Below are 57,671 nucleotides of genomic sequence, written 5' to 3'. Positions count from 1 at the left end.
TTCTAGAAGCCCGGTCGCTGGTGCATCCCCCGTCGCCAGCGATCGGGCATTCTCATTTCCGGGTACGGCGCACAGAGCGCAATGCGGCGCACGCGCCCGCGCACGAGCCCCTCGCCGGTGCAGGCCCGCACTCGCCTTCACGTCGGGTCCCGGCAGCCCAGCACCTGTACACCGTCGCCAACCCGGTGCGACAGAGCCCGGATTGACGACGGGGCGCCATCGGCAACAGAGCCTCCTCCACCGACGCACCGCCGGTTCCGCGGGAGCGACCGGCCTCAGGCAGAAGCCGGAACCCTTATCGATACCCCCGCACAGAGCCACTCGAATAAATCTTCGAAGAATGCTTCGAGAGGGTTCCGGAAGATCCATCAGAAATCCCTACGCCGAAGCACTTTGCAGCGGCAGACTTTGCATTGACCGGCATGAGACCGGGGCCGATGGAGTGGCCGGGAGAAGACGGGCACGGAACCGAAGCCGTGAACACTGTCACACCCGCGATACCGATCACGCGGAGAATCACGCGACCTCACCTGTCGGCTTCGCCCGAATTCCTGACGATCCGCCGGAGATATCAGTGGAATATGAACACCCTGGCGCCGCACACCCTTTTACACGGGGAACTCCGGTCGGCTCACGTCCGAACGAGTGAGCCGACCGCGGATTCCGCCCCCACAGGGGCGCGGCGCACCCGCCGACCGCGTGTCAGTAGGCGAGCCGGCTCCCGCCGTCCGGTGCACTGTTGCTCGCCTCGACCAGTGCGTCGAGTACCGCCCCCACATCCGGCAGCCACGGCGCGGCGGATCCGGGGACAGGTTCTCCCCTGTCCGGGCGCGGCCGGGAGATCGAGGAAGGAGCCCGTTCCCAGCGCACCTGCCCTGCCCCCACCTCGGACGGCGGAAGGACGAGATAGCCGCCCTCGCCGTGGAAACGCAGCGAGCTGGGCACCCGGTCCTTGGCGTGCAGCAGCTCGCCGAGCCGTTCGAGGGTGTACGGAGCGACCAGCAGCGACCACCGGGTCGGCGTCGCCACTACGGGGCCGAGCCGCACGCCCATCCGGTCCAGCTCGGCCAGTGCCCGGGCGGCCGCCACGGCCGGCAGGCTCAGCGCGCACGGGGCGCGTCCGCCGGTGGCCAGCACGATCGGAGAGGTGGGCCGGTTGGCCCACCACCAGCGCACCATGCGCTCGTCGGTGGTCGCCGCGAGGAGACCGGGATCGAAGGGGTGTGCGCCGGGTACGGCACACTCGGGATCGGGACAGGCGCAGCCACGGCCACGGTCACCGCGACCACCGGCCGCCTCGAGTCCCACTCCGGGGAGCACGGGCCACTTCCATGCGGTGGTACAGGTCAGGACCGTGTCCAGTTGGGCGGGCCTCACCCTGCGCCGGAGCCGGAGCCTGCGTCGCCTTCCGAGGATCTCGCGCATGAGCGCTCGTTCCTTTCCGTTGAACGCCGAGGGTCCACATCACACCACGCGCACATCACAGCACGCGTTCATCACTTCACTGTGCGTACATGCTCTTCAAATCTGCGGTACGGGTAGGTCGTCGGTACCGAGCATGCGCTGAGCCGGGTCGAGCAGGGGCGAGACGGGGCCGGACACAAGCATGGCGAGGAGCAGCGCACGTATCGCGCCTGCCGTCCCAAGGTGCAAACCCCGCCACTCGGGGGTGGGGCGTGGCCGTCACAGATGAGGACGTCCGGGCCCGCTGCCAGGTTCCGGGGCGATCAGAACTGCCCCTGGCCATCATCGATTACGTACCCAGCATGCCCGAAATGACGCTCCCTCTGGGACTTCACCCCGAGAACACCCCCTGTCGAGCACACCCAGTCGACCGCAAATAGCCGCCATGGGGTGCATTTTTTGGCCAACTTATGAGTCACTTGGACACCACAAATCCGGCAGGGACAATGCTGGACATGGCCTTACTTGTGCGTGTACATGTGGATGCTACGTGTACATGTGGATGCACTGATAGCGGCGCAGAATGACATGGGGGTTTGCGATGCTATTCGACGAAACGCACCGGTTGGAAAGCCGACTGCCATGAGCGCCCCGCACCTTCCGAAAGTGGCTGGAATCGATCCCATGGTTCCTGTTTCAGCGCACACTGCCGGTTCTGTGTCCGAAGTACCGGCCGCCCCCGGAGCGTTCATCCAGGACCGGCTGGCCGGCTGGGTCTCCGACCTCACCACCCTGCACGAACTCACCGAGCGACTGGCCAGAACCAGCACGCTCGACGATGCGCTGCACGAACTGCTGGACGCCGGAGCCGCCCTGGTCGGCGCCCGCCGCGGGCTGGTCGTCTTCGAACCCTCCGACCACCGCGGCCCCGTGAGCACCATCGGCCTCGGACTCGCCCGTGCCGAGCTCGGGCACATCGAGACGGTGCCGCGCAGCGCCACCTCCTACGGCCGGATCCTGGAAGGGCTCCCGGACGCCGAAGGAGCACAGACCACCCCCGACCTGCTCGGCGACACCAGCCTGGATCCCCGCCGCCGCGAGGTCGCCGCCCGGCTCGGATACGCCGCCAGCTACGCCCTGCCGCTCACCGCCGAGGCGACCGGCAGACTCGGTGCCGCCGTCTGGCTGTACGACGAACCTGCCGAACCACTGGAACGCCAGCGCCACCTCATCGGCCTCTACGCCGGATACGCCGGCGAGCATCTGGCCAGGCTGCTGGAGCTGGAGCGGGCCAGGGCAGATGTCGCCACCGTCACGGAGGAACTGCTGCCCAGCCGACTGCCCCGGGTCACCGGCGTACAGCTGGCCGCACGCCATCGCACGGCACCGCAGGGCGGCGGCGACTGGTACGACGCGCTGGCCCTGCCGGAAGGTGCGCTCGGTCTCGCCGTGGGCTCGGTGAACGGCTCCGGCCCGAGCGCCCTGGCCGCCATGGGCAGGCTGCGTGCCGGTCTGCGGGCGTACGCGGTGATGGAGGGCGAGGATCCGGTCGCCGTGCTCTCGGATCTGGAACTGCTGCTGCGGCTGACCGAACCCGCCCGTTCCGCAACCGCCCTGTTCGCCTACTGCGAACCCGTCCGCCGCAAGATCCTGCTGGCCGGCGCCGGCCACGCCCCGCCGCTCGTGATCGGCGACCGGCGCACCGAGTTCATCGAGACATCGGTCTCCGCACCGCTGGGCATGCTCGCCTGCTGGGAGGCGCCCAGCGTGGAGATCACTCCCACGCCCGGCGAGACCGTACTCCTCTACACCGACGGGTTGCTGCGCCGCACCGGCGACTCGATGGACCGGGCGTTCGCACGGCTCCACACTGCGGCGGCGTGCGTACCGAAGGCGCTGCGTGACGACGCCGGGTCCGTTGCCGACCATGTGCTGCGGACCGTGCTGCCGAACGGGCTCGACCAGGGCAACAGCACGGAGGACGTGGTCATTCTGGCCGCGCGCTTCGACTGAGCCGGCCGGCCCGCCCCGACCGCGCTGTGCAACCCGCCGCGGCCAAGCTGTGTAACAGGTCTTCCGGCCCTGTGCCCCCTTCCGCACGCCCGTACGATGGTCGGGGTCCAGTGTCGTATCAAGGAGAGACAAATCGTGGCTGAGGAGCTCACCCCGGAGAACCCGGAGACCGAAGAAGAAGAGACGGTCAAGCAGCGGAAGAACGGCCTGTACCCGGGCGTCTCCGATGAACTCGCCGCGAACATGAAGTCCGGATGGGCCGATACCGAGCTCCACGGCCTCGAACCCATCGCCCAGGCCGAGCACACCGCCGCCCGCCGCGCCGCGCTCTCCGCGCGCTTCCCCGGTGAGCGTCTGGTCATCCCCGCGGGCAAGCTGAAGACCCGCTCCAATGACACCGAGTACGCCTTCCGCGCCTCCACCGAGTACGCGTACCTCACCGGCGACCGGACCCAGGACGGTGTTCTCGTACTGGAGCCGACCCAGGACGGGCACGAGGCGACCATCCACCTGCTGCCGCGCTCCAACCGCGAGAACGGCGAGTTCTGGCTCGACGGCCAGGGCGAACTGTGGGTCGGCCGCCGCCACTCCCTCGCCGAGGCCGAGCAGCTGCTGGGCATCCCGGCGAAGGACGTGCGCGAGCTCCCGGCCACGCTGGTCGAGGCCACCGGCCCGGTCCGTAACGTCCGCGGCCACGACGCCGGCATCGAGGCCGCGCTGACCGACAAGGTCACCGCGGAGCGCGACGAGGAACTGCGCGTTTACCTGTCCGAGGCCCGGCTGGTCAAGGACGCCTTCGAGATCGCGGAACTGCAGAAGGCCTGCGACGCCACCGCACGCGGCTTCGAGGACGTCGTCAAGGTTCTCGACAAGGCCGAGGCGACGAGCGAGCGCTACATCGAGGGCACCTTCTTCCTGCGCGCCCGCATCGAGGGCAACGACATCGGCTACGGCTCCATCTGCGCGGCCGGCCCGCACGCCACCACCCTGCACTGGGTGCGCAACGACGGCGCGGTGCGCTCCGGCGAGCTGCTGCTGCTCGACGCCGGTGTGGAGACCAATGACCTCTACACCGCCGACGTGACGCGCACCCTTCCGATCAACGGCACGTTCACGCCGCTGCAGCGGAAGATCTATGACGCCGTGTACGAGGCCCAGGAAGCGGGCATCGCGGCCGTCAAGCCCGGTGCCGACTACCGCGACTTCCACGACGCCGCGCAGCGCGTGCTCGCCGAGAAGCTCGTCGAGTGGGGCCTGCTGGGCGACCTGTCCGTGGACAAGGTCCTGGAGCTGGGCCTCCAGCGCCGCTGGACGCTGCACGGCACCGGCCACATGCTCGGCATGGACGTCCACGACTGCGCCGCCGCGCGCACCGAGACGTACGTGAACGGAACGCTTGAGCCCGGCGTATGCCTCACGGTCGAGCCCGGTCTGTACTTCCAGACCGACGACCTGACCGTCCCCGAGGAGTACCGGGGCATCGGCGTCCGGATCGAGGACGACATCCTCGTCACCGAGGACGGCAACCGGAACCTCTCCGACAAGCTGCCGCGCCGGGCCGACGAGGTCGAGGCGTGGATGGCTCAGCTCAAGGGCTGATCCGGAACGTCCGGCAGGTCCGGCATCCTCCACGCGTCGAAGGGCGCCCCGCTCAGGACACCATGAGCAGGGCGCCCTTCCGCCATTTCAGGACCTTGTCGAAACTCACCACGGCGCCACGGCCGGGACGGTTGCCGAAGTGGACGTGATCGGCAAGCTGCTCGATCAGACAGAGACCCCGGCCGTTCTCCGCACTGAGCGACGGGTACAGCTGGGCATCGTGCTGCTGCGCGGAAGTACGCAGCGTGCGCCGCGCGGGAAAACCGGGCCCCGAATCGGCGACTTCGATACGGCACTTCTCGCCGTCCAGATAAGCGGTGACCCGGTACTGCCCGCAGGCCGTCCCCGTGGCCTCGTCCCATACGCCCCACGGATCCCGGCCGACGCCCTGCTCTCCCAGGCCCCTGTGGTCACCACCGTGCTCTACGGCATTGGCACAGGCCTCGCTGAGCGCGACCGAAAGGTCGAAGGAGATATCCGGATCCACGCCCGCGGTCTCCATCGCGCCCAGCAGGAATCGACGGGCGAGCGGAACGCTCGCAGCCTCGCGCCGCAAATGGAGGGACCACCAGATGCTCATGCTCCAGCCTCCTGGCTGCGGCTCGACATACCGATACGTATTGCCGCGCAGGACCGTTCGTAAGCACAGACCGGATGTGAGACCGCTCATTCGGCGGATACCAGCACTCCGTACACCCGTGTATGCCAGACCCGGCCGATGACCCCGACCAGTGTCCAAACCGGTCACAGCGGACCCGACCCACGTCCAATCGGACGGAAGGTACCTACCGGACCTGCCGTACGGAGGCCCGGGGCACGGTGCGATGATGACCCCGCCATGTCTATGCCTGTCGCACGCGCCGGAGCCGGTCTGCGGCTCCTGAGGGCCGCGGTGTTCACCGCGGTCTGTGTCGCGCTGTCCGCGGCGGGCCACTCCCTGGCTTCCTGCGCGGCCGTCCCCTGGTGGACCCTGCTCGCCGGATTCCTGGGGATCTTCGCGGTGACGGCACCGCTCGCCGGACGCGAGCGCTCACTGCCGTCCATCGCCGCCGCGCTGGCCGGTGGGCAGATCGCCCTGCACACCCTCTTCGGCGTGGGTACGCACACCACCTCGACGAACACCGTGGCGAGCGACGATTCACTGATCCGGTTCGCGGCAAGCCTCGTGTGCGGCATGGGACCCGCGCAGTTGAACGCCGCCGAAGCGCGCCGCATCGTCACCACCGCGGGCATCGACCCGGCGTCGGTGGCGGTCGGCGGACACCAGAGCATGGCCTCCGCAACCGGCTCGGACCCGGCCGCCCTCGTCGGCCTGCTGCCCAGCCTGCCCATGCTGCTCGGCCACCTGCTGGCCGCCGTTGCCACCGGCTGCCTGCTTCGACGCGGCGAGATCGCCCTGTTCCGGCTGGCCCGGCTCTCCGCGCACGGCGCCCAGCAGGTCGCGGCCGGAGCCCGGTTGCGGGCGCTGCGCGCCGCGCTCGCGCTCGTGAACGCCCTGCGCGCCGGACTTCCCGGAGGCCCGGCAACCGGGCCGCGCACCCCCCGTACCGCAGTCGACGCCCCGGCCCCGGCCACCGGGGACCCGTTGCAGCACATGGTGATCAGGCGCGGGCCGCCACCCGTATACGCACTCGCAGCCTGACGCGACACCCTCCACACCGATGCACGCACGACTCGACTCACGCACCCACCCGGTGCCGTGCGAGTCCGTGTACGCACGCCGCATGTGAGGTAGAGGTGTCGCGATGCCGTCGCGCACCCGCGCGCCGGACCACCTTTCCTTCGTGCTTCCGTGGAGAGACTCCCGTCATGAATGTTTCCCGCATCGCCCTCGCCGGCGGCATCGCCGCGTCCACCGTGCTGATCCTCGCCGGTACGGCCTCCGCCCACGTCAGCGTGCAGCCCCAGGGCGAGGCCGCCAAGGGCGGTTACGCCACCGTCAACTTCAAGGTCCCCAACGAGCGCGACAACGCCTCGACGACCAAGGTCGAGGTCAACTTCCCGACCGACCACCCGCTGGCCTCCGTCATGCCGCAGGCCGTGCCCGGCTGGGACATCGAGGTCACCAAGAGCAAGTTGGCCAAGCCGCTCGAGATGCACGGACAGAAGATCAACGAGGCCGTCTCCAAGGTCACCTGGACGGCCAAGGGCGACAAGGACGAGCGCGGCATCCGCCCGGGCGACTTCCAGCAGTTCCCGCTCTCCATCGGCCAGCTTCCCGAAGACGCCGACCAGCTGGTGTTCAAGGCCATCCAGACGTACGACAACAAGGAAGTCGTCCGCTGGATCGAGGAGCAGAAGGACGGCGCCGACGAGCCCGAGAGCCCGGCACCGGTCCTCAAGCTGACCGCGGCGACCGCCGACGAGCACGGCGCAGCCGCCGGCGCCACCGCGAAGGCAGCGGACAAGCAGACGACGGCCGCGTCGGACGAGTCCACCAGCGACACCACGGCCCGCGTCCTCGGCATCGTCGGCATCGTCATCGGCGCCGCGGGGGTGGCGTTCGGCTTCCTCGCCGGCCGCCGCCGCACCGCCTGACCCACAGCCCCATCAGTCCCACCGACCCACCAGGAATCAGTGCTCCATGCGTAAGAAAACGGTGCTGGCCGCGGCGTTCGTCGCCGCGGCCGCGCTCACCCTGTCCGCCTGCGGCAGCAGCGACGACGGCGCAAAGAAGCCCATCGCAGATGTGTCCGTCCAGGCCAAGACCAAGGCCGCGACGGTACTCGACCAGCCGTTCACCAAGCCCGACCTCGTCCTCACCGACACCCACGGCAAGAAGTACGACCTCCGTGAGCAGACCAAGGGCAAGCCGACGCTGATCTACTTCGGCTACACCAACTGCCCCGACGTCTGCCCGCTCATCATGAGCAACATCGCCATCGCCAAGAAGTCCCTCCCCAAGGCCGACCAGGACAAGCTCCAGGTCGTCTTCGTGACCACCGACCCCGAGCGGGACACCCCGGCCTCACTGGGCAGCTGGCTCAAGGCCCAGGACACCTCCTTCATCGGCCTCACCGGCGACTTCCCGACCATCCAGGCGGGCGCGCGCCAGATCGGCATCGGCATCGACGCCCCGAAGAAGGAGAAGGACGGCACGATCGTCTCGATGCACGGCTCCCAGGTCATCGCGTTCTCCCCGAAGACCGACAAGGGGTACCTCGTATACAGCGAGGACACCTCACCCGACGACTACACCAAGGACCTCCCCAAGATCGCCAAGGGGGAGACTCCGTGAACCGCCGCACCACCCTCGCCGGCATCATCGCCCTCACCACCGGGCTGACGCTGGCAGGGTGCTCGTCCTCGGACAGCAAGCCCGACCTGAAGGTGACCGGCGCGTTCATGCCGCAGCCCGTCAGCGACATGGCGGCCGGTTTCCTCGTCGTCAAGAACAGCGGCGGCACGTCCGACCGGCTCACCTCGGTCACCAGCCCGCTCTCGGACGACGTCACGATCCACGAGACGAAGAACCAGACGATGCGCATGGTGACGTCCTTCGAGGTGCCCGCGGGCGGCGAGCTGGATCTGGAACGTGGCGGGAGCCACATCATGTTCATGAAGCTCAAGCAGCAGCCCAAGCAGGGCGAGAAGGTATCCGTGGAACTGCACTTCGAGAAGGCCGACCCGATAAAGGTCGACCTTCCCGTGAAGGAGACCACCCACAACCCGAAGAAGCAGTGAGGGACTGACACACCATGACAGCCACCGCCCCGCACTTCGGACCGTCCCCGTCCACTCACGCGCCACGCCGCCCACTCGCCGCGGCCGCACTCCTCGCCGCCCTTGTCGGCATGGTGTTCGGCCTGCTGCTGGGCGGCGCGGGCCCCGCGTCCGCGCATGCCGCGCTCACCGGGAGCGATCCGCAGGACGGGGCGGTGGTCGACACCGCTCCCAAGGAAGTAACTCTCACCTTCTCCGAGCAGGTCGCCATGGGCGACGACTCCATCAGGGTCCTGGACCCGGGCGGCAAGCGCGCCGACACCGGCGCCGCACCACGTGATCTGCAGAGCGGCTCCACCGTGAAGTACGGCGTCTCACTGCACACCGGGCTGCCCGACGGTACGTACACCGTCGCCTGGCAGGCCGTCTCCGCGGACAGCCACCCCGTCTCGGGCGCCTTCACCTTCTCCGTCGGAGCCCCGTCCAAGACCACTGTCGCCCTCCCGACGGACGAGGCCGGGGGCGGCCTCGTCGGCACCCTCTACGGCATCGCGCGCTACGCCGCGTACGCCGGTTTCATCCTGCTGGCCGGCGGCGCTGCCTTCGTACTGGCCTGCTGGCAGCGCGGCGCGGGTGCACGCCCCCTGCAACGCCTGGTCGTGCGCGGTTGGATGACCCTCACCGCGGCCACCCTGGCCATGCTGCTCCTGCGCAACCCGTACACCGGCTCCGGGAAGCTCGCGGACGCCTTCGACCTCGATGGTCTGAAGGCCGTGCTCGACACCAAGCCCGGGGCTGCACTCGTATCCCGGCTGCTGCTGCTCGGCGCCTCCGCACTCTTCGTCGCCGTGCTGTTCGGGGCGTACGCGAAGCGCGAGGACGAACGCGAGAAGAAGGACCTCACCTTCGGTCTGGCCATCGGCGGCACGGTGATCGCCGCCGGAATCGCCGGGACCTGGGCACTCGCCGAACACGCCTCGACCGGGATCCAGCCGGGCATCGCCATGCCGGTCGACGTGCTGCATCTGCTGGCCGTCGCGGCCTGGCTGGGCGGGCTGGCGGCCCTGCTGGTCGCGCTGTACCGGACACCGGACATCGAAGCCGAAGCCGTACGGCGCTTCTCCCGCATCGCGTTCGGCAGCGTGCTCGTGCTCACCGCAACCGGGATCTACCAGTCCTGGCGCCAGGTGGGCACCTGGCCCGCGCTCACCGGCACCGGGTACGGGCAACTGCTGCTCGTGAAGGTGGGACTCGTTGCTCTCCTGGTCGGGATCGCCTCGATCTCGCGCCGCTGGACCACACGGCTGGTCACGAGCGGAGCCGGCGGTGAGGGAGCGGAGCCCCGGGCCGACGCCAGGGACGAAGCCGAAGTCGAGGAGTCCCAAGCCCCGGGTACATCGGACGCCATGGCCGAGGACCCCGCGCGGGCGGCCCAGCTCGCCCGGCAGAGGGCCGCCGTGGTCACCGCCGAGAAGAAGCGGATCCGCGATGCCGACCCCGACCGGTCCGGGCTCCGCCGTTCGGTGCTGGCGGAGGCAGGGGTCGCCGTGGCGTTGCTGGCCGTGGCGACCGTACTGACCTCGACCGAGCCGGGACGTACCGAGGAAGAGGCGGCCCGCACCTCGACGGCGGCAACCGCCCCCGCGGCCGAAGGCCCGGTCAATCTGACGCTGCCCTTCGACACAGGCGGCAAGAACGGCAAGGGAACGGTGCGGATGGATATCGACCCCGCCCGTACCGGTGCCAATGAACTCCACATCTGGATCGACAGCATCGACGGCAGGGCCATGGACGTCCCCGAGCTGAAGCTCGCCTTCACTCTGGGGTCCAAGGACATCGGCCCGCTCCCCGTCGTCCCTGTCCGGCTCACCGAGGGCCACTGGACGGCGAGCGACGTCCAGATCCCGATGGCGGGCAACTGGAAGGTCGCGGTGACCGTGCGTACGTCGGACATCGATCAGACGACCATCGACAAGAACGTGAAGATCGGCTGAGCAGGATCGTGAGCGGAAACAGCAACAGGAAGACCTCCACAGGCAGCGGGGACGACACAGCCCGTGGCAACGGCGCCATCTCCCGGAGGCGGCTGCTCGGCAGCGCGGGCGCGGCCGGTGCGACCGGGCTGGTACTGGGTGCGGCGGGCGGCGCGACCGGCTATGCGGCGACCCGGACCGACGAGCCGACCGCTCTGACCGCGGTCGGCTCCACCCAGGTGATGTTTCACGGGAAACATCAACCGGGGATCACCACTCCGCTTCAGGCCCGCGGCCATCTCATCGCCTTCGATCTGGCGCCCGGTGCGGGACGGAAGGAAGCGGCTGCCCTGATGCGCCGATGGTCGGCCGTGGCCCGGCGCCTGATGGCCGGCGATGCCGCCGACAGCGGTGCGGCGGGCGGCGCCACCCATGACACCGGGATCGCGCTGGATGCCGGACCGTCCTCGCTGACCGTCACCTTCGGCTTCGGCCGCACCTTCTTCGAGCGCACCGGCCTGGTCGGTCGGAGGCCACCGGGACTCGACCCGCTGCCGCCGTTCTCCTCCGACCACATCGACGCCAAGCGCTCCAACGGTGACCTCTGGGTACAGATCGGCGCCGACGACGCACTCGTCGCCTTCCACGCCCTGCGTGCCGTTCAGAAGGAGGCCGCCCCGGCTGCCAGGGTCCGCTGGCAGATGAACGGCTTCAACCGTTCCCCCGGCGCCACCGCGCAGCCGATGACCGCCCGCAATCTGATGGGCCAGATAGACGGCACCGGCAACCCGAAACCCGCCGAGAGCGACTTCGACCGGCGCATCTTCGTTCCGGCCGGGACCGATACGAAGTACGACTGGCTGGCAGGCGGCTCGTACGCGGTCGTCCGGCGGATCAGGATGCTGCTCGACGACTGGGAGAAGCTTCCGGTCGGACGGCAGGAGCAGGTCATAGGGCGCCGCAAGAAGGACGGTGCTCCGCTGAGCGGTGGTGCCGAGACCACCGCGATGGACCTCGACAAGGCGGGCCCGGACGGCAAGCTCCTGATCCCGGACAACGCCCACGCCCGGATCTCCTCCCCCGAGAAGAACGGCGGCGCGGCCATGCTGCGGCGCCCCTTCTCGTACCACGACGGCATCTCGGCGGACGGCACTCCGGACACCGGGCTGTTGTTCATCTGCTGGCAGGCGGATCCGCTGCGGGGGTTCGTTCCGGTGCAGCGCAAGCTGGACCGCGGCGATGCCCTGTCGCCGTTCATCCGGCACGAGGCCAGCGGCCTGTTCGCGGTGCCGGGCGGTGCGGCGGACGGCGAGTACGTGGGTCAGCGGCTACTGGAGTCCTGAGAGACCGGGGCGCATTATGGTGACGGTATGTCCGCCACGCGCTACGCATATCTCGGCCCTGAAGGCACCTTCACCGAGGTCGCCCTCCGTACGCTCCCGGAAGCCGCCACCCGCGAACTCGTCCCGATGGTCTCCGTACCGGTGGCTCTGGACGCGGTACGCAGTGGGGCCGCCGCGGCAGCGCTCGTACCGATCGAGAACTCCGTCGAGGGCGGCATCACCGCGACGCTCGACGAGCTGACCACCGGCGAACCGCTGATGATCTACCGCGAGGTGCTGCTCTCCATCACCTTCGCGCTGCTGGTGCGGCCGGGCACCAAGCTGTCCGACATCAAATCGGTCACCGCGCACCCGGCCGCGCAGCCGCAGGTGCGCAACTGGATGGCCGCCCATCTCCCGGACGCCGTATGGGAGTCGGCGGCCTCCAACGCCGACGGTGCCCGGCTGGTGCAGGAGGGACGGTACGACGCCGCCTTCGCCGGTGAGTTCGCGGCGGCGACCTACGGTCTCGAACCGCTGGTGACCGATATTCATGACGCGGTGAACGCGCAGACCCGCTTCGTCCTGGTGGGCCGCCCGGCCCGGCCGGCGGCGCCGACGGGTGCGGACAAGACGTCGGTGGTCATCTGGCTGGGCGAGGACCACCCTGGTGCGCTGCTCGAACTGCTCCAGGAGTTCGCGGTGCGCGGGGTGAACCTGATGCTGATCCAGTCGCGGCCGACCGGGGCCGGCATCGGGAACTACTGCTTCGCCGTGGACGCCGAGGGGCACATCGCGGACCGCCGGGTCGGCGAGGCGTTGATGGGGCTGAAGCGGATCTGCCCGAAGGTACGGTTCCTCGGCTCGTACCCGCGGGCCGGGGTGGCGTTGCAGGATGTACGGCCACCGCGGGCGGGGACGTCGGACGCGGAGTTCACGGAGGCCTCCGACTGGCTGGCCCGCAATCTGGACGGCCGGGGCTGACGGCGGTCCGGGGCTGTCGTTCCCGGGACCGGCAGTCCCCGGGAACGGTGCGTCCGGACGTCGGGCGTCGGTGCGTCCAGGCGTCGGTGCGCCTGAAGCGCCCCGTGCTATCTACCGCTTTTCATCATCCACAGAGTTATCCACAGGGGTGGTTCTCGACCTGGGGACAAGTCGACACTCCAATGCGACATGGTCGACATATCACTCCAGTCGACCCAGAAGCATCCACAGGCCAACGAGTCGCCGCGGTTGCCCCGTGTCACCTGAATTCCATTGATCAACTCTTTTGGGCGGCGAATTCCCACCCGAACGAGCGTCTGAAGCGGGTTTGAACGGGGAATCCATGAGCCCCCACACGACTTTCGGAATGATCTCTTCCGGTGTCCACAGATCTTCCTCACAGCCTGTGGATAACCTTGAGGGGCAACCACACCTGTGGACAAGCGACACCCAACTCCCCTGCCAGGCAAGGCGGATGCGTCAAGACGGTCGATACCTTCTGCCCCATTCAGGGGAATAAACTCTCTTCATTGACGCTCGAGATCAACTTCAGCCACGTAAATATCCTCCAGCATTATCAATTCAGGCAATTCGGGCAAAATGACACGCTTGGCAATATCGGTTCGAGCTGGAGAAGCGCACACCGGTAGCCTGGAGGGGTGATTGACCTTCGCCTGCTCCGTGAGGACCCCGACCGTGTTCGCGCCTCCCAGCGCGCCCGTGGAGAGGACGTCGCGCTCGTCGACGCCCTTCTCTCCGCCGACGAGCGGCGCAGGTCGTCCGGCGTCCGCTTCGACGAACTCCGCTCCGAGCAGAAATCGCTCGGCAAACTCATCCCCAAGGCTTCGCCCGAGGAGCGTGCCGAGCTCCTCAGGAAGGCCGAGCAGCTGAAGGCCGACGTCAAGGCGGCCGACGCGGCACAGGACGAGGCCGACGCCGAGGCCAGGAGCCTGATGCTCCAGCTCGGCAACATCGTCCACGAGGACGTGCCGGTCGGTGGCGAGGAGGACTTCGTCGTCCTGGAGACACACGGCACGATCCGCGACTTCGGGGCCGAGGGCTTCGAGCCCAAGGACCACCTGGAGCTCGGTGAGAAGCTCGGCGCCATCGACATGGAGCGTGGCGCCAAGGTGTCCGGTTCACGCTTCTACTACCTGACGGGTGTCGGCGCGCTGCTGGAGCTCGCCCTCGTCAACGCGGCGATCGCGCAGGCCACCGAAGCCGGCTTCGTCCCGATGCTGACGCCTGCGCTGGTCCGCCCGCGCGCCATGGAGGGCACCGGCTTCCTCGGCCAGGCCGCGGAGAACGTGTACCACCTGGAGAAGGACGACTTCTACCTGGTCGGCACCTCCGAGGTCCCGCTCGCCGCGTACCACATGGACGAGATCATCGAGGCCGACAAGCTGCCGCTTCGGTACGCGGGCTTCTCACCGTGCTTCCGCCGCGAGGCCGGTACGTACGGCAAGGACACCCGGGGCATCTTCCGTGTCCACCAGTTCGACAAGGTCGAGATGTTCTCGTACGTCGACCCCACGGACGCCGAGGCCGAACACCGCAGGCTCCTGGACTGGGAGAAGCAGTGGCTCACCGCTCTTGAACTGCCGTTCCAGGTGATCGATGTCGCCACCGGCGATCTGGGTGCCTCGGCCTCCCGCAAGTTCGACTGCGAGGCGTGGATCCCGACGCAGGGCAAGTACCGCGAGCTGACGTCCGCTTCGAACTGCGACGGTTTCCAGGCGCGCCGTCTTTCCGTCCGGATGCGCGACACCCGCGACGGCAAGAAGGTTCTCCAGCCGCTGGCGACGCTGAACGGCACGCTGTGCGCCGTACCGCGCACGATCGTGGCAATCCTGGAGAACCACCAACTGGCTGACGGTTCCGTACGGGTGCCCGAGGTGCTCCGGCCGTACCTGGGCGGGCGCGAGGTTCTGGAGCCGGTCGCCAAGTGACCTTTCCGTACAAGCTCGTCGCGACCGATCTCGACGGCACTCTGCTGCGTGACGACGACACGGTCTCCGAGCGCACCCGTGAGGCACTGGCCGCGGTCACCGCGGCCGGTGCCGCGCACATCATCGTCACCGGTCGCGCTGTCCCATGGACCCGGCACATCCTGGACGACCTGGGTTACGAGGGGCTCGCGGTCTGCGGCCAGGGCGCGCAGGTCTACCACGCGGGTGAACGCAAGCTGCTGACCTCACTGACGCTGGACCGGCAACTCGCCGGTCTCGCGCTGTCCAAGGTCGAGGCCGAGGTCGGCCCGTTGGCGTTGGCGGCGAGCCGCGACGGGCTCGACGGCGAAGTGCTCGTCGGCCCCGGCTACCGCGTACAGGAAGGGCCGCTTCCGGCTGTCTTCGCGGAGGACCCGGCAGAGTTGTGGTCGGCCCCTCTGAACAAGGTCTACATCCAGCATCCCGATCTCGACGACGACGCACTGGCGAAGGCCGCACGATCGGCCGTCGGCAACCTGGTCGACGTGGTCATGGCCGGTCCTGGTGTGGTGGAGATCCTGCCGCTGGGGCTGAGCAAGGCCACCGGACTCTCGCTGGCCGCGCGCCGACTGGGTCTGAAGGCCGCTGACACTCTGGCCTTCGGTGACATGCCGAACGACATCCCGATGTTCGCCTGGGCACAGCGGGGTGTGGCAATGGCCAATGCGCATGAGGACCTGAAGGCCGTGGCACAGGAGATCACCGCGTCCAACGAGGATGACGGCATCGCTGTGGTTCTGGAGCGGCTGCTCCAGTCGTACGGGTAAAGACAGAGGTACGGGCGCGGGCGGTTGGATCGGCTGCTCCACTCGTCCCGGTACTTGACACTGTTGCTGCGGAGGATGCGCGGATCGAACGCGCGCGGGGTTCACGACCCCGACGACGGCTTAGCAAGCCGCTGCCTTACCACTCGGCCAATCCTCCGGGTGGGCGGCCGCACGATGCGCAGAAACCGCCCCGGGCGTCCTGCTCCGATCGGCACGGCGGAATCGTCGGTGACTACTCCGGCGCCGGCTCGGGCCCGCCCTGCTGGGAACTCGACGGACTCGGACTCTCGGTCATCGTCTCGCTCCTCTCCCGGCCTGTGGCATGCGGCTGTTGTTTTCGGGGCGTGCTGCGCGGGTTTCGGCGTGTGCTGCACCAACTACTGTGACCGGGGCGGCCTTTCGGCGCCACCCATTTTCCGGGCAATACCGAAAGGCCGTGAACGGCCTTCGGATCAGCGCTGCTTGTTGCGGCGGCTCAGATCCTTCAGGTGGCGGGCGAGATCGTCCATCCTTCCGTCGATACGGACGATGTCCTCGGAGAGGTGGCCCAGCCGCACGCTCATGGCGCCGACGACCTGATGCGTGATGTCCATCCTCCGGTCGAGGCTGTCGAGCCGGTGCGACATCCGGTTGAGGACGGGCCCGAGCTCCTGAAGCGCGCTGCCCACTCCTGCGAGGCAGCTCTCGATCCGGGTGACGCGGTGTTCGAGCGAGGCATAGCCCGCGCGCAGGTCCTGCTCGGCGTCGAGCAGATACGTACGGACGCATCGGGCGATGTCGCTGTCGCGAAGAAGCATCGCGACGTTGAGCACGGTCCTGCGGGTGTAGAGCCTGAGCCGAGTCGCCGCCTGTGGATAACTTTCCGGCCCCTCACCTGCCCATAGCGACAGCATGTCGCTATGGAAGGAGCGCAGCTCAGCGCCGCGCAGCACTCGCATCCCGTTGCCCTGGAGCTCGTTCTGATGGCGGTCCGTGAGCCTCCTGACCGCGGTTGTGGATACTTCGAAGTAACGAGCCACATCCTCTGTGCGAAGGTGAATTCCGTCCGGGAGGACGACAAGGCTCTTGACCTTGTCGAGGACGTCGACGCGCCCCATCTGTTCGACGCGCAGCGCACGCGATTCGAGCAGGGCAACTTCCGTGGGCATGGACATGCCTTCCGATCGTGAAACCGACGATGGACAGCCCTGTCCCGGGCTTGAGGGGCGGAGGACGCTCACGGTTGCCACTCACTCAATGACCGACCCGGCGGGTGCTCCCTCACCGGCATCGACAATCCCTGATTTCACGAAAGCTACGTCGTCACAGATTCCAGTTGCCTCCACGCACCCTGCACAACGAACCGATAACCGTACAGTTACGCGTACTACTGTCCGAAATGTGTCAACCCCCGCCCAGGGGCGAGGGTTGACGAAGATCGAAATGATCGTAAACGGAGCACGGCAGAGGTATCCGGGGGAAGCCCCCCGATCACTCCTCGCCGGCCAGCTTCAGTGTGCGCAGCTTCTGACCCGCGTACCAGGTCGCCGCCACCGTGACCGCCACCAGCAGGACCGTCGCGACCGGCAGCCCGACATCGGAGGTGATCGCGCCGGCCCCGCCGACCTTCTCGGCAACCGCGAGGGACCACTGCTGAACGCTGAGCGTGCGCGCCCCCGGCACCAGGGTGCCGAAGAGGGCCTCCCACACCAGCGCGTAGACGAGGCCGAAGACGACCGCGTGCCGGCTGACGGTGCCCAGCAGCAGGAACACCGAGCTGTACGCGATCGAGGCGACCAGCGCGGCAATGGTGTAAGCCACCGCGATCTGCTGGCCGTTTCCGTTGAGGATCAGCCCCGCGATCAGCGTGGGCAGTGCGGAGAAGACCATCGTGACGGCGATGGCCACAATCAGCTTGGTGAAGATGATCGTCGGCCGCTTCACCGGCTTGGCCAGCAGATAGACGATCGATCCGTCGTCGATCTCGGGACCGATGGCTCCGGTTCCGGCGATCACGCCGATCAGCGGCACCATCGTGGCGATGGCGAAGCCGCCCAGCACGTCCGAGGCGACCTGGTCATCGACTCCGGCGAACGCCCGTACCGCCACGGCGATGACCACCAGCAGCGCCGGCAGGACGAAGAGGATGGCGGCCCGGCGCCGGCCGAGCAGGGCCCGGTAGGTGAGCCGGGCGACTGTGGGGTCGTACATGACGCTTCACAGCTCCTTTCAGGCCACTACTCAGGCCGCTACGAGATAGGAAAAGACCGATTCGAGGGACTCATCGGACGGCGAAACGGTCAGAAGGCGAATTCCGTGGTCACGTGCGACCTTCGGCAGCAACTCGGTGAAGCGTCCGAAGTCGACCGCCTGGATACGCAGGGCCTGTTCGCCCAGGTCCACCTCGATACCGGCCGTCGACGGGTCGGCGATGAGCGCGGCAGCGAGGGCTCGGTCATCGCTGGAACGTACGAGATAGCGGTGCGGGCGGTCCGTCATCAGCCGGCGGATCTTCCGGAAGTCACCGGATGCCGCGTGGCGTCCCGCCACGATCACCTCGATGTGCGAGGCGAGTTGTTCGACCTCTTCGAGGATGTGGGAGGAGAAGAGCACGCTACGGCCCTCCGCCCCCATCCGCCGCAACAGCGCCATCAGCTGCATCCGCTGACGCGGGTCCATCCCGTTGAACGGCTCGTCGAGCAGCAGCACCGACGGTTCGTGGACCAGGGCGGACGCCATCTTCACGCGCTGGCGCATGCCCTTGCTGTACGTCGAGATCTTGCGGTCCTGCGCGTACTCCATCTCGACCGTGGCCAGCGCCTTCTGCGCCGCCGCATCGCCGAGTCCCTGCAGTTCCGCATTGGCGACGACGAATTCGCGGCCGGTCAGGAAGTCGTACATCCCTTCCCGTTCCGGCACGATCCCGATCTCCTTGTACACCGCTTCATTGCGCCAGATCGGCCGGCCGTCGAGCGTGACCGTGCCGGTCGACGGGGCGAGGAAACCGGCCATCATGTTGATCAGCGTGGACTTTCCCGCGCCGTTGGGGCCGAGCAGCCCGGTGACACCCGGGCCGACCGTCATGCTCACGTCGTTGACGGCGACCACATTGCCGAACCAGCGCGAGGTGTGGTCGATCTCGATGGTGGTCACAGCCCGACCCTCCGGTAGCGGCGCATCAGTACGGCGTACGAGCCGGCGACGAGCGCGAGAACAACGATCAGATAGACCACACCGGAGCCAGCCCCCGGGCCTTCCCCTCCGGGGAAGGCCGAATTCGCCCCGAGGAACGCGGTCTGTACACCACCGATCAGCGTGATGGGGGAGAAGAGCCCCAGCCACTCGATGGCCCCCGCCGAACCCGTCTGCCAGGCAATGGCCTGGACCGTGGAGACCGCGCCGTAGGAGATGGTCAGTACGGCGATCACCGCGGCGACACCGAAACCGCGGCGCGGTGTCAGAGCGGCCATCACCAGGCCCAGTCCGGCGAAGAGCACGGACAGCAACGCCACCGAAACCAGCCCCTGTCCGAACCCCTTGGTCTGCTCGGCGAAGTCGAACTTCCCCAGCAGTGCGCCCACATAGAGGATGACGAGCGGCGCCCCGGTGAGGATGAAGAGCGCGGACGCCATGGCCGCCAGCTTCGCGACGACATAGTCGACCCGCTCGATCGGCCGCGAGAAGTACAGCGGCACGCTCTTGAAGCGCAGGTCACGGGAGACCGACTGCGGTGCCTGCGCGGCGAGGAAGAGTCCGATGACGGCCTGCAGAAAGATCGCAAACGCCGTGTACTTGATCGGCAGAGCCGTGGCTCCCGGGGTGGCGATGGCGACCGCGACGATGACCGCCGCGACCATGCACATCACACCGAACAGCAGCATCGGCAACACCTTGGACTTCGCGGAACGCCCCAGTCCGAAGGAGCCCCGCAGGGACTGCGAGTAGAGCGAGCGCCGCGCATAGCTGCGTCCCAGCCGCTTGCCGTCGTAGGAGCGGTACCCGATGTTGTGGATCCGGGAGGTCTCGCTCCCGCTCACGGCTCCGGTCTCAGTGCTCATCACGACCGCTCCCCTTCTGCTGTACGGCCCCGACAACCGCGGACACGGTCTGCGTGACGGCTGCGGCGTGCGGTGCCTCTTCGGTACGGAAGACCTCGGCGATGTGGTGGCGCCGCTGCTCCATCCGCACGAGACCGAGCCCGAGCCCGGCGACGCTGTCGCGCACGATGTCGTACGTCTCCTCGCCGGTCGCCTCGACCAGCAGGATGTGCCCCGCGCCGGGCAGCCCCTGCCCGTCGAGACCGTCATGGCCCACGAGGTTGACGCCGGCCCGGGTGAGGACCTGACGCAGCGCGTCGGTGCCGTCCGGGTGGGTGTCGCTGTCGGTGACCTCGACCGCGAGGGTCGTGGTGGTCTGCGTGAAGTCGCTGGTGGAGCTGGAGCGCAGAAGTGTGCCGCCGTCGATGACGACGACATGGTCGCAGGTGCGTTCCAGCTCACCCAGGAGGTGCGAGGTGACCAGGACCGAGATGCCGAAGTCCGTGTGTACGCGACGGATCAGCCCGAGCATCTCGTCGCGGCCGACCGGGTCGAGGCCGTTCGTCGGCTCGTCGAGCAGGACCAGCTGCGGGTCGTGGACCAGTGCCTGGGCCAGTTTCACGCGCTGCTTCATACCGGTCGAGTAGCCGCCGATGGGGCGGTATCGCTCCTCGTACAGACCGACGTGACGCAGTGTGTCGGCGGTGCGCTCGCGGGCTGCCGTCGGCGGCAGTCCGGACATCCGCGCCATGTGGACGACGAACTCGGTGGCCGAGACGTCCGGCGGCAGACAGTCGTGCTCGGGCATGTAGCCGACCCGCTCCCGGATGGCGGCGCCACTGGTGGCGACGTCGAGTCCGAGCACCGCGGCCCGGCCTTCGGTGGCAGGGGACAGACCCAGCAGGATCTTGATCAATGTGGACTTGCCGGCTCCGTTGGAACCCACCAGGCCGGTCACACCGGGTCCGATGTCCAGGGAGAGCCGGTCAAGCGCGGTCACCCGGGGGAACCGCTTGCTCAGGCTTTCGGTCGCGATCACAGTCACGCCTTCGAAGATAGTGGCGCGGACCACACCGGTCGTCAGCCCTGGCGGCTGGATCCGCATCAGACTCCAGGCGTACGGACCCGTAGGTGACCACCACGGGGGAGGAGCCCGGAAGTCGGGGGAAGGGCCGACCCGGGTTGTCCACAGGTCTCCGCACACCTCTTGACGCAGTCGCCGGACATTGTCACATTCATCAGTGTCACGTTACGGGCACGTACCGCACACGGCAGGGAACGGACGGTGGCATGACCTCGGCAGTGAAGGACGAACCGGCCCCGGAGCTGCGGGGGTTCAGAGAAGTACAACGTCTCGCGTACGACTGCGCCGAGGCGGTCGCCGCACGGCTCACGCCGGGGGTGACCGAGCGCGAGGCCGCCCGCATGCAGCGCGACTGGCTGCGCGAGCGCGGGGTGAGGGACTGGTTCCACCTCCCCTTCGCCTGGTTCGGGGACCGCACGGCGTTCGCCGGCTTCAAGGTGCCCCTGCAGTTCTTCCCGACCAACCGGAAGCTGGAGCCGGGGATGCCGTTCATCCTCGACATGGCGCCGGTGTACAAGGGCTTCACAGCGGACATCGGCTACTCCGGCTGTCTCGGGCTCACTCCCCTGCACGACAAGCTCCTGGCCGATCTGGAAGTCCACCGTGAGCTGATTCTGCGCGAGGTGCGGGAGCGGCGTTCGCTGCGCGAGATATACGAGGACGTCGAACGCCTGATGATCAAGCAGGGGTACGTCAACAGACATCGCGCCTACCCCTTCGGTGTCATCGCCCACAAGATCGACCGCGTCGCCGGGCACCGCTGGTCCCCCCATGTGTTCGGCTTCGGCACCCAGTCGCTCAAGGGCCTGCTGAGCGACGCACTGCACGGACACCGGGACGGCTGGTCGCCGCTGTGGAGTCCGTACCGCTTCTCCGACCATCCGCCGCAGCCCGGGCTGTGGGCGGTCGAACCCCACCTCGGATTCCGGGGTACGGGCGCCAAGTTCGAAGAGATCCTGGTGGTCACCGACTCCAAGGACCCCGAACAGAGCGCCTTCTGGCTGGACGACGATCTGCCGCATGTGCGGCGCTGGGCCGAGGAGAGGGTGGCGGCATGAGCCTGCCGGGAGCGCGCGAGCGCCGGGTGCGTACGGGCGGAATCGAGCTGTGTGTCGCCGAGTTGGGCGACGAGGGACGGCCCACGATCGTCCTCGTGCATGGCTACCCGGACAGCAAGGAAGTCTGGACGGATGTCGCCGGACAGCTGGCCGACCAGTGGCACGTCGTGCTGTACGACGTGCGCGGGCACGGCCGTTCCACAGCGCCGGCACCCCTGCGCGGCGGCTTCACCCTGGAAAAGCTCACCGATGACTTCCTGGCCGTCGCCGACGCCGTGAGCCCGGACCGGCCGGTGCATCTGGTCGGTCACGACTGGGGGTCTGTCCAATCGTGGGAGTTCGTCACGGTCGAGCGGACCGAGGGCCGGATCGCCTCGTTCACCTCGATGTCCGGACCTTCCCTGGACCATTTCGGGCACTGGCTCAAGCAGCGGATGACCCGGCCCACCCCGCGCCGGGTCGGCCAGCTGCTCGGCCAGGGCGCCAAGTCCTGGTACGTCTACATGCTGCATACGCCGGTCCTGCCCGAGCTCGCCTGGCGCGGCCCGCTCGGCAAGCAGTGGCCGCGGATTCTCCAGCGCATGGAGAAGGTGCCCGCGGGTGACTATCCGACGCCCTCCCTGCCGGACGACGCTGCGCACGGCGCCTGGCTCTACCGCGACAACGTCCGGGCCCGGCTGCGCAGGCCCCGTACCGACGCCTATGCGCATGTACCGGTCCAGCTGATCACGCCGACCGGCGACATCTTCTTGTCGGAGAAGCTGTACGACCAACTGGAGCTGTGGGCACCCCAGTTGGTACGCCGATCCCTGCCTGGCAAGCACTGGGTTCCGCGCACCAGGCCGGACCGGATCGCCTCCTGGATCAGTGAGTTCGTGGCAGCCAACGAGGCGGCGCGGGAGGACGGCCGGCCGGTGCAGGACACCACGCCGACCGGGGCGTACGCGGACCGGTTCGGCGGACAGCTGGTCCTTGTGACGGGCGCGGCGGGCGGCATCGGGCGGGCCACCGCTTTCGCCTTCGCCGAGGCGGGCGCACGCGTGGTGGCCGTGGACCGGGACGCGGAGGGAGCGGCCAGGACGGCGGAGATGGCCCGGCTGATCGGCTCCCCGGCAGCCTGGGGCGAAGCGGTCGACGTCAGTGACGAACAGGCGATGGAGAAGCTCGCCGAGAAGGTCGCCACCGAGTACGGCATCGTCGACGTCCTGGTCAACAACGCAGGGATCGGCCTGTCCGGCTCCTTCCTGGAGACCACGAGCGAGGACTGGAAGAATGTCCTCGATGTCAATCTGTGGGGTGTCATCCATGGCTGCCGGATCTTCGGCAAGCAGATGGCAGAACGTGGCCAGGGCGGCCATATCGTCAACACGGCTTCTGCTGCCGCCTATCAGCCTTCCCGGGCGCTGCCCGCGTACAGCACTTCCAAGGCGGCCGTGCTGATGCTCAGCGAGTGTCTGCGGGCCGAGCTCGCCGATCGGTCGATCGGGGTCAGCGCGATCTGTCCCGGCATCGTCAACACGAACATCACCACTACGACGCACTTTGCGGGCGCCGACGCCGCGGAGGAGAGGCGTCTGCAGAAGCGGACCAGCCGACTGTACGGGCTGCGCAACTATCCACCGGAGAGGGTCGCCGACGCGATCCTCAAGGCAGTGGTGCGCAACCAGGCCGTCGTGCCGGTGACACCGGAGGCCCGCGGCGCCTGGTTCCTGTCCCGGTTCAGCCCCGGTGCACTGCGCAGGATCGCCCGGCTGAAGCCGCCGCTGTGAGTAGCCCCGCGCAGTCGTCGGCGGTGGCCGGACGGTCCGCCACCGAGTACCGGATCGAGGACCTGGCGCATGCGAGCGGCGCCACGGTCCGTACGATCCGCGCCTACCAGGACCGCGGCCTGCTGCCGACGCCGGAACGGCGCGGCCGGGCCAATGTGTATCGGGACACCCACCTCGCCCGGCTCCGGCAGATCGCCGATCTGCTGGATCGCGGGTACACCTTGGCCAGCATCAAGGAACTCCTGGAGGCATGGGACACGGGCCGTGGCCTGGGCGGGGTGCTCGGGCTCGTTGCCGAGGTGCACGGTCCCTGGACGGACGAGCAGGCCGGCCGGATCACCCGGGCCGAGCTGAACACCAGGTTCGGTGGCAGCCCGGACGACGATGCGGTCGCCGAGGCGGTGGAGCTCGGCGTACTCGAACCCATCCCAGGACGGGACGATGAGTTTCTGATTCCGAGTCCTCAAGAGCTTTCAGTGGCAGTCGAGTTGCATGCAGCCGGTGTACCGCTCAGTGCAATCTCGGGCCATCTCAGGGAACTTCGCGGCCAGGTCGAGCAGATCGCCTCGCGTTTCCTTGAGTTCACCACGGAACACGTCTTCGCGCGCTATCTCGGTCATCGCCCGCCGACGGACGCGGACGCGGCAGCAGCGGCAGCCATGGTGCGCAGGCTGCGTCCACTGGCTCAGCAGACGGTGGACGCCGAACTGGCGCGTGCCATGCGAACGTTCGCCACCAGACATCTTCAGCATCATCTCGGCTCCGACACCCCACTCACCTCGGAGTCCTCGATCCCCATGACGCGCCAGGTGGATCTGCCATCGGAGACGATCCGCTCCGTGGAACGACTGGTTGGCCCGGAGAACGCCTCCGCCTTTGTCGCGGCAGCGGCCGAACGCGAGTTGCAGTCAAGGACATTGGATGCACTTGTCTCATCTAACAATGAAATACAGCAAATTACCCAAACCGGTTGATCCTTCAGGGCGTTGTCCACAGACTCGCCAATTAGCCTGTGGATAAACCAAGTTGGTTGTGGATCAAACCTGTGGACGAAAATTGCTACAGCGAATATAATTGCTGTAGTGAATCGGGGTGAAATCCGGATGCACGTGAACGACCGACGTGGGCACTCTGACGGGATGGACGACAGACACACCATCAAGGTGTCCAAGTACCTCTCGAAACACCTGCGACACCAGCCTGAGCGGATCGGAATCACGCTCGACGCCAATGGCTGGGTGACGATCGACGAACTGCTGCGCGCCACGGCCCGCAACAACTTCCCCATCACCCGGGCCGAACTCGACCATGTCGTCGCCGTCAACGACAAGCAGCGCTTCGCCGTCGAGGACGGCCGCATTCGTGCGAGCCAGGGCCACACCGTCCCGGTCGATCTCGCTCTCCCTCCGGCCGAGCCGCCCGTGTACCTCTACCACGGCACGGTGGGCCGCGTGCTGGACGCGATCCGCAGCGAGGGTCTGCGCCCCATGGCCCGCACCCACGTCCATCTCTCGCCCGACCGCGAGACGGCGACCAGGGTCGGCGCCCGGCGCGGCCGCCCCGTCGTCCTGTCGGTGGACGCGGCCGCGATGCACCGCGCGGGCCACACCTTCTATGTCAGCGCCAACGGCGTCTGGCTCACCGCTTCCGTACCGCCCGCATTTCTGCGTTTCCGCGACTGATCCCGGCGGCTGATCCCACGACCGGTCCCGCCCAGGGTCGGGGCGCTTCCACGAAGACGCCCACCGGTTGTCGGACCCGTAAGGTCGTAGTCATGCGTCTGAGCACTGTGATTCTGCCCATCCACCGCTGGAGCGAGGGCCAAAAGGTCTGGCAGCACGCCGAGGAGCTGGGGTTCCACGCTGCCTACACCTACGACCATCTGGCCTGGCGGACCTTCCGCGACGGGCCGTGGTTCGGCGCGGTACCGACCCTCACCGCCGCGGCCGCGGCCACCCAGCGGCTGCGCCTGGGCACTCTTGTCACCTCCCCCAACTTCCGGCACCCCGTCACGCTCGCCAAGGACCTCATCACACTGGACGACGTCTCGGACGGACGCGTCACCCTCGGCATCGGCGCGGGCGGCAACGGCTTCGATGCCACGACGCTGCGCCGGAGCGACGAGGAGCCGTGGACGCCGCGCGAACGGGCCGACCACTTCGATGAGTTCGTACCGCTGCTCGACCAGCTGCTGCGCGAGCCCTCGGTGACGCACGAAGGCCGGTTCTACGCGGCGAACGAGGCCCGGAACATCCCCGGCTGTGTGCAGCGGCCCCGGCTGCCGTTCGCAGTGGCCGCCACCGGGCCGCGCGGGATGAGGCTCGCCGCGCAGTACGGCCAGGCCTGGGTCACCACGGGCGACCCGAAGCTGTACGAAGCGGGGACGCCGGAGCAGTCCGTTGAGGCCATCCGCGGACAGCTCACCAAGCTGAGCACGGCCTGCGAGTCCATCGGACGGGATGTCGGCGAGCTGGACAAGATCCTTCTTACCGGTTTCACGCCGGACCGCCCGCTGCAGTCCTTCGACGCCTTCGTGGATTTCGCGGGCACCCACTTCGCACTGGGCTTCACAGAGATCGTCATTCACTCGCCGATCCCGGACTCCGACTTCGCGGCGGACGAGGAGGTCTTCGAGCGCATCGCCACCGAGGGCCTGGCCCAGCTCGGCCACTGACGGACCCGGCTCGGCCACCGACCGGACGGCCACGCGTGCCGATCGGCCGGCACTACCGTTCGGGAACTGCAGGCATATGCGAAAGGCATGTTCCACTGGTCAGGGGCGCGCATCCTCATATGTGCGCCCCTCTGCACGCCCGTGCGCCTTCGTACGCGAGAATGGGCGAGTGACTTCAGCTACCGAATCGCCTTCTCCTGCCGCTCCCCGGCTGATCGCCACCGACCTGGACGGCACCCTGCTGCGCGACGACAAGACGGTCTCGGACCGTACGGTCGCCGCGCTCGCCGCCGCCGAGGAGGCCGGTATCGAGGTCTTCTTCGTGACCGGACGCCCGGCCCGCTGGATGGATGTCGTCAGCGATCACGTCCACGGACACGGCCTGGCGATCTGCGCGAACGGCGCCGCGGTCGCGGATCTGCATGCGAACGGCAAGCTGGTCAAGGTCCGCCCGCTGGAGCGCGACATCGCCCTCGACGTCGTGCACACACTGCGCGCCGCCGCCCCCGGCGTCTCCTTCGCCGTCGAACTGACCACCGGCATCCACTACGAACCGGCCTACCCGCCCTTCCACCTGGACCCGGGTGCCACCGTCGCGATCGCCGAGAAACTGCTCCATGAGGAGACGCCGGGTACCGGCGCCCCCGTGCTGAAGCTCCTCGCCCACCACGCCGAACTGGCCCCGGACGACTTCCTCGCTCTGGCCTGTACGGCAGCCGGCCACCGGGCCTCCTTCACCCGGTCCAGCCCCACGGCCCTGCTGGAAGTCAGCGGCCCCGGAGTCTCCAAAGCCAGCACCCTGGAGCTCTGCTGCGCCGAGCGCGGCATCTCACCCGCCGAGGTCGTCGCCTTCGGCGACATGCCCAACGACGTGGAGATGCTGCGCTGGGCGGGCACTTCGTACGCGATGGGCAACGCCCACCCGGCCGCGATCGCCGCCGCCTCCGGCCGGACCGCCACCAACGGCGACGACGGCGTCGCGGTAGTCATCGAGCGGATCCTCGCCGAGCGCCGGTCGCCCGACGCGGCACGCTGAGGCCCGCGCTCGGCAGTGTCCCCCGCCGGCCGGGCCCCTGAGCGCCCGACCGCCCTCAGATCGGCGCCTCCCACACCACCGTCGTGCCTCCGCCGCCCTCCCCGATGCCGGGCCCGAACCAGCTCGCGCCGCCGAGGGATTCCGCGCGGCGCGCCAGATTCCGAAGCCCGCTGCGCCGACCGCCCTCCGGGATGCCCACCCCGTCGTCGGCGACGGTCAGCCGCACCGCGTCCCTCCCGTCGGGCAGCGTGGCGGTCGCATCGACGACCACGTCGATCAGCGATGCCTCGGCATGCCGGAAAGCGTTGGACAGCGCTTCCCGCAGCGCAGCGATCAGGTTCTTGCCGGTCAGCTCGCCGACCAGCGAGTCGACGGGGCCGAGGAAGCGGTGCGAGGGCTTGAAGCCCAGCGGGACCGCCGCCATGTTGATCTCGCGCAGGACGCGGGTGCGCAGCCCGGACGGCGCCTCGGCCGGCTCCTGCTGCAGTGCGAAGATCGCGGTACGGATCTCCTGGATGGTCACGTCCAGTTCGTCGACCGCCCGTCCGACACCCGTCTGCACCTCGGGCACGACCGACCGGCGCTGGGCACTCTCCAACATCATCCCGGTGGCGAACAGCCGCTGGATGACCAGGTCGTGCAGATCGCGGGCGATCCGGTCGCGGTCTTCGTACACCGCGAGCCGCTCTCGGTCCCGCTGTGCCTCGGCCATCATCAGCGCGAGTGCGGCCTGCGAGGCGAACTGGGTCGCGAGGGTCCGTTCCGTCTCTGTGAACGGCCTCTCGCCGCGGGCGCGAGGGGTGGCGAGCGCGCCCAGCACCCGTCCACCGCTGTGCAGGGGCAGCAGCATGCTGGGGCCGAACCGGTGGGCCAGCGTGGTGACCATGCGGGGATCGGTGGCCGAGTCGTCCACGAAGACCGCCTCGCCGTCCAGCAGCTTCGTGACCACCGGGCTCTCCGGCCCGATGATCACCCCCAGCTGCGCAGAGGGGTTGTCCGCGGAGACGGCGACGATCTCCAGACCGCCCTCCTCGGCCGGCAACAACACGATCCCGGCGGCGGACGCGGCAAGATGGCGGGCCTGTTCGGCGACGACGGAGAGCGCGTCATCGGCGTCACCGCCGGACAGCAGGGCGGTGGTCACGGCCACCGAGCCGTCGATCCACCGCTCGCGCTGGCGTGCCGCCTCGTACAGCCGGGCGTTGCCGATGGCGATCCCGGCCTCCGTGGCGAGCACCCGCACCATGTGCAGGTCGTAGTCGTTGAACTCGCCCCCGTCGTCCTTCTCGGCCAGATAGAGATTTCCGAAGATCTCTCCCTGTACCCGGATCGGGACGCCGAGGAAGGTCCGCATCGGGGGATGGCCGGGCGGGAATCCGGCGAACCTCGGATCGGCCGTCAGATCGGCGAGCCTCACCGGCACCGGGTCGTGGATCAGTGCACCGAGCAGCCCCCGGTGCCCATTGGGGCGGTGGCCGATCTTGTGCGCCACCTCGTCCGAAACTCCGTACGTGACGAAATCGGAGAGCCCCGCGCCCTCCTCGTCGACGACGCCGATGGCGGCGTAGCGGGAGTGGGCGAGTTCCGCCGCCGTCTCACAGATCCGGTCGAGGGTGGAGTGCAGTTCGAGGCCCGTGCCGACGGAACGCATGGCTTCCAGCAGTTGCGGCACACGGGCGGTGAGTTCGGTGGACAGGCCCTGCAGGCTGCGTGTCGCCTCTGTCGCGGCTTCGAGTGAGTCCTTCGGGTCCTGCTCTGACATACCCCGAGACTAGTTAGTCCCTATTGGTGAGGAAAGTCGGCCATTCGTGCCGCCCGGCTCAGGCCCGTGCTCCCACGGCTTCCCCGGGCACCCGTACGGTCTCCCGCTCGCGCTCCAACATCCGGCGCAGCGGCCCGTCCTCAGCGGCGAGACCGGCGTACGGCCCTCGCTGCACGACTCGGCCGGCATCCAGCACCACCACCTCGTCGACGGCTTCGAGCCCTTGGAGGCGGTGGGTGATCAGTACCGTCGTACGCCCCCGGGTGGCGGCCAGCAGATCCGCGGTCAGGGCGTCCGCGGTCGCCAGGTCGAGATGCTCCGCGGGCTCGTCCAGAACGAGTACGGGAAAGTCGGCGAGGATCGCCCGGGCCAGGGCGAGGCGCTGGCGCTGGCCGCCGGAGAGGCGGGCGCCGTGTTCGCCGACAAGGGTGTCGAGCCCGTCGGGCAGCGCCTCGACCCAGTCGAGCAGGCGTGCCCGGTCGAGAGCGGCCCGCAGTTCCCCGTCCGTCGCACCGGTACGGGCCAGCCGCAGGTTCTCCCGGATGGAACTGTCGAAGATATGGGCGTCCTGGGCGCACAGCCCGACGAACTGCCGGACCGTGTCCCCCTCCAGTGCGGAGGCATCGACACCGCCGATCCGGTACGTCCCCGCCCGTGCGTCCAGCAAACGGAGAAGGACCTGCGCGAGAGTCGTCTTCCCGGAACCGGAGGGACCGACGACGGCGATGCGCCGGCCGGCCGTCAGCCTCAGGTCGACGGAGTCCAGGGCGTCCCGCTCCGCTTGCGCGTACCGGGCCGACAGCCCCCGTACCTCCAGCGGGAAGGGAGATCCGGGTGTCTCGGCCGGGCTGCCGGGTTCGTGCACGGGCAGTGGCGCGTCCAGCACCTCATACACCCGCTCCGCACTCCGCTTGACCCGCTGCCGGTACTGCACGGCGAGCGGCAGACCGGTCACGGCCTCGAAGGCGGCCAGCGGCGTGAGCACCACCACCGCGAGTTCCACGCCCGCGAGCCGCCCGTCGTATACGGCGGGGAGGGCGACGAGTGCGGTGGCGACGACGGTGAGGCCGCCGATCAGAGCGATGAGGCCGCCGCCGAGCGCGGTGGCGGTGGCCGCGCGGGCGGCGATGCGGGTCAGGACGCCGTCGGCCTCCCGGGTCCGCTCCGAGCGGGCGGGCAGGGCGCCCGCAACGGTCAGTTCGGCGGTCCCGCCGAGCAGGTCCGTGATCCGGGTGGCCAGATCGGCACGTGCGGGGGCCAGCTGGCGTTCCGCGTGGCGGGAGCAGGCGCCGCTGACCAGCGGTACTCCCGCTCCGGCCAGCAGCAGTCCGGCGGCCAGCACGACTCCTGCCGCAGGCAGGAGCCAGCCGATGAATCCGGCTGTCGCCGCCCCCACGACGACGGCGGTCCCGACGGGCAGCAGCCAGCGCAGCCAGTAGTCCTGCAAGGCGTCGACGTCGGCGACGAGCCGGGAGAGCAGGTCCCCGCGCCGGGTGCGGCGCAGACCGGCCGGCGCGATGCGCTCCAGCCCTCGGTAGACCGCGACGCGCAGCTCGGCGAGCATCTTGAGCACGGCGTCGTGCGACACCAGGCGCTCGGCGTAGCGGAAGACGGCCCGTCCGAGACCGAAGGCGCGGGTCGCGGTCACGGCAACCATCAGATAGAGCACCGGGGGCTGCTCGGAGGCACGGGAGATCAGCCAGCCGGAGACGGCCATGAGCCCGACGGCCGAGCCCAGGGCGAGACTTCCCAGCAGCAGCGCGAGCGCCAGCTGGCCGCGCTGTGCCCCTGCGGCCTCCCTGACCCGGGCCAGGACCTGACCCGAGCGGGCCGCGGTGTCCCTCAGCACCCCTGGCTCCGGCACAGTGTCACTCGCGCCGACGGGTGCGTTCGTCGGCCGTGGCACCGCGGCGAACGCCTCGGGCTTCTCCGGCCGAAGTGTCAGGCCCGGTTCCAGTGTCACCACCCGGTCGGCCACCGAGAGCAGCGCCGGGCGGTGGACGACCAGCAGCACGGTCCGCCCCGCCGCCAGCCTCCGTACCGCCTCGACGACGCCCGCTTCCGTCTCGCCGTCCAGGCTCGCGGTCGGTTCGTCGAGCAGCAGCAGCGGCCGGTCGGCAAGGAAGGCCCGCGCGAGCGCGAGGCGCTGACGCTGGCCGGCGGAGAGGCCCGCACCGTCCTCGCCGAGGAGCGTCTGCGCGCCGTCCGGCAGTTCCGCCACGAAGTCGTACGCCCCCGCGTCCCGCAGTGCTGCCGTCACGGCGTCGTCGTCCGCGTCCGGCCGGGCCAGCCGCACGTTCTCCGCGATCGTGCCTGCAAAGAGGTACGGGCGCTGCGGCACCCAGGCAATCCGTTCCCGCCAGTGCTCGGGGGCCAGCGTCGCCAGATCGACGCCGCCGATCCGCACCCGCCCCTCGTCGGGTGCCGTGAATCCCAGCACCACATCGAGCAAGGTGGACTTCCCGACACCGCTCGGGCCGACCAGGGCAACGGTCTCCCCCTCGTCCACCACCAACGATGCCCCGTCCAGCGAAGCTTCGGTACGGCCTTCGTGCCGTACGGTCACTCCCTCCAGCTCCAGCCGCAGCGACTCCGGAATGTCCTGCGTACCGCCCGGCCGGGGCTCGGTCTCCAGGACCGAGAAGATCTCCTCCGCGGCCGAGAGCCCCTCGGCGGCCGCGTGGTACTGCGCGCCGACCTGGCGGATCGGCAGATAGGCCTCGGGCGCCAGGATCAGCACCACCAGGCCGGTGTAGAGGTCGAGTTCGCCGTGCACGAGCCTCATGCCGATGGTGACGGCGACGAGGGCCACCGACAGGGTCGCCAACAGTTCCAGGGCGAAGGACGACAGGAACGCGATCCGCAGCGTGCGCAGCGTGGCCCGCCGGTACTGCGAGGTGATGGTGCGGATGGATTCGGCCTGGGCCTTGGCCCGGCCGAAGACCTTCAGCGTCGGCAGTCCGGCGACCACGTCCAGGAAGTGCCCGGAGAGCCGGGACAGCAGCCGCCACTGGCGGTCCATCCGCGACTGGGTGGCCCAGCCGATCAGGATCATGAAGAGCGGGATGAGCGGCAGCGTGACCACGGTGATCGCTGCCGAGACCCAGTCCTCGGTGACGATCCTGGCAAGGACCGCCACCGGGACGACCACCGCGAGTCCGAGCTGCGGCAGATAACGTGCGAAGTAGTCGTCGAGGGCGTCGACCCCACGGGTGGCGAGCGCCACCAGGGAGCCGGTGCGCTGTCCGCTCAGCCAGCCGGGCCCCAGCGCCGCGGCCCGCTCCAGCAGCCGGCCGCGGAGCTCGGACTTGACCGCCGCGCTGGCCCGGTACGCGGCCAGTTCGGTCAGCCACGAGACCAGCCCCCGGCCGAGCGCGACGGCCGCGAGCATGATCAGCGGAGTCCGCAGCTCGGAGACGGCCCGTCCGTCCTCGAACCCGCCCACCACCACTTCGGCGATGAGCATGGCCTGGGCGATGACCAGTGCCGCCCCGACAACTCCGAGTGCCACCACGGCTGCCAGGAAGAGGCGGGTGGCGCGGGCGTAGCGGAGCAGGCGCGGGTCGATCGGTTTCACGTGAAACAGCCCCCAGTGAGCTCGGTCGGCGGGCCGGGGCCTGTCCGGCGGATCAGGGTCGGGCAGGCCCCGGGTGCGTTCAGTGCGCTTCGGCGATGTGCTGCGTACCGATGCGCTTGCGGAACACCCAGTACGTCCAGCCCTGGTAGAGCAGGACGACCGGGGTGGCGATCCCCGCGCACCAGGTCATGATCTTCAGCGTGTACGGGGTGGATGAGGCGTTGGTGACCGTGAGGCTCCAGGCGTCATTGAGCGAGGACGGCATGACGTTCGGGAAGAGCGTCAGGAAGAGCATCGCGACCGCGGCCACGATGGTCACGCCGGAGAGCGCGAACGACCAGCCCTCACGTCCCGCCGCAATCGCGCCGATCGCACCGACCAGCGCCACCACGGCGATGATCAGCGCCAGCAGGCTCCAGCCGTCGCCGTTGTCGGTCTGGGTCCAGATCAGGAAGCCGAGTGCGAGCACCGCGGTGACCGGCCCGAGCTTGAGCGCCATCTTGCGCGCCCGCTCCCGGATGTCCCCGACGGTCTTGAGTCCCGCGAACACGGCACCGTGGAAGGTGAAGAGGGTGAGCGTGACCAGTCCGCCGAGGATGGCGTACGGGTTGAGCAGGTCCCAGAAGGTGCCCACGTACTCCATGTCGGCGTCGATCTTCACGCCGCGCACAATGTTCCCGAAGGCCACACCCCAGAGCAGGGCCGGAATCAGCGAGGTCCAGAAGATCGCGTGTTCCCAGTTGGTCTGCCACTTCTCCTCAGGGCGCTTCGACCGGTACTCGAAGGCGACACCTCGCACGATCAGGCAGACCAGGATGATCAGCAACGGCAGGTAGAAGCCGGAGAACAGGGTGGCGTACCACTCGGGGAAGGCGGCGAAGGTCGCACCACCCGCGGTGAGCAGCCACACTTCGTTGCCGTCCCAGACGGGGCCGATCGTATTGATCAGAACCCGCCGCTCCTTGCGGTCGCGGGCCAGCAGCTTGGTGAGGACACCGATTCCGAAGTCGAATCCCTCCAGGAAGAAGTAGCCGGTCCAGAGGACGGCGATGAGTACGAACCAGACGTCGTGGAGTTCCATCTCTCAGCTCCTCTGCTCTCAGTAGGAGAAGGCCATCGGCCGGTCGGCGTCGTCATGGTCGTCGCCGCCGATCTTGGTGGGCGGGTTGAGGTCGGCCTCCGTGAGCTCCGGCGGTCCGGCCTTGATGTACTTCACGAGCAGCTTGACCTCGATCACCGCGAGCGCGGCGTAGAGCAGGGTGAAGCCGATCATCGAGGTGAGCACCTCGCCCTGCGAGACGCCGGGGGAGACCGCGTCGCGGGTCTGGAACACTCCGTAGACGACCCAGGGCTGACGGCCCATCTCGGTGAAGATCCAGCCCCAGGAGTTGGCGATCAGCGGGAAGAGCAGCGTCCAGAGCGCGACGATCCAGTAGCACTTGGCGAGCTTCGGGCTGAGAGCTTTGTTCTTGAAGAGGACCAGGTGGGGCACTTCGTCCTCACCGGTCCGCATCCCCGGCGGCAGCATGAACTTCCTTCGCGTCAGCCACAGTCCGAGGAGACCGAGGGCGAAGGACGCCATCCCGAAGCCGATCATCCAGCGGAAGCTCCAGAAAGCGACCGGGATGTTGGGCCGGTAGTCGCCGGGACCGAACTTCTCCTGCTCGGCCTTGTTGATGTCGTTGATGCCGGGGACGTGCGAGGTGAAGCTGTCGTCCGCGAGGAAGGACAGTATCCCCGGGATGGAGATCTCCACGGTGTTGTGGCCCTTGGCCACGTCGCCGACCGCGAAGATCGAGAAGGGTGCCGCGTCCTGACCCTCCCAGAGCGCCTCGGCGGCGGCCATCTTCATCGGCTGCTGCTTGAACATGACCTTGCCGAGCTGATCACCGCTGATGGCGGTGAGAAGTCCGGCGATCACCACGGTGACCAGTCCGAGCCGCAGCGAGGTCCGCATCACCGGGATGTGCTTCTTGCGCGCCAGATGGAAGGCTGCGATGCCGACCATGAACGCGCCTCCGACCAGGAAGGCGGCGGTGATGGTGTGGAAGAACTGGGCGAGCGCGGTGTTCTGGGTGAGCACATGCCAGAAGTCGGTGAGCTCGGCCCGGCCACGTTCCTTGTTGATCCGGTAGCCGACCGGGTGCTGCATCCAGGAGTTGGCCGCCAGGATGAAGTACGCGGACAGGATGGTCCCGATGGAGACCATCCAGATGCAGGCGAGATGGATCTTCTTCGGCAGCTTGTCCCAGCCGAAGATCCACAGTCCGATGAACGTGGACTCGAAGAAGAAGGCGATCAGTGCCTCGAACGCGAGCGGGGCACCGAAGATGTCGCCGACGAACCGCGAGTAGTCGGACCAGTTCATACCGAACTGGAACTCCTGGACGATGCCGGTGACGACCCCCATGGCGATGTTGATCAGGAAGAGCTTGCCCCAGAATTTCGTCGCTCTGAGGTACTTCTCGTTGTTCGTGCGCACCCAGGCGGTCTGCAGGCCGGCGGTGAGCGCGGCGAGAGAGATCGTCAGTGGAACGAACAGGAAGTGGTAGACGGTGGTGATACCGAACTGCCATCGCGCCAAGGTCTCCGGCGCCAGAGCCAGCTCCACGTCGTCTTCTCCTTACGTCGCCGTAGTCGCACCGGCAGTTTGCCGTTTTAATCCGACTAATCACGGGAGGAAACAGGACACGCTTGTGAACGCGTTCACATTCACAAGCAATTATGACGCACGGACTTTCGGGACGTTCGGGCGGGGTACCCCTCTTGGGATGTTCCGATCAATCCCCCCGAAGCAGACACATGGAAGCGCCTCGTTCCGGGCGCCTCTCAGGCCTCGAACGCAAAGGCCCCGCACCTCGGCGAACGAGGTACGGGGCCCTGGGCTTCCGGTGAGCGCAGGCGGCCTGCGCCGCTCTACAGCTCCTTGCGGTACGACTCCGTGACCTTCAGGAACAGATCGTTCGCCTCGTCCTCCCCGATCGAGACCCGCACACCCTCGCCCGCGAACGGCCTGACCACCACGCCGGCCCGCTCACACACCGCGGCGAAGTCGGCAGTACGGTCCCCGAGCCGCAGCCAGACGAAGTTCGCCTGGGACTCCGGCACGGCCCACCCCTGGTCCGCCAGAGTCCGCTGCACCCGGTCGCGCTCGCACACCAAGGAGCCGACCCTCCCCAGAAGTTCGTCCTCGGCGCGCAGCGAGGCCACCGCCGCGTCCTGCGCGAGCTGGCTGACCCCGAAGGGCACCGCCGTCTTGCGCAGCGCGGCCGCCACCGGCTCGTGAGCCACGGCGAAACCGACCCGCAGACCCGCCAGGCCGTACGCCTTGGAGAACGTCCGCAGCACCGCCACATTGGGCCGGTCCCGGTAGATCTCGATGCCGTCCGGCACCTCGACGTCGCGGATGAACTCCCTGTACGCCTCGTCGAGGACCACCAGGACATCGCCCGGCACCCGGTCCAGGAACCGCTCCAGCTCGGCCCGGCGCACCACGGTGCCGGTCGGGTTGTTGGGGTTGCAGACGAAGATCATCCGGGTGCGGTCCGTGATCGCGTCCGCCATCGCGTCCAGGTCGTGCACCTCGCCGTCGGTCAGCGGAACCTTCACCGAGGTCGCACCGCTGACCTGCGTGATGATCGGGTACGCCTCGAAGGAGCGCCAGGCGTAGATGACCTCGTCACCCGGGCCCGAGGTGGCCTGGAGCAGCTGCTGCGCCACACCGACCGAGCCGGTTCCGGTGGCGAGGTGCGAGACGGGCACACCGAAACGGTCGGCCAGCTCATTCATCAGACCGGTGCAGGCCATGTCCGGATAGCGGTTGAAGTTCGCAGCCGCGGCCAGGGCGGACTCCATCACCCCGGGCAGTGGCGGATACGGGTTCTCGTTGGAGGACAGCTTGAACGCAACCGGTCCGCCGGCGGCAGCCGGCTTGCCCGGTACATAGGCGGGAACGCCGTCCAGCTCGGCGCGCAGCTTGGGGCTCGTCTCGCTCACCGCAGGTCCTCCTCGACCGTCTGTACATATCAATACTGCTCACCTTATGAGGATTGGGCGCTGCTGCGAATGGCCGGAACGTCCAATCGTCCGGTGCGACCGGGAATGGGGGGGAGCGCTTCCCTCCCCGACGTGCGCCGGTGGCTCACTCCGTGGCGCGCGTCCCTCGAAGAGGTGAGATGAGACCTCTTCGAGACATCGGCTATTTAGTAGGCCCATCAAGTTCGATACATGACACATTGCGATGGATCCAGCCAACGCCCTTGATTTGCAAGGCATTTGGCGCTTATTGATCATGCAGAAACGTGCCTGTCAACAAGTGAATATGCGACCGGGCCAACCTCCCGTCCGCGCCCTACTATCGGCTCGCCATGACAGCAGCAGGGAAGCACCAGGTGAGCCGGGCGGAGACACCCCGGCGCGGCGGCCGGCAAGGACGAGCGGGAATCCGGGATGTGGCCGCCGCCGCCGGAGTCTCCATCACGACCGTCTCCGACGCGCTCAACGGCAAGGGCAGGCTCCCGGACGCCACCCGCCGCCATGTCCGCGAGGTCGCAGAGCGCCTGGGCTACCGCCCTTCCGCCGCGGCCCGAACCCTCCGTACCGGCAAGTCCGGCCTCATCGGCCTGACCGTGACGACCTACGGGGACGAACCTTTCACCTTCACCGAATTCGCCTACTTCGCCGAGATGGCCAGAGCGGCCACCTCCGCCGCGCTCGCCCGCGGTTACGCCCTCGTCATCCTGCCCGCCACCTCACGCCATGACGTCTGGTCGAACGTCGCCCTCGACGGCACCGTCGTGATCGACCCCTCCGACCAGGACCCGGTCGTCACGGAGCTCGTACGCCAGGGGCTGCCCGTCGTCTCGGACGGCCGGCCGGCCGGAACCCTCCCGGTCACCGCCTGGGTCGACAACGACCACCGGGCCGCCGTGCTCGACCTCCTCGACCATCTCGCCGCCGCCGGGGCCCGCCGCATCGGCCTGCTCACCGGCACCACCACCGACACGTACACCCGTCTCTCCACCACCGCGTACCTCCATTGGTGCGAGCGCGTGGGACAGGCCCCCGTGTACGAGTCCTACCCCGCCCACGACCCGTGCGCGGGTGCGGTCGCCGCCGACCGGCTGCTCGCCCGCCCGGACCGGCCCGACGCCGTATACGGGCTCTTCGACCCCAATGGCACCGATCTGCTGGCGGCTGCCCGCCGCTACGGTCTGCGCGTCCCCGAGGACCTTCTGCTGGTCTGCTGCAGCGAGTCCACCGTGTACGCGACGACCGAGCCCCCCATCACCACGCTCTCGCTCAAGCCGCGCAGAATCGGCACGGCGGTCGTCCAGCTTCTGATCGACGCCATCGAAGGCGTCAAACACGACGGACCGGTGGAGCAGGTCATACCGACAGAGCTCATCGTCCGGACGTCCTCGCAACGCCGTCCGCCCCGCACCACGGTCAGCGCACCGCGCTCTCCCGCCGGGGATTGATCAGGTGATTTCGGACCAAACGGCCGGTGAACCTGATGTGCGCCCGGATTCACCACCCCTGGTGCGTCACACAGCACGATCCGCATTCCTATGATGGGCGCACGACACCGCGGACCGCCCCGACCAGCAGGGCCCGTCAGGTGTACGGCGGCGCGACGGTGGTGGAGGGGTCGATGACACAGGGGGCCGGTCAGGAACCCGTGGTGCGGACTGCGACGTTGCGTGACTTCCGCGTACCGCCCTATGCGCAGACTCCGGTGCCGCCTGCACCGCCGCACCCGGGCAATGCCGTTCCGGGAGACGAGCTGCCGGAGGGGTACACACCCACCGAGCGCGACCTTCCCGTGATCAATCGTGGTGACACGGTCCAGGTACATGCCGTCCCCGACCCGCGGCCCGTACCGGAGCCGGGACTCGGGCCGCTGTACGTCGTCGGCGATGTCCACGGCTATCTGGACGAGCTCCACGCGGCCCTCGCCGAACAGGGCCTCATCGACGCCGAGGGCAACTGGTCCGCAGGCAATGCCCGGCTCTGGTTCCTCGGCGACTTCACCGATCGGGGCCCCGACGGCATCGGCGTCATCGACCTCGTCATGCGCCTCTCCGCCGAGGCCGCGGCCGCGGGCGGCTACTGCAAGGCCCTGATGGGCAATCACGAACTGTTGCTCATCGGCGCCAAGCGGTTCGGCGACACCCCGGTGAACTCCGGTGCGGGCACAGCCACCTTCCAGGCCGCCTGGCTGCTCAACGGCGGCCAGAAGAACGACATGGAGCGTCTTCAGGACGTCCACCTCCAGTGGATGTCCCGGCTCGACGCGATCGTCGAGGAGGACGGGCATCTGCTGATGCACTCCGACACGACGGCGTACCTCGACTACGGCGCCACCATCGAGGACGTCAACGACACCGTGCACGCCATTCTCACGCGTAACGACGCCGATGAATGCTGGGACCTCTTCCGGAAGCTCACCAAGCGGTTCGCCTTCCGCGACGAGGCGGGGCCGCAGGCCGTCCGGGAGCTGATGTCTTCCTACGGCGGTCAGCGCATCGTCCATGGTCACAGCCCCATTCCGTACCTTCTCGGCGAGGTCGGCTCGGAGGACGGCGAGGACGGCTCCGGCCCCGTGGTCGAAGGCCCGCACGTGTACGCGGACGGGCTCGCCATCGCCATGGACGGTGGAGTGACCATGGCCGGAAAGCTACTGGTCGTCCAACTGCCCCTGCATGACTGACGTTCTTCTGGGAAGACGCATCCACGACCAGACCACGCCGACCGCTGGGCCGATTTCCGGAAACCCCCTGTCACCCCGTGCCGTGGGCGCTCTACCATCGGCGTATCAGTAGCAGGCTCTCCTCCGTTTCCGCCCAACTGCCCGGTCCAGGCGGGTACTCAGGCCCTACGGAGCATCGGGGGATGCACATGAACAGCGCTCCGCACCTGCTGGCCGAGGACCGCCCCGAGTACGAGCGGATCCTCGACGACGCACTGCGTCACGCCCATGACCGACCGGATCTGGCCGCAGTCGGCGAGCGGCTCAACGCCGTGCAGCTGCGCACCATGGCGCTGGACGCCACGGCGCTGATCACCGGGACGGCCGCCGCCGAGTACGAGCACTATGTGAAGGCCCGCGAAGAGCTGCGCGGACCGGCCGAAGGAACGGGCCAGGATTCGGACCGCGGGTCCGGCACTGACGGCCCGAACCAGTCGGGCGCCGGCATAGGAGCCGTTGTCACGGTCCTGGCGCCCGTACTGGCCGGCACCGCCGCGTTCATATTCCTGCTGTCCGGCTATCTGCTGAGGCTGCTCAATCCGCCGCCGTCCTTCGCCTCCACCATGGTCGCCGCGGGCTGGTTCTTCGCGGCGGTCATGGCCGCCGCCATTCTGGCCGCCGCCGTCGGACTGCTCATCACCGCGCTGCGCAACGGGTCGACGGCGCAGCCCGTCGAGGATGCGGAGAACGAGTTGCCGGAGGATGTGGCGCGCGCCAGAGAGGCATGGCGCCACGCACTGCTGGAGCGCGGCATACTGCCGTTCCTGCGGGACGCGCTCGCTGACCCCGACGCCGGCCCCGCGTCGCGCACACCGCAGCCTTCGGCGAACCGCATCCCGAAGATCGGGTACAGCCGGCCGGACTTCACCAGCCCGGACGACGGCCCGGCGGCAGGCCCCCGCCCGACATTCACCAGCCCCGACTTCACCAGCCCCGACTTCGGCGGCCCCGAGCATGAGCTGGACTGACCGGGTTGCACCGGGCCCGTACCGACGACGGAACGCCGTCCGGAGAAGCCCTGGCCTCTCGGGACGGCGTTCCGTTACGCACGTCCTGCGTCAGTCCGCGATCGGCAGATAGACCCGGTTGCCGGCCGCCGCGAATTCCTTGGACTTCTCGGCCATGCCCGCGTCGATCTCCTCCTGGGAACCGCCGTGTTCACGACGGATGTCCTGGGAGATCTTCATCGAGCAGAACTTCGGGCCGCACATCGAGCAGAAATGCGCCGTCTTCGCCGGCTCGGCCGGCAGCGTCTCGTCGTGGAACTCCCGAGCCGTGACCGGGTCGAGGGCCAGATTGAACTGGTCCTCCCAGCGGAATTCGAAACGGGCGTCGGAGAGCGCGTCGTCCCAGTCCTGAGCCCCCGGATGCCCCTTGGCGAGGTCGGCCGCATGGGCCGCGATCTTGTACGTGATGACGCCGGTCTTCACATCGTCCCGGTTGGGCAGGCCGAGGTGCTCCTTGGGCGTGACGTAGCAGAGCATCGCCGTGCCCCACCATGCGATCATCGCCGCACCGATGCCCGAGGTGATGTGGTCGTACGCCGGGGCGACATCGGTGGTCAACGGGCCGAGCGTGTAGAAGGGCGCCTCCTCGCAGATCTCCTGCTGGAGGTCGATGTTCTCCTTGATCTTGTGCATCGGCACATGGCCCGGGCCCTCGATCATGGTCTGGACGCCGAACCGCTTGGCGATCGTGTTCAGCTCACCGAGCGTGCGCAGTTCGGCGAACTGGGCCTCGTCGTTGGCGTCGGCGATCGAGCCAGGGCGCAGCCCATCACCCAGCGAGTACGTCACGTCGTACGTGGCGAGGATCTCGCAGAGCTCCTCGAAGTGCTCGTACAGGAACGACTCCTTGTGGTGCGCGAGGCACCACGCCGCCATGATCGAGCCGCCGCGGGAGACGATGCCGGTCTTGCGGCGGGCGGTCAGCGGGACGTACGGCAGGCGCACGCCGGCGTGGACCGTCATGTAGTCGACGCCCTGCTCGGCCTGCTCGATGACGGTGTCCTTGTAGATCTCCCAGGTCAGCTCCTCGGCCCGGCCGTCGACCTTTTCGAGGGCCTGGTAGAGGGGAACGGTGCCGATCGGTACGGGGGAGTTGCGCAGAACCCACTCACGGGTGGTGTGAATGTTGCGGCCGGTGGAAAGGTCCATGACCGTGTCGGCGCCCCAGCGCGTCGCCCATGTCATCTTCTCCACCTCCTCCTCGATGGAGGACGTCACCGCGGAGTTGCCGATGTTGGCATTGACCTTCACCAGGAACCGCTTGCCGATGATCATCGGCTCGATCTCGGGGTGGTTGACGTTGGCCGGCAGCACGGCCCGGCCTGCGGCGATCTCCTCGCGCACCACCTCGGGTTCGACGCTCTCCCGGATAGCCACGTACTCCATCTCCGGGGTGATCTCGCCCCGGCGGGCGTACGCGAGTTGGGTCACCGGCTTCCCGTCCCGGCTGCGGCGGGGCAGGCGCGGGCGGCCGGGGAAGACCGCGTCGAGGTTGCGCAGCCCTTCCCCAAGCTCTCGGCTTCGCTCGAGCAGGGGAGACCCCATTCGCGGCGAGGTGTGCTTGAGCCCGTCGTCCTCGGGACGGGCGGGGCGGCCCGCGTACTCCTCGGTGTCGCCGCGCGCGGTGATCCAGTGCTCCCGCAGCGGTGCGAGCCCGCGACGGACATCGGTCTCGGTGGTGGGGTCGGTGTACGGGCCCGACGTGTCGTACAGCGTCACGTCCTTGCCGTTGGTGAGGCGCACCTGGCGGACCGGCACCCGGAGGTCCGGGCGTGAGCCCTGGACGTACCCCTTGTGCCAGCCGATGGACTTCCCGGCCTCGTCGCTCTGGTTCGAGGCAGGCGTGCGTGCGTCCGATGTGGTCATGAGACCTACTCCCTACGCCGGCATTACCCGGTAACAGGTTCGGCGGTCGGCGCAGCCTCTCCCGTACGGACGTACGGATATCAGCGCCCTCTCAGCCCGGTGCTCCGAGCTCCCGCGTGTGCAAAGGTTCCTCCACGCTAGCGTCCTGTCCGGCGTAATGAACAGAGGGCCCTTCTCTTCTTGCGATGATCGGCCGGTGACCTCCCCCCGTACCGACCCCGAACCCCACGGCCACTCGCACAGCCATGGCCCTGCCGCGCCCGTCTCCAAACATCTGCGCAAGGTCATCGCGGCCGTCCTGATCCCATTCGCCACCGCGGTCGTCGTCGGCCTGGTGGTGCTCTGGCCGGGCGGCGCGCCCCCGCACGAGCGGACCGGTGTCGGCTTCGACCGGCAGACCCAACAGGGAAAGGTGGTGAATATCGACAAGGTGGACTGCAAGGACGTGAACGCCGCCCGGACACCCATCAGCGGCGAGACCACCCCGCCGTCGGGGAGCGGACCCGGGCTGTGCGAGAAGGCCACCGTCGAGGTGACGACCGGTCACGACAAGGGCCGGACCTTCGTCGAGATCGTCCAGCCCGACGCACCCCGTCAGTTGCGCGAAGGGCAGGGCGTGGTCGTGGCGTACGCCCCCGACGCACCCCGTGATCTGCAGTACTCGGTGACGGATGTCAACCGGAAGTTCCCGATGACACTGCTGGCAGGGATCTTCGCCCTGGTCGTGATCGCGGTGGGCAGGATGCGAGGGGTGATGGCACTGGTCGCGCTCGCCGTGTCCTTCGCCGTGCTGACCCTGTTCATCCTTCCGGCCATCCTCCAAGGCTCGAATCCACTGCTCGTCGCGGTGGTCGGGGCCAGTGCGATCATGCTGATCGCGCTCTACATGTGCCACGGCCTGACCGCCCGCACGTCGGTCGCGGTGATCGGCACACTGATCTCATTGCTGCTGATCGGGCTGCTCGGATCGCTCTTCATCGGCTGGGCGAGCCTGACCGGCAACACCGACGACAGCACCGGCCTCATCCACGGCCTTTACCCGCACATCGACATGAGCGGTCTGCTGCTGGCCGGTGTCATCATCGGCTCGCTCGGGGTGCTCGACGATGTGACGGTCACCCAGACATCGGCGGTCTGGGAGCTGCACCAGGCGAACCCGACGATGGGTGCTCGGGGGCTCTACCGGGCAGGAATCAGGATCGGGCGTGATCACATCGCCTCGGTCGTCAACACGCTGGTGCTCGCCTACGCGGGCGCCGCACTGCCGCTGCTGCTGCTGTTCTCGATCGCGCAGAGCAGCGTGGGAACGGTGGCCAACAGCGAGCTGGTGGCGGAGGAGATCGTACGAACGCTGGTCGGTTCGATCGGACTGGTCGCCGCGGTGCCGGTGACGACGGTGCTCGCGGCGCTGGTCGTCTCCGCGGACCGCACAGGGGTCGGCGCGGAAGCCGGAGCTTCGGCATCCGTACGGACCGGGAAGGGCCGTCGTCGTAGGACAAGACCTTGAACGCCTCCTCACGGAGAGCGATTCACCCATTCGGCAGGTGTTGTGTTCGACCGGCGGGCCGGTCGGCGGCGCCGTCCTCCTCAGCCGGCGTTCTGTTCCTCGGCGAGGATCCGGCCCAGGGCCTCTTCCAAGTTGCCCTCGAAGTCACCCAGCGTGCACTCCTGCCCGAGCGGAACAAGTTTGTCCGTCCGGTCGAGGAAGGCCACAAGTGGTGCCGTACCGGCCCTGAAGAGGGCGCGATCCGTGCCCACCTGAAGTCGGATATGTACGTCGGACAGTCCCTCGGGCTCCGTGGGCCCGATATGCACATCACCGTCGCCACTGGGGCTGTTGAGACCGTCGAGCAGCAGCTCACGGCCGAATGCCCAGGTGACGGGGGCGTCGCCGGGCAGATGGAAGGTCATCCGGATCGCGTACGGATCGCACACTTCGTACCGGAGCTCCACCGGGATCCGGAAAGAGAGTTCCTCGGAGACGAGGAAGCTCATCATGACCTCAGCTTGAACCGACTCGCGCATCGTCCAACCCCGCAGTAGATGAATCTGGCCAGGAATGATCCCCCATGGCCCTATTGACGCCATCGTGGTGCACGCGATAGCAGATCACAAGGAGTGATTTTTCAGATACTGATAGAGAACACGAACGAGCGCAAGAGGCTGGCCACTTCGTCACGTAGTTGTTCGACTGCGGGGAGCAACCGATCTTCCTGTTCCAGGGGTACAGAAATCGCCATCGCGGCGGCATTGAATCCGGCCGTGATCGGGATGGCTGCGCAGACCGTCCCCAAGGCGTACTCCTGTCGTTCGATGACAGGTTCCATTCGTTCCAACGACCGCAATCGTTCAAGAAACGCCGAGCGGTCCCTCACCGAGTAACGGGTCAGCGGCCGGACAGGGTGCCGGTCCAGATGGTCCTCGCGGGCCTTCTCGTCGAGCTGGCTCAGCAGACACTGACCGATCGCATGGGCGTGCCCGGTCTCCCGGAAGGATGCCCACTCGTCCACCGCGGGCGTGGTGGGGTTGTCGGCGACCGCGATGAGTTCGATCTCGCCCTCGCGGTAGACGGCGCAGTACACCGGCACGCCGATGGTGTCGCGCCAGCGGCTCAGCGACTCGGTCATTCTGCTGCGACGATTCTGCAGCGAACCCTCGTCGACCAGGCGCTCAGCGGCGGTCCCGAAGAGGAACACGCCGTTCTCCCGGCGCAGATAGCCCTCATGGGTCAAGGTGCGCAGCAGATGGTAGGCGGTGGGAAGGGGAAGGCCCGCTTCCCTGGCCAACTGTTTCGCGGGCGCCCCGTCTCTATGGGCACCCACAGCTTCCAGCAGCCTCAGCGCTCGCTGGACCGAACCGATCAGCGTCGGGACAGCAGTGCTCGATGCCGTGGTCAACGGTCACCCCCAGGCATGGTGACGGGCGGTCAGCCCGTCTGTGGGGGCCGCCCCCACAGACCGCCGCATGACTGGGGTCCGGAGACCGAGCGCCGTACAAACCACTGGTCAGGGCGGTAACGGACGGTAAATTCCCAGGTGGTGGCAGCGGACTGCCACCATATCGGCCGCATCCGCAAGGGGCGTCGTTTCGTCTTGCGCTTAGCTCAGCTGGGCTAATCCCCCGGCCGGCTTCCGATCGTCCTACCAGTCGCTGCGTGAGGAAGAGGACGACATGAACTTGCGTACGACGAAGACGAGTCCGCCGACCAGGATCACGAAGACCAGAACCTTGAAGAGCAGACCGATCACGAACCCGACCACGCTGGCGATCAGACCGCCGAACACGACGATCGCGATGACCGGCACCGCGATCCACTTCACCCACCAGGGCATCCCCGCGAATATCTCCCGCACCGCCATCGTCCTTGCCTCGTCTCTGTGAGTTCCTGTTTCGATACCTCGATGCTAGAGGCGCAAAGGGGGCCGGCGGGGGTTTCACAGCCCTTGAAGTCCCCTGATCGACCCCTGAGGGATCCCTGAGACCGGAGCCCGGTCCTCCGTAGGAGCGGATCAGCTCTCCGGCGGGGAGAAGACCACCATGACCCGCAGGTCCTCGGTGATGTGGTGGAACTTGTGGGCAACGCCGGCGGGTACGTACACCACGCTTCCTCTGCCCACCTGCGTGGTTTCCATGCCGACCGTGATCGAGGCGCGGCCGCTGACGATGAAGTAGACCTCGTCCTCCTTGTGCGGCTGCTGCGGGTCGATTTCACCGGCATCCAGTGCGTACAGGCCGACGGACATGTTCCGTTCCTTCACGAACTGCAGATACGCACCGTCGTTGGCAGCCCGTTCCGCTTCCAGTTCGTCCAGTCTGAACGCCTTCATAGCCCATCCGCCCCTTGCCTCTGTCCTGCCGGTGTCCGCCACCGATCATGTCTGCCACGATCAGACACATGAAGAATTTCGTAGTCAAGACGATCGCCAACGCAGGTGCGCTGGCCGTGGCCACCTGGCTGCTTCAGGACATCACGCTGAACGGCGGCAGCACCGGGCGCAAGGCGCTCACGCTGATCGTGGTCGCCCTGCTCTTCGGCCTGGTGAACTTTGTGGTCAAGCCGATCGTGAAGCTGCTCACCCTGCCGCTCTTCATCCTCACGCTGGGGCTTATCACCCTGGTCGTCAACGCGCTCATGCTGATGCTGACCTCCTGGCTGGCCGGTCAGTTCAACCTGAGCTTCCATGTCGACGGCTTCTGGACCGCAGTGCTCGGCGGTCTGATCATCTCGATCGTGTCGTGGGCGCTGAACGTAGTCCTGCCCGACGAGGACTGACCTGACATCTACTGAAACAGTGCAGGTCGCACCAGTGGCGCACCGGGGAGAGAAGTGAGGAAGCGGTATGAGCACCATGGGTGACGGAACCCGGGCGGTACGGGCCGGGCTGCCCGAACCGGAGCAGTTCGAGCCCACCCTGCCCGGACCGGTCTTCGCCGCGCACTTCCATCTCTCCGGTGAACCGACAGGTCCATACACCTATGGCCGGGACACCAATCCGACCTGGACGCATCTGGAACGCGCCATCGGCGAGCTGGAGGCACCGGGGGAGCCGGTCGAGACCACGGTCTTCGCCTCCGGGATGGCGGCGGTCTCGGCCGTGCTGCTGTCCCAGGCGCGCACCGGCGATGTGGTCGTGCTGCCCGATGACGGATATCAGGCGCTGCCACTGGTGCGTGAACAGCTGGAGGCATACGGCGTCGAGGTCCGGACCGCGCCGACCGGCGGCGATGCCCAGCTGACGGTCCTCGAAGGCGCCAAGCTGCTGTGGATCGAAACCCCGTCCAATCCTGGGCTCGATGTCTGCGACGTACGCCGGCTCGTCGAGGCCGCACACGCGGCCGGCACTCTGGTGGCTGTCGACAACACCCTTGCCACGCCGCTCGGCCAGCGCCCGCTGGAACTGGGGGCCGACTTCTCTGTGGCCAGTGACACCAAGGGCATGACCGGGCACGGAGACATCCTGCTCGGCCATGTGACCTGCCGCGATTCCGAGCTGTCAGCGGGTGTACGGCGCTGGCGCAAGGTCGTCGGCGCGATTCCGGGACCGATGGAGGCCTGGCTCGCGCACCGTTCGCTGGCGACGCTGGAGCTGCGGATCGACCGGCAGTGCGCCACCGCCCTGACGCTGGCCGAGGCACTGGGCAAGCGCCAGGAGGTGACCGGGCTGCGGTACCCCGGCCTGCCCACCGACCCTTCGTACCCGAACGCCGTGCGCCAGATGAAACGCTTCGGCTCCGTGGTGTCGTTCGTACTGCCCGACCGCGAGCGGGCCGAGCGCTTCCTGACCGAGCTGCGGCTGGTCGACGACGCGACGAGTTTCGGCGGCCTGCGCTCCACCGCCGAGCGGCGGGCACGCTGGGGGGGTGACGCCGTGCCGGAGGGATTCATCCGTTTCTCGGTCGGCGCCGAGAGCCCGGGCGACCTGGTGGCCGACGTGGAGCGGGCACTGGACGCGGCGCTGGGCAAGAGCTGATCCAGCCGGTGGTACGGACGGTCCGAGCCTCCCCCCTCGTGGCTCGGACCGCCCCGGTTCCACACATGAAGAACCGCTTGAACAAGGCTAATTGACTCTCCGTCAGTGTCCAATCACGGTAGCGACAGCGACCTATCGACATATTTATAGTTGTACGGGTCCGCAGCGGCGCGAGGGTGGGAGGGGGCAGGACATGGACCTGGCCCTGCTACGCACATTCGTCATGGTGCACCGGGCCGGTTCCTTCACCAGGGCTGCTGCCCTGCTCGGCCTCTCCCAGCCCGCGGTCACCTCACAGATCCGCACCCTGGAGCGGCAGCTGGGCCGCCCGCTCTTCCTGCGCAGGGCCCGCGGCGTGACCCCGACGACCATCGGCGACGAGCTCGCGCACCGGGCGGCGCCCCATCTGGACGCGCTGATCGAGATCGCCGAGACCGAGCTCGACGAGGAGTCGCGCGTAAGGACACTGCATCTGGCCGGGCCACCCGAGTTCACGTCGATGCGGGCCCTGCCGGCGCTCACCCCTCTCATCGCCCAGGGCCTGACTCTGCGCAGTTCGTTCTTCACCAGCGCCGAACAGACGCTGGAGGGACTGGCCGCCGGACATCATGATCTCGCCATTGCGACGGCCCGTCCGCGCGGTGGGCTGCTCACCGCGACTCCGCTCTGCGACGAAGAACATGTGCTGATCGCTGCGCCGCGCTGGGCCGGGCGTCTGGGGCCCGGGACCTTGCGGCACAACGGGCCCGTGGTGCTGGACCGGCTGCCGATCGTGGAGGTGCACGAGAGCCTGCCGCTCGTCTCCCGCTACTGGGCCGCCGTCTTCGACAGCCGGCCCGCCGCTGCGGGAGCCGTCATCGCGCCGGATCTCCGGGCGGTCCTGGAGTGCACGGCAGCGGGCGCCGGACTCGCCGTGCTGCCGCGCTATCTGTGCGAGGCGGCGCTGGAACGGGGCGAGGTGGTGGCGCTCCTCGACCCTCCCGTGCCTCCGCTGCGCACGTATTTCGTGGCCGTGCGGACCGGCACGCTCGCGCTGCCGCACATCGCGCGGGCGCACGAGTGGCTGCTGCGCGCTGCCGCCGACTGGTGAGCGCAGCGCGGTCCGGCGCGGGTCAGGTGTTTCAGAACCGGTTCCGTGGGCCACTCTCTTGCCATGACCGAACGTCCTGTGGTCAAGCGCACCGCACGCGCCATCCTGCTCGACGGCAACGACCTCATCCTCATCAAGCGCACCAAGCCCGGGGTGGATCCGTACTGGCTCACGCCGGGCGGCGGGGTCGAACCCGAGGACGCAACCGTCGTCGACGCCCTGCACCGTGAGGTGGACGAGGAGCTCGGCGCCAAGATCACCGATGTGGTTCCCTGCTTCGTCGACACCGTGGAGCACATCGAGCGCGGCGGAGTGAAGGGCGTCAAAGTGCAGCACTTCTTCGTCTGCCGACTGGAGTCGATGGACCTGTCCCGGCGCCACGGCCCCGAGATCGAGGATCCTTGCGGGGAGTACGACGTCGTACGGGTGCCGTTCAGCCGGATGGGGATTGCTGCCGTTCATCTCGTACCGCTGTCGCTGCGGCACTACCTGGACGGCAATATCGAGGGCGTACGGGCGATGCACGCGCCCGACCTGGGCTGACCGCCGCCGCTTCCGGACAGGGGCTGACAGCCACCCTTTCCCCGGGACAGCGTCGACGGCTGACGCTCCCGGGTTCAGGCCCGACGGCTTCCGCTCCCGGGTTCAGGCCGGGCCGGTGGTCGTCATTTCCTCGACGCAGTCGTGCCGGATGCGCTCGGCCGGCATGCCGATACCCCTGAGCACATCCACGCTGCTGCGGATCATGCCGGGCGGCCCCGAGAGATAGGCGTCGTACTCGTGCCACGGGCCGCACTGGCGCACGGCCTCGGGCAACAGACCCTTCAGAGCCCCCTCCGTTCCCGGGCCGGTGGAGACCACCGTCCGCACCTCGAGCCAGGGATAGGTCTTCTGGAGCCGCATCATCGTGTCGATGTCGTACAGGTCGTGACCGCTGCGTGCCCCGTAGAAGACCTCCACCGGACGCCGGTCACCATGCTCCGCAACGTCCTCGACAAGTGCCTTGATGGGCCCGATGCCCGTGCCGCCGCCCAGGCAGAGCAGACCGGTGTGGGTGGAGTGGTCGACCGTCATCGAGCCCGTGGGCGGGCCGAGGCGCAGGATGTCGCCGGGCCGGGCCCGGTACACCAGGGCGCTGGAGACCCAGCCGGCCGGTACCGCCTTGATGTGGAAAGTGAGCAGACCGTCCGGGCGGGGCGCCGAGGCGAAGGAATAGTGCCGCCAGTTCCGGGGCCACCACGGGGTCTCCATCGCCGCGTACTGGCCTGCGAGGTAGGGGTAGGCCTGGTCGGGACGGACCGTGAGGATCGCTATGTCGCGGGTTCTGAGGTCGTGGGAGACGACCTCGGCATGCCACCGGGCGGGAGCCCGCTGCTCGTCCTCGGCGGCCGCATCGATCATGATCTGCGATATCGCGGTGTAGGCACGGACCCATGCCGCTTCGGTCTCCGCGTCCCAGGTGGTGGTCGCGTAGCGGCTCAGCGCGCCGAGGAGCGCCTCCCCCACAGCGGGATAGTGCGCAGGCAGTGTGCCGTACTTGCGGTGCCCCCGGCCCAGTTCGCCGAGATACTCGGCCAGCGCATCGGGGTCGTCCAGCCGGTCCGCCGCGGTGAGGATCGCGCGGAGAAGACGGTCGCGCTGGACATCCATCGAGACCGGAAAAAGGTCGCGCAGATCGGGGTACCGGATGAAGAGAAGGGCGTAGAAGTACGAGGTTGCCTGATCCGCGACGGGCGAGATCTCGGTCAGGGTGCGGTGGATCAGGGTCGCGTCGGGAGATCTGTCCGTTCCGTTTTCGGTCCACCCGGTGGCCGGAGCATCCATACTGTGCCTCGCCTCGAACGTCTTCTGGTCGCCTTACGCACTCGCACACGACCCGCAACGCCTGCCTGCGGGCGTAGTCGGGTTCTGCCCGCAGTCCCTCACCCCAGCATGCCTTGCCACGAACACAGACCGGACAAATAGCGGGAAGTCCGGGTATCCGAACCGGCTTTCCCATTACGCTTCTTTACCTCATGGCCGAGCCATGGATCCACAACAGTCGCTCGTATCCGCATCATCGCGGAACTTTGCGCCGACCTGGCCGAGACGGCCGCATAGGTCTGCGCACCAACTCACCTCACCGGCAAGGCCGTAGAAGTGTGGGCACTGTACGCCGAGGCGAGTACGCGCGGTTACTCCCGCTGCCAGACGCCCGATTGCCCCATTCCCGGCACCGTGTTTCACGTGAAACCACTCAAACGCTCCGCTCGCCGCAGCCTTCTCGTCGCACATGTCTCGGTATCCGTGAGCTGGCTGGGACTGACCGTCGGACTGCTGACGCTCGGAATCACGGCCTTCCTCACTGGCGACCCCACCACCGCGCAGGCCGCCACCCGCGCCATGAAGATCTTCGGAGACTGGCTGGTCATCCCGGTCGCCCTGCTCTCCCTGCTCAGCGGCCTCGTCCTGGCTCTCGGTACGCCTTGGGGACTGGCCAGGCACCGGTGGGTCTGGACAAAGTTCTGGCTCACCCTGATCACTGCGGCACTGTCGATCTTCTCGTTGCGTCCCGGCATCAACGAGGCGGCGACGCGTGGCGCTGTCGATATCAACCTGGTGGTCGCTCCGTCGGTGGCGACGGCAACGTATCTGTTCATCACCGCGGTATCAGTGCTGAAGCCCTGGGGATTGACCCGGCGTGGCCGACGGCTGCGCATCCTGGCCGGAGCCGGTAAAGGAGTGGACGAGCGATCACCGCATCGGACAGCCTGAGCTTCATGCTCACCCCTCTGCCCCGTCCGCTCGCCGAATTGCCTGTCCGGCGTCTCACCTTGGGTGACCTGGCCGCCTGCGCCGATCTCTGTGAGGACCGCGGATGGCCACGCGATGAGCACAGATGGGGTCTGCTCCTCGCCGCCGGAACCGGCTATGGCATGGACGATCCCGGGGGCAAAGGCCTGATGGCCACTTGTGTGGTGACCTCCTACGGCCCACGACTGGCTGCCATCGGCATGCTGCTCGTCGCTGAGCGATATGCGCGGCAGGGAGTCGCCCGCCACCTGATGCGCCATGTGATCGACGAGGCCGCGGGCACCCCCCTCAGCCTGTACGTGACATCCGCGGGACAACCGCTCTACGAACAGCTCGGCTTCGCGATCGTGGGCCGTGTGGAGCGGGTCACCGGGTTCTTCCGGCCGACCGGCGACGGAGCGTCCACTGCGACCGTCCGCCCGGCCACGGCGGAGGACCTGCAAGCCATGGTCCGGCTGGACACGGACGTCTTCGGCTCCGACCGGATGCATGTTCTCGCCCGGCTGCCCGCGTATGCGGACCACATCCGGGTCGCGGAGGGCGATGGAAAGCTCGTCGGTTACGCAGCGACCTGGCCGAGCGCTCATACGCATGTGGTCGGCCCGCTCATCGCGCCCGACACCGACACTGCTCAGGCACTCGTCGCATCGCTCGCGGAGGCGACGGATCTACCGTTGCGCGCGGACATCGACGCGCGCCATGCGGAGCTGCTCGACTGGTTCAAGGAGTGCGGTCTGCAAGAAAGCTCCAAAACCACGGTGATGACCTATGGAACCTCGGACCTGCCGGGCGACTGGACCCGTCGCTACGCTCCACTGACCGTAGCGACGGGCTGACCCACGCGGCTTTGAACTGACATCGAGCGTGGGCGGTGCGAGCGTCAGACGAGAGCCTTCACGGCAGCCGTCGCGAAGCCGTGGTCCTGGTCGGGAGCGCCTCCGCCGACGCCGATGGCGCCGATGAGCCGGCCGTCGCGGTGGACCGGGACACCACCGGCGATGAAGAGCAGCGGCCGGTCGAGGGCGGTCGGCAGGGTGTGGAAGAGCCCGCCCGGCTGGACCGCGTCGACGAGGTCGGCGGTGGGAGCGTTGAGCTGAAGGGCCGTGTATGCCTTGCGGGTGCTGGTCTCACCCGCGATGAGAACGGCCCGGTCGTCCCGCCGGAAGGCCAGCAGATGGCCGCCCGCGTCGAGGATCGTGACGGCAACGGCTACACCGGCGGCTTCGGCGGCGCCGCGGGCCGCTTCGATGAGCGCTTCGGCGTCCGGGGTGGTCAGCGGGGCGACGGCGCCAGTGGTGGTGCTCATGGGGGGTGTCTCCTTGGTGCGATGTGGTGCTGCGTGTGAGGGGAGTGGCGTGAGGGGGGTCAGCGCTGGGGCGCCGGGGTCGTCGCGAGCGGTTCAGGGGTGTGCTGGGCGACGAGTCGGCCCCGGGAGACCGTGCCGCGGCGTTCCAGAACGCTGGAGACGACCGCGAGGACCAGGGCGGAGGCTGCCAGAGCGGCGCCGACCCAGTTGGGGGCGGTGTAGCCGAGGCCGGCGGCGATGACGAGGCCACCGAGCCAGGCCGACAGCGCGTTGCCGAGGTTGAAGGCACCGATGTTGACGGCGGAGGCGAGGGTCGGAGCACCGGCTGCCTGGTCGAGCACCCGCTTCTGCAGCGGCGGCACTGTGGCGAAGCCCAGGCCCCCGATCAGAACGATGGTGACAGCCGCTGCGATCTTGTTGTGGGCGGTCAGGGTGAACAGCGCCAGAACCACGGCGAGGGCTCCGAGCGACACATACAGCATCGGCATCAGATGGCGGTCGGCGAACTTGCCGCCGAGCAGATTTCCACCCACCATGCCCAGCCCGAAGAGGACCAGGAGCCAGGTGACGGAGGACGCGGAGTATCCGGCGATCTCGGTCATCATCGGGGTGATGTAGGTGATCGCGGCGAAGACTCCGCCGAAGCCGAGCACGGTCATCGCCATGGCGAGCAGGACCTGCACGTTGCGGAACGCTGCCAGCTCGTGGCGGAGCCGTACGCCCTCGGGGCGGGGCTGTTCGGGGATGAGCCTGGCCACACCGAGAAGGCCGATGACACCGAGCGCGGCGACGACGAAGAATGTCGTCCGCCAGCCGACGCTCTGTCCGATGTAGGTGCCCAGCGGCACACCGACGACATTGGCGACGGTGAGGCCCGTGAACATCATGGCGATCGCGCCGGCCTTTTTCTGCGGGGCAACCAGATCGGCCGCCACGACCGATCCGATGCCGAAGAAGGCACCGTGGGCGAGCGAGGCGATCACGCGGCCGACGACCATCACGCCGAAGACCGGGGCGACGGCGGAGACCACGTTGCCCACGACGAACAGCCCCATCAGCAGCATGAGCATGCGCTTACGGGTGACGTGGGTGCCGAGGACCGTCATCAGCGGTGCGCCCAGGACGACACCGAGGGCGTATCCCGTGACGAGGAATCCTGCGGTAGGGATCGAGACCTGGAAGTCCGCAGCAACCTCGGGGAGCAACCCCATGATCACGAACTCGGTGGTTCCGATACCGAAAGCCCCGATGGCGAGGGCGAGGAGCGCGAGCGGCATGGGCTTCACCTTCCCTGACGATTGCATCTGCACCTTACGAGCGTCCACAATAATTGCAGACGCCGATTAATTGCAAACGCGGGCTATTGCGAGCGTCGCCTATCCTGGACGCAAGCAGCTCCTAGACGGAGGAGAGACCCATGACAGCTACAGACCCCGCACTGACCGCTCTCTCCCAGGGCTGGTGCGCCCTCTCCTTGCTTCACGGGAATATCGAGGCCCGTATCGAGCGGGCGCTGCAGGCCGGGCACGGTCTCAGCGTGCGGGAGTACTCCCTGCTCGACGTCTTGAGCAGGCAGCACAACGGTGCCGGCGGCCATCTTCAGATGAAGCAGGTCGCGGACGCCGTCGTGCTCAGCCAGAGCGCCACCACCCGCCTGGTCACCCGCCTCGAGGACCGCGGACTGCTGACCCGGTATCTCTGCGACACCGATCGCCGCGGCATCTACACCGATGTCACCGAGGCCGGGCTCAGCCTGCTCGCCGAAGCCCGGCCGACCAATGACACCGCGCTGCGCGCCGCACTCGACGAAGCCGCCAAAAATCCTGAGCTGGCCCCACTCGTCAGGGCGGTCGAAGAGCTGAAGGCCCCCGCACAGGTCGCGTGAGCTGCCGCGCAGCCGCTGAGAGTTCGCCGAGCAGGCCGTGTGATCCCCGCATCGTCCACGTGATCTGCGTACTCTGCCGATTATGAGCGATCTGGAAATACGTCCCGCGGCCCTCGCCGACGTCCCCGCAATCGTGGCCATGCTCGCCGATGATCCGCTGGGTGCACAGCGTGAGTCGCCGGACGACCTCACCCCTTACCGCGCCGCATTCCGGCAGCTGGCCGACGACCCGAACCAGCACGTGATCGTCGCCGTGCGCGAGGGCCGCGTCGTCGGAACCCTGCAGCTGACGGTGATCCCTGGACTGTCCCGGCGCGGCTCCACCCGTTCGGTCATCGAAGGCGTCCGCATCCACGCCGACGAGCGCGGCAGCGGCCTCGGCACCCAGCTGATCGAGTGGGCCGTGGACGAATCCCGGCGCCGGGACTGCCAGTTGGTCCAGTTGACGTCCGATGCGACCCGGACCGATGCTCATCGTTTCTACGAGCGGCTGGGTTTCAGCGCCAGCCACGTGGGCTTCAAGCTCGCGCTCTGATCGTAGTCCGGAGTCCGAGAGGTTGCCCGTGCACCGCATCAGTGACGAACAGCGCAGGATCAGGCTCGGGCGGCGACATCTCCTGGCCCCGTCCGTACGGACCGCGTCGCCGGTGTCGGTGGCCGATGCGGTCGTCGCTCTGCACGCCACCGACGCCGCCACCGTCTTTCTTTCCGCGTGCGCCCGGATGTCCGAGGCAAGCGTCGTCGCAGTGGAGCGGGCTCTCTACGAAGACGTCTCTCTGGTCCGGCAACTCTCCATGCGCAACACCCTCTTCGTCGTATCGCAGGAACTCGCCCCGCACGTAGACGCGTCCAATGCCCGTGCCGTGGCCGCCAAGGAACGCCGCACCTTCCTCAAGCATTTGGCGGACGACGGCAATGGACTGGACGAGCGTTGGCTCGCCGACACCGAACGGAAGACCCTTGCAGCCCTGGCGGCCCGCGGTCCCGTCACCGGCAGCGAGCTCTCCGCCGCCGTGGCTGACCTGCGTACCAAAATCACAGTCTTTCCCGGCAAAAAGTACGAGGGAGTGCAGGGCGTCGCCTCCCGCGTCATCCGGATCCTGGCAGCCGAAGGCCGCATCCGCCGGGACCGTCCACGCGGTTCCTGGACCTCCAGCCAGTTCCGCTGGACCACGTCCGAGCCATTGCCGTTCGAGGAACCCGCACGGGCACAGGCGGAGCTGGCCCGGCGCTGGCTCTGCTCCTACGGCCCGGCGACCGAGGCCGATCTCAAGTGGTGGACGGGCTGGGCGCTGGGCCCGGTCCGCAAGGCACTGGAAGCCGTCGGAGCCGAGGGGGTTCGGCTCGACGACGGCACCGTGGGATGGGTCCTGCCGGAGGACCTGGAGCCGGAACCGGCCCTGGAAACCTGGGTCGCGCTGCTTCCGGCACTCGACCCCAGCGCGATGGGCTGGGCCGATCGCAGCTTCCACCTCCCTGACGGGCATCGGAAGGCGCTCTTCGACCGGTCCGGCAATATCGGCCCGACAGTGTGGTGGAACGGCGAGATCGTGGGCGGCTGGGCACAGCGGGCGGATGGTGAGCCGGTCTGGCGGCTGCTGTCCGACGTCAGCAGGGATGCCACCGCCTTGGTCGAGGCAGAAGCATCCCGGCTGTCGCAATGGATGGGCCAAGCACGGATCACTCCACGCTTCCGTACCCCACTGGAACGGGAGTTGACGGCCTGAGCCGGCCCGCCCCCTCCCGTTTCACGTGAAACGTGGTGCTCAGGCTCCGAGGCCCCGCCATCCGCCCTCGTCCACACCGCCGGGAACGGCCGCTGTGGCGTCGTACGGCTCCCGTGTGAAGACGAACGAACCCAGATCGAGATGGTTCACACTGCCGTCGCCGTTCCGGACGAAACGCAACGTCTCCCCCGCGTAATAGCCGTTGAGACCGACCCAGGTGCCGTCGGGCTGTGCGGTGAATCGGGCGCCGCGGCCATTGCCACGCAGGGGCTGAAGGTCCAGCCCCCCGTCCGAGGTCAATCGCAGGATGTGCGTGCTTGTGCCCCAGTACCAGGGACCGGTCAACGCGAGCAGCTCCGTGTCCGCCTCGGGCAGCGGGCGCCAGGGCTCCGGAATACGAGGCTCGGCCTCGGCGACGATCTTTACGAGGTCGGCGGCGACACCGCCGACAATCAGTCCCGACGTGGTGTTGGTGAGAACGACGGCCGCCACATCGTCCTCGACGTCGACCCACAGGGCGGCCAGGAAGCCGGGCAGCGAGCCTGTGTGCCCGAAGAGCGTGCGGCCGTCCCTCCGTACGAGCTGGAGACCCAGGCCGTAATGGGAGTCCCAGTCGCCGGACTCGGTCGGAGCGGACGGTTCGCGCATCTGCTTCACGGAGGCGGCACAGAGCACCCGGTCATCCCCCTCTGCGAGAAGGGCCGCGAAGCGGAGGAGGTCGCCGGTGGTGGACCAGAGCTGGCCGGCCGGGGCCATCAGTCCGAGATCCTCGGTCGGCTCGGGCAGCATGACATCCGCCCAGGGATGCACGGCCCAGCCGCCTGCGTGCGGCGCCTGCGGCTGGGGGCTCGTGCGGTGCATGCCCAGCGGTTCCAGGATCTCGCGCCGAAGCACCTCGGCCCAGCTCGCCCCACGCACCTTCTCGACCAGCGCGCCCAGCAGTGTGTAGCCAGGGTTCGAGTAGTGGTGTCGGCGACCCGGAGTGTGCATCCGCGTCTGCTCACCCAGTACATCGGCAAGCTCGGGCCGCAGCGTTCCCGGCGTCCTCTCCCACCAGGGTGCGGGCGCCTCGGCACCCAGTCCCGC

General features: G+C 68.2%; 51 protein-coding genes, 1 tRNA gene and 1 riboswitch (1 of these 53 cut by a window edge). Of the genes, 30 read left to right on the top strand and 22 right to left on the bottom strand.

Going from position 1 to position 57,671, the window contains the following annotated elements:
- Window positions 1–702: 702 nt before the first annotated feature.
- Window positions 703–1,425, bottom strand: coding sequence for a bifunctional DNA primase/polymerase (locus GA0115254_RS11295; protein ID WP_093895135.1), 723 nt, complete (start codon window positions 1,423–1,425; stop codon window positions 703–705).
- A 567-nt stretch (window positions 1,426–1,992) separates the two neighbouring features.
- Between GA0115254_RS11295 and GA0115254_RS11290 the strand changes: the two genes are divergently transcribed.
- Together GA0115254_RS11290 and GA0115254_RS11285 are read left to right on the top strand one after the other, a co-directional pair.
- Window positions 1,993–3,417: a PP2C family protein-serine/threonine phosphatase gene (locus tag GA0115254_RS11290; RefSeq protein ID WP_176740065.1), complete on the top strand. Its 1,425-nt coding sequence runs from the start codon at window positions 1,993–1,995 to the stop codon at window positions 3,415–3,417.
- 135 nt (window positions 3,418–3,552) lie between these two features.
- Complete coding sequence (locus GA0115254_RS11285) at window positions 3,553–5,016, top strand: aminopeptidase P family protein (RefSeq protein ID WP_093895133.1); 1,464 nt, start codon at window positions 3,553–3,555, stop codon at window positions 5,014–5,016.
- Between the two features lie 52 nt (window positions 5,017–5,068).
- Here GA0115254_RS11285 and GA0115254_RS11280 read toward each other — a convergent pair whose 3' ends face one another.
- The gene (locus tag GA0115254_RS11280; RefSeq protein WP_093895132.1) at window positions 5,069–5,596 is read right to left on the bottom strand and encodes an ATP-binding protein; all 528 of its coding nucleotides are present in this window, start codon (window positions 5,594–5,596) and stop codon (window positions 5,069–5,071) included.
- 258 nt (window positions 5,597–5,854) lie between these two features.
- Here GA0115254_RS11280 and GA0115254_RS11275 point away from each other — a divergent pair, with 258 nt between their 5' ends.
- From GA0115254_RS11275 to GA0115254_RS11235, 9 genes are all read left to right on the top strand, one after another.
- Window positions 5,855–6,658, top strand: coding sequence for a hypothetical protein (locus GA0115254_RS11275; RefSeq protein WP_176740064.1), 804 nt, complete (start codon window positions 5,855–5,857; stop codon window positions 6,656–6,658).
- Window positions 6,659–6,825: 167 nt separating this feature from the next.
- Window positions 6,826–7,554 carry a YcnI family copper-binding membrane protein gene (locus GA0115254_RS11270; protein ID WP_093895131.1) on the top strand — a complete coding sequence of 243 codons (729 nt, stop codon included), beginning with the start codon at window positions 6,826–6,828 and terminating at the stop codon, window positions 7,552–7,554.
- Between the two features lie 46 nt (window positions 7,555–7,600).
- Window positions 7,601–8,254: an SCO family protein gene (locus GA0115254_RS11265; protein ID WP_093895130.1), complete on the top strand. Its 654-nt coding sequence runs from the start codon at window positions 7,601–7,603 to the stop codon at window positions 8,252–8,254.
- Window positions 8,251–8,700 carry a copper chaperone PCu(A)C gene (locus tag GA0115254_RS11260; RefSeq protein ID WP_093895129.1) on the top strand — a complete coding sequence of 150 codons (450 nt, stop codon included), beginning with the start codon at window positions 8,251–8,253 and terminating at the stop codon, window positions 8,698–8,700. Before GA0115254_RS11265 ends, GA0115254_RS11260 begins: the two co-directional genes overlap by 4 nt.
- 14 nt (window positions 8,701–8,714) lie before the next feature.
- A complete protein-coding gene (locus GA0115254_RS11255) occupies window positions 8,715–10,673 on the top strand; it encodes a copper resistance CopC/CopD family protein (RefSeq protein WP_093895128.1) in 1,959 nt (652 codons plus the stop codon).
- An 8-nt stretch (window positions 10,674–10,681) separates the two neighbouring features.
- The gene (gene efeB / locus GA0115254_RS11250; protein WP_370740853.1) at window positions 10,682–11,995 is read left to right on the top strand and encodes an iron uptake transporter deferrochelatase/peroxidase subunit; all 1,314 of its coding nucleotides are present in this window, start codon (window positions 10,682–10,684) and stop codon (window positions 11,993–11,995) included.
- A 27-nt stretch (window positions 11,996–12,022) separates the two neighbouring features.
- A complete protein-coding gene (pheA, locus tag GA0115254_RS11245; RefSeq protein WP_093895126.1) occupies window positions 12,023–12,958 on the top strand; it encodes a prephenate dehydratase in 936 nt (311 codons plus the stop codon).
- A 659-nt stretch (window positions 12,959–13,617) separates the two neighbouring features.
- Window positions 13,618–14,907 carry a serine--tRNA ligase gene (serS, locus tag GA0115254_RS11240; protein ID WP_093895125.1) on the top strand — a complete coding sequence of 430 codons (1,290 nt, stop codon included), beginning with the start codon at window positions 13,618–13,620 and terminating at the stop codon, window positions 14,905–14,907.
- A complete protein-coding gene (locus GA0115254_RS11235; protein ID WP_093895124.1) occupies window positions 14,904–15,713 on the top strand; it encodes an HAD family hydrolase in 810 nt (269 codons plus the stop codon). The genes serS and GA0115254_RS11235 overlap by 4 nt, the downstream gene beginning before the upstream one ends.
- A 69-nt stretch (window positions 15,714–15,782) precedes the next feature.
- On the opposite strand, the gene GA0115254_RS11230 is transcribed toward GA0115254_RS11235, so the two are convergent.
- The 6 genes from GA0115254_RS11230 to GA0115254_RS11205 all read right to left on the bottom strand — a co-directional run bounded on the left by GA0115254_RS11230 (window position 15,783) and on the right by GA0115254_RS11205 (window position 20,729).
- A tRNA-Ser gene (locus GA0115254_RS11230) sits at window positions 15,783–15,870 on the bottom strand.
- A gap of 295 nt (window positions 15,871–16,165) precedes the next feature.
- The gene (locus GA0115254_RS11225) at window positions 16,166–16,861 is read right to left on the bottom strand and encodes a hypothetical protein (protein ID WP_093895172.1); all 696 of its coding nucleotides are present in this window, start codon (window positions 16,859–16,861) and stop codon (window positions 16,166–16,168) included.
- 322 nt (window positions 16,862–17,183) lie between these two features.
- Window positions 17,184–17,903, bottom strand: a complete 720-nt coding sequence (locus GA0115254_RS11220; protein WP_093895123.1) for an ABC transporter permease — start codon at window positions 17,901–17,903, stop codon at window positions 17,184–17,186.
- A 30-nt stretch (window positions 17,904–17,933) separates the two neighbouring features.
- The gene (locus GA0115254_RS11215; RefSeq protein ID WP_093895122.1) at window positions 17,934–18,845 is read right to left on the bottom strand and encodes an ABC transporter ATP-binding protein; all 912 of its coding nucleotides are present in this window, start codon (window positions 18,843–18,845) and stop codon (window positions 17,934–17,936) included.
- On the bottom strand, window positions 18,842–19,750 hold the full coding sequence (locus tag GA0115254_RS11210; protein ID WP_093895121.1) for a hypothetical protein: 909 nt from the start codon (window positions 19,748–19,750) through the stop codon (window positions 18,842–18,844). The genes GA0115254_RS11215 and GA0115254_RS11210 overlap by 4 nt, the downstream gene beginning before the upstream one ends.
- Complete coding sequence (locus GA0115254_RS11205; RefSeq protein ID WP_093895171.1) at window positions 19,740–20,729, bottom strand: ABC transporter ATP-binding protein; 990 nt, start codon at window positions 20,727–20,729, stop codon at window positions 19,740–19,742. Before GA0115254_RS11205 ends, GA0115254_RS11210 begins: the two co-directional genes overlap by 11 nt.
- A gap of 290 nt (window positions 20,730–21,019) precedes the next feature.
- Between GA0115254_RS11205 and GA0115254_RS11200 the strand changes: the two genes are divergently transcribed.
- From GA0115254_RS11200 to GA0115254_RS11175, 6 genes are all read left to right on the top strand, one after another.
- Window positions 21,020–21,871, top strand: a complete 852-nt coding sequence (locus tag GA0115254_RS11200; protein ID WP_093895120.1) for a M24 family metallopeptidase — start codon at window positions 21,020–21,022, stop codon at window positions 21,869–21,871.
- Complete coding sequence (locus GA0115254_RS11195) at window positions 21,868–23,640, top strand: SDR family oxidoreductase (protein WP_093895119.1); 1,773 nt, start codon at window positions 21,868–21,870, stop codon at window positions 23,638–23,640. Before GA0115254_RS11200 ends, GA0115254_RS11195 begins: the two co-directional genes overlap by 4 nt.
- A complete protein-coding gene (locus GA0115254_RS11190; protein WP_370740852.1) occupies window positions 23,637–24,614 on the top strand; it encodes a MerR family transcriptional regulator in 978 nt (325 codons plus the stop codon). The genes GA0115254_RS11195 and GA0115254_RS11190 overlap by 4 nt, the downstream gene beginning before the upstream one ends.
- A 165-nt stretch (window positions 24,615–24,779) precedes the next feature.
- Complete coding sequence (locus GA0115254_RS11185; protein ID WP_093895118.1) at window positions 24,780–25,322, top strand: RNA 2'-phosphotransferase; 543 nt, start codon at window positions 24,780–24,782, stop codon at window positions 25,320–25,322.
- Between the two features lie 92 nt (window positions 25,323–25,414).
- Entirely contained in the window at window positions 25,415–26,314 is a 900-nt protein-coding gene (locus tag GA0115254_RS11180; protein WP_093895117.1) for an LLM class flavin-dependent oxidoreductase, read from the top strand.
- A 169-nt stretch (window positions 26,315–26,483) separates the two neighbouring features.
- The gene (locus tag GA0115254_RS11175; protein ID WP_093895116.1) at window positions 26,484–27,350 is read left to right on the top strand and encodes a Cof-type HAD-IIB family hydrolase; all 867 of its coding nucleotides are present in this window, start codon (window positions 26,484–26,486) and stop codon (window positions 27,348–27,350) included.
- 55 nt (window positions 27,351–27,405) lie between these two features.
- Here the strand turns inward: GA0115254_RS11175 and GA0115254_RS11170 are convergent, their stop codons facing one another.
- From GA0115254_RS11170 to hisC, 5 genes are all read right to left on the bottom strand, one after another.
- On the bottom strand, window positions 27,406–29,112 hold the full coding sequence (locus GA0115254_RS11170; protein WP_093895115.1) for a sensor histidine kinase: 1,707 nt from the start codon (window positions 29,110–29,112) through the stop codon (window positions 27,406–27,408).
- Window positions 29,113–29,170: 58 nt separating this feature from the next.
- Window positions 29,171–32,689 carry a thiol reductant ABC exporter subunit CydD gene (cydD, locus tag GA0115254_RS11165; protein WP_093895114.1) on the bottom strand — a complete coding sequence of 1,173 codons (3,519 nt, stop codon included), beginning with the start codon at window positions 32,687–32,689 and terminating at the stop codon, window positions 29,171–29,173.
- A gap of 79 nt (window positions 32,690–32,768) precedes the next feature.
- Entirely contained in the window at window positions 32,769–33,770 is a 1,002-nt protein-coding gene (gene cydB, locus GA0115254_RS11160; protein ID WP_093895113.1) for a cytochrome d ubiquinol oxidase subunit II, read from the bottom strand.
- Between the two features lie 18 nt (window positions 33,771–33,788).
- Entirely contained in the window at window positions 33,789–35,300 is a 1,512-nt protein-coding gene (locus tag GA0115254_RS11155) for a cytochrome ubiquinol oxidase subunit I (RefSeq protein ID WP_093895112.1), read from the bottom strand.
- 305 nt (window positions 35,301–35,605) lie between these two features.
- Window positions 35,606–36,685: a histidinol-phosphate transaminase gene (gene hisC / locus GA0115254_RS11150; protein WP_093895111.1), complete on the bottom strand. Its 1,080-nt coding sequence runs from the start codon at window positions 36,683–36,685 to the stop codon at window positions 35,606–35,608.
- 371 nt (window positions 36,686–37,056) lie between these two features.
- On the opposite strand from hisC, the gene GA0115254_RS11145 reads away from it, so the two are divergent.
- The 3 genes from GA0115254_RS11145 (at window position 37,057) to GA0115254_RS11135 (ending at window position 40,408) form a co-directional block, all read left to right on the top strand.
- Window positions 37,057–38,169: a LacI family DNA-binding transcriptional regulator gene (locus GA0115254_RS11145; protein ID WP_093895110.1), complete on the top strand. Its 1,113-nt coding sequence runs from the start codon at window positions 37,057–37,059 to the stop codon at window positions 38,167–38,169.
- 173 nt (window positions 38,170–38,342) lie between these two features.
- Entirely contained in the window at window positions 38,343–39,401 is a 1,059-nt protein-coding gene (locus GA0115254_RS11140; protein ID WP_093895109.1) for a metallophosphoesterase, read from the top strand.
- Window positions 39,402–39,583: 182 nt separating this feature from the next.
- Window positions 39,584–40,408 (top strand): hypothetical protein, encoded by an 825-nt coding sequence (locus GA0115254_RS11135; RefSeq protein WP_093895108.1) that lies wholly within the window; start codon window positions 39,584–39,586, stop codon window positions 40,406–40,408.
- Between the two features lie 90 nt (window positions 40,409–40,498).
- Here GA0115254_RS11135 and thiC read toward each other — a convergent pair whose 3' ends face one another.
- The gene (gene thiC / locus GA0115254_RS11130; protein WP_093895107.1) at window positions 40,499–42,313 is read right to left on the bottom strand and encodes a phosphomethylpyrimidine synthase ThiC; all 1,815 of its coding nucleotides are present in this window, start codon (window positions 42,311–42,313) and stop codon (window positions 40,499–40,501) included.
- Window positions 42,306–42,439, bottom strand: a riboswitch (TPP riboswitch). (Overlaps the previous gene by 8 nt.)
- A 70-nt stretch (window positions 42,440–42,509) precedes the next feature.
- Between thiC and GA0115254_RS11125 the strand changes: the two genes are divergently transcribed.
- On the top strand, window positions 42,510–43,820 hold the full coding sequence (locus GA0115254_RS11125; RefSeq protein WP_176740062.1) for a YibE/F family protein: 1,311 nt from the start codon (window positions 42,510–42,512) through the stop codon (window positions 43,818–43,820).
- Window positions 43,821–43,900: 80 nt separating this feature from the next.
- Here the strand turns inward: GA0115254_RS11125 and GA0115254_RS11120 are convergent, their stop codons facing one another.
- The 4 genes from GA0115254_RS11120 to GA0115254_RS11105 form a co-directional block, all read right to left on the bottom strand.
- Window positions 43,901–44,338 (bottom strand): SsgA family sporulation/cell division regulator, encoded by a 438-nt coding sequence (locus GA0115254_RS11120; RefSeq protein WP_093895105.1) that lies wholly within the window; start codon window positions 44,336–44,338, stop codon window positions 43,901–43,903.
- A 101-nt stretch (window positions 44,339–44,439) separates the two neighbouring features.
- Entirely contained in the window at window positions 44,440–45,210 is a 771-nt protein-coding gene (locus GA0115254_RS11115; RefSeq protein WP_093895104.1) for an IclR family transcriptional regulator, read from the bottom strand.
- 243 nt (window positions 45,211–45,453) lie between these two features.
- Window positions 45,454–45,666: a DUF5326 family protein gene (locus tag GA0115254_RS11110; protein ID WP_093895169.1), complete on the bottom strand. Its 213-nt coding sequence runs from the start codon at window positions 45,664–45,666 to the stop codon at window positions 45,454–45,456.
- Window positions 45,667–45,822: 156 nt separating this feature from the next.
- Window positions 45,823–46,140, bottom strand: a complete 318-nt coding sequence (locus GA0115254_RS11105) for a cupin domain-containing protein (RefSeq protein WP_093895103.1) — start codon at window positions 46,138–46,140, stop codon at window positions 45,823–45,825.
- Window positions 46,141–46,208: 68 nt separating this feature from the next.
- Between GA0115254_RS11105 and GA0115254_RS11100 the strand changes: the two genes are divergently transcribed.
- From GA0115254_RS11100 to GA0115254_RS11085, 4 genes are all read left to right on the top strand, one after another.
- Complete coding sequence (locus tag GA0115254_RS11100) at window positions 46,209–46,586, top strand: phage holin family protein (RefSeq protein WP_093895102.1); 378 nt, start codon at window positions 46,209–46,211, stop codon at window positions 46,584–46,586.
- A 67-nt stretch (window positions 46,587–46,653) separates the two neighbouring features.
- Window positions 46,654–47,784: a cystathionine gamma-lyase gene (locus tag GA0115254_RS11095; RefSeq protein ID WP_093895101.1), complete on the top strand. Its 1,131-nt coding sequence runs from the start codon at window positions 46,654–46,656 to the stop codon at window positions 47,782–47,784.
- 193 nt (window positions 47,785–47,977) lie between these two features.
- Window positions 47,978–48,874, top strand: a complete 897-nt coding sequence (locus GA0115254_RS11090; RefSeq protein WP_093895100.1) for a LysR family transcriptional regulator — start codon at window positions 47,978–47,980, stop codon at window positions 48,872–48,874.
- A 63-nt stretch (window positions 48,875–48,937) separates the two neighbouring features.
- Window positions 48,938–49,417 carry an NUDIX domain-containing protein gene (locus GA0115254_RS11085; RefSeq protein ID WP_093895099.1) on the top strand — a complete coding sequence of 160 codons (480 nt, stop codon included), beginning with the start codon at window positions 48,938–48,940 and terminating at the stop codon, window positions 49,415–49,417.
- A 102-nt stretch (window positions 49,418–49,519) separates the two neighbouring features.
- Here GA0115254_RS11085 and GA0115254_RS11080 read toward each other — a convergent pair whose 3' ends face one another.
- Window positions 49,520–50,698, bottom strand: coding sequence for a globin domain-containing protein (locus tag GA0115254_RS11080; RefSeq protein ID WP_093895098.1), 1,179 nt, complete (start codon window positions 50,696–50,698; stop codon window positions 49,520–49,522).
- A 402-nt stretch (window positions 50,699–51,100) separates the two neighbouring features.
- Between GA0115254_RS11080 and GA0115254_RS11075 the strand changes: the two genes are divergently transcribed.
- Window positions 51,101–51,628, top strand: coding sequence for a DUF2269 domain-containing protein (locus tag GA0115254_RS11075; protein WP_093895097.1), 528 nt, complete (start codon window positions 51,101–51,103; stop codon window positions 51,626–51,628).
- A 5-nt stretch (window positions 51,629–51,633) separates the two neighbouring features.
- Window positions 51,634–52,503, top strand: coding sequence for a GNAT family N-acetyltransferase (locus tag GA0115254_RS11070; protein ID WP_093895096.1), 870 nt, complete (start codon window positions 51,634–51,636; stop codon window positions 52,501–52,503).
- A gap of 44 nt (window positions 52,504–52,547) precedes the next feature.
- On the opposite strand, the gene GA0115254_RS11065 is transcribed toward GA0115254_RS11070, so the two are convergent.
- The gene (locus GA0115254_RS11065; RefSeq protein WP_093895095.1) at window positions 52,548–52,973 is read right to left on the bottom strand and encodes a GlcG/HbpS family heme-binding protein; all 426 of its coding nucleotides are present in this window, start codon (window positions 52,971–52,973) and stop codon (window positions 52,548–52,550) included.
- 59 nt (window positions 52,974–53,032) lie between these two features.
- Window positions 53,033–54,250: an MFS transporter gene (locus GA0115254_RS11060; protein ID WP_093895094.1), complete on the bottom strand. Its 1,218-nt coding sequence runs from the start codon at window positions 54,248–54,250 to the stop codon at window positions 53,033–53,035.
- Between the two features lie 140 nt (window positions 54,251–54,390).
- Between GA0115254_RS11060 and GA0115254_RS11055 the strand changes: the two genes are divergently transcribed.
- The 3 genes from GA0115254_RS11055 to GA0115254_RS11045 all read left to right on the top strand — a co-directional run bounded on the left by GA0115254_RS11055 (window position 54,391) and on the right by GA0115254_RS11045 (window position 56,585).
- Entirely contained in the window at window positions 54,391–54,858 is a 468-nt protein-coding gene (locus GA0115254_RS11055) for a MarR family winged helix-turn-helix transcriptional regulator (protein ID WP_093895093.1), read from the top strand.
- An 82-nt stretch (window positions 54,859–54,940) separates the two neighbouring features.
- A complete protein-coding gene (locus GA0115254_RS11050) occupies window positions 54,941–55,393 on the top strand; it encodes a GNAT family N-acetyltransferase (RefSeq protein ID WP_093895092.1) in 453 nt (150 codons plus the stop codon).
- Between the two features lie 28 nt (window positions 55,394–55,421).
- The gene (locus GA0115254_RS11045; RefSeq protein WP_093895091.1) at window positions 55,422–56,585 is read left to right on the top strand and encodes a winged helix DNA-binding domain-containing protein; all 1,164 of its coding nucleotides are present in this window, start codon (window positions 55,422–55,424) and stop codon (window positions 56,583–56,585) included.
- Between the two features lie 39 nt (window positions 56,586–56,624).
- On the opposite strand, the gene GA0115254_RS11040 is transcribed toward GA0115254_RS11045, so the two are convergent.
- On the bottom strand, window positions 56,625–57,671 hold the 3' portion of the coding sequence (locus tag GA0115254_RS11040; RefSeq protein WP_093895090.1) for a serine hydrolase domain-containing protein. Its footprint extends 336 nt past the window's final position; the window shows 1,047 of its 1,383 coding nt (coding positions 337–1,383); its start codon lies beyond the right edge, outside the window; it ends in the stop codon at window positions 56,625–56,627.

Origin of the sequence: Streptomyces sp. Ncost-T10-10d, from assembly GCF_900091955.1 — a bacterium.
GTDB lineage: Bacteria > Actinomycetota > Actinomycetes > Streptomycetales > Streptomycetaceae > Streptomyces.
Note: the sequence above shows the minus strand (reverse complement) of the source record. Positions and strands in the feature narration are given on the sequence as shown.

What these genes read in the sequence shown, in the direction of transcription:
- GA0115254_RS11295 (WP_093895135.1), bottom strand. Translation starts at nt 1,425, where the DNA reads ATGCGCGAGATCCTCGGAAGGCGACGCAGGCTCCGGCTCCGGCGCAGG.
- GA0115254_RS11290 (WP_176740065.1), top strand. Translation starts at nt 1,993, where the DNA reads ATGGGGGTTTGCGATGCTATTCGACGAAACGCACCGGTTGGAAAGCCG.
- GA0115254_RS11280 (WP_093895132.1), bottom strand. Translation starts at nt 5,596, where the DNA reads ATGAGCATCTGGTGGTCCCTCCATTTGCGGCGCGAGGCTGCGAGCGTT.
- GA0115254_RS11275 (WP_176740064.1), top strand. Translation starts at nt 5,855, where the DNA reads ATGTCTATGCCTGTCGCACGCGCCGGAGCCGGTCTGCGGCTCCTGAGG.
- GA0115254_RS11270 (WP_093895131.1), top strand. Translation starts at nt 6,826, where the DNA reads ATGAATGTTTCCCGCATCGCCCTCGCCGGCGGCATCGCCGCGTCCACC.
- GA0115254_RS11265 (WP_093895130.1), top strand. Translation starts at nt 7,601, where the DNA reads ATGCGTAAGAAAACGGTGCTGGCCGCGGCGTTCGTCGCCGCGGCCGCG.
- GA0115254_RS11255 (WP_093895128.1), top strand. Translation starts at nt 8,715, where the DNA reads ATGACAGCCACCGCCCCGCACTTCGGACCGTCCCCGTCCACTCACGCG.
- pheA (WP_093895126.1), top strand. Translation starts at nt 12,023, where the DNA reads ATGTCCGCCACGCGCTACGCATATCTCGGCCCTGAAGGCACCTTCACC.
- GA0115254_RS11225 (WP_093895172.1), bottom strand. Translation starts at nt 16,861, where the DNA reads ATGCCCACGGAAGTTGCCCTGCTCGAATCGCGTGCGCTGCGCGTCGAA.
- GA0115254_RS11220 (WP_093895123.1), bottom strand. Translation starts at nt 17,903, where the DNA reads ATGTACGACCCCACAGTCGCCCGGCTCACCTACCGGGCCCTGCTCGGC.
- GA0115254_RS11210 (WP_093895121.1), bottom strand. Translation starts at nt 19,750, where the DNA reads ATGAGCACTGAGACCGGAGCCGTGAGCGGGAGCGAGACCTCCCGGATC.
- GA0115254_RS11200 (WP_093895120.1), top strand. Translation starts at nt 21,020, where the DNA reads ATGACCTCGGCAGTGAAGGACGAACCGGCCCCGGAGCTGCGGGGGTTC.
- GA0115254_RS11195 (WP_093895119.1), top strand. Translation starts at nt 21,868, where the DNA reads ATGAGCCTGCCGGGAGCGCGCGAGCGCCGGGTGCGTACGGGCGGAATC.
- GA0115254_RS11185 (WP_093895118.1), top strand. Translation starts at nt 24,780, where the DNA reads ATGGACGACAGACACACCATCAAGGTGTCCAAGTACCTCTCGAAACAC.
- GA0115254_RS11180 (WP_093895117.1), top strand. Translation starts at nt 25,415, where the DNA reads ATGCGTCTGAGCACTGTGATTCTGCCCATCCACCGCTGGAGCGAGGGC.
- GA0115254_RS11170 (WP_093895115.1), bottom strand. Translation starts at nt 29,112, where the DNA reads ATGTCAGAGCAGGACCCGAAGGACTCACTCGAAGCCGCGACAGAGGCG.
- cydB (WP_093895113.1), bottom strand. Translation starts at nt 33,770, where the DNA reads ATGGAACTCCACGACGTCTGGTTCGTACTCATCGCCGTCCTCTGGACC.
- GA0115254_RS11145 (WP_093895110.1), top strand. Translation starts at nt 37,057, where the DNA reads ATGACAGCAGCAGGGAAGCACCAGGTGAGCCGGGCGGAGACACCCCGG.
- GA0115254_RS11140 (WP_093895109.1), top strand. Translation starts at nt 38,343, where the DNA reads ATGACACAGGGGGCCGGTCAGGAACCCGTGGTGCGGACTGCGACGTTG.
- GA0115254_RS11135 (WP_093895108.1), top strand. Translation starts at nt 39,584, where the DNA reads ATGCACATGAACAGCGCTCCGCACCTGCTGGCCGAGGACCGCCCCGAG.
- thiC (WP_093895107.1), bottom strand. Translation starts at nt 42,313, where the DNA reads ATGACCACATCGGACGCACGCACGCCTGCCTCGAACCAGAGCGACGAG.
- GA0115254_RS11120 (WP_093895105.1), bottom strand. Translation starts at nt 44,338, where the DNA reads ATGCGCGAGTCGGTTCAAGCTGAGGTCATGATGAGCTTCCTCGTCTCC.
- GA0115254_RS11105 (WP_093895103.1), bottom strand. Translation starts at nt 46,140, where the DNA reads ATGAAGGCGTTCAGACTGGACGAACTGGAAGCGGAACGGGCTGCCAAC.
- GA0115254_RS11100 (WP_093895102.1), top strand. Translation starts at nt 46,209, where the DNA reads ATGAAGAATTTCGTAGTCAAGACGATCGCCAACGCAGGTGCGCTGGCC.
- GA0115254_RS11095 (WP_093895101.1), top strand. Translation starts at nt 46,654, where the DNA reads ATGAGCACCATGGGTGACGGAACCCGGGCGGTACGGGCCGGGCTGCCC.
- GA0115254_RS11090 (WP_093895100.1), top strand. Translation starts at nt 47,978, where the DNA reads ATGGACCTGGCCCTGCTACGCACATTCGTCATGGTGCACCGGGCCGGT.
- GA0115254_RS11085 (WP_093895099.1), top strand. Translation starts at nt 48,938, where the DNA reads ATGACCGAACGTCCTGTGGTCAAGCGCACCGCACGCGCCATCCTGCTC.
- GA0115254_RS11080 (WP_093895098.1), bottom strand. Translation starts at nt 50,698, where the DNA reads ATGGATGCTCCGGCCACCGGGTGGACCGAAAACGGAACGGACAGATCT.
- GA0115254_RS11070 (WP_093895096.1), top strand. Translation starts at nt 51,634, where the DNA reads ATGCTCACCCCTCTGCCCCGTCCGCTCGCCGAATTGCCTGTCCGGCGT.
- GA0115254_RS11065 (WP_093895095.1), bottom strand. Translation starts at nt 52,973, where the DNA reads ATGAGCACCACCACTGGCGCCGTCGCCCCGCTGACCACCCCGGACGCC.
- GA0115254_RS11060 (WP_093895094.1), bottom strand. Translation starts at nt 54,250, where the DNA reads ATGCCGCTCGCGCTCCTCGCCCTCGCCATCGGGGCTTTCGGTATCGGA.
- GA0115254_RS11055 (WP_093895093.1), top strand. Translation starts at nt 54,391, where the DNA reads ATGACAGCTACAGACCCCGCACTGACCGCTCTCTCCCAGGGCTGGTGC.
- GA0115254_RS11050 (WP_093895092.1), top strand. Translation starts at nt 54,941, where the DNA reads ATGAGCGATCTGGAAATACGTCCCGCGGCCCTCGCCGACGTCCCCGCA.